The sequence below is a fragment of the Bifidobacterium platyrrhinorum genome (genome assembly GCF_010667645.1).
Lineage (GTDB): Bacteria > Actinomycetota > Actinomycetes > Actinomycetales > Bifidobacteriaceae > Bifidobacterium > Bifidobacterium platyrrhinorum.
In genome coordinates this window covers 77,584-135,254 of the sequence record NZ_WHZV01000002.1, presented here as the reverse complement: position 1 = coordinate 135,254, position 57,671 = coordinate 77,584, and the positions used below count along the sequence as shown (strand labels likewise).

The window sequence follows — 57,671 nt, the reverse complement described above, 5'->3', positions numbered from 1 at the left end:
CCGGGGAGGCCCGTCCCGTCTAGCGGGGCCGGCCCGCGGCCACGGCGCGCGCCTCGGCGGCGACCTTGTCGAGCCGCGCGAGTTCGGCCGCCTGCGCGTCGGTCTGGTCGGCGGTGCCGAATTCGCCGTAGCGGTTCTCGGCGGCGGTGCGGATGAGGAAGTCCGCGATGGCGGGGTTCTTCGGCAGCAGCGAACCGTGCATGTACGTGCCGATCACGTTGTGCACGCGCGCGCCTTCGGTGTGGTCCTCGCCGTTGTTGCCGCGGCCTTCCTGGTCGACGCGGCCGAGCGGGCGCACGCCCACGCCGGCGCGCAGGAACGTCTGGCCGGAGTGGTTCTCGTAGCCGATGACGTCGCCGAATTCGTCGGAATGCTCGACGAGGTTGCCGATCATGCGCACGTCGCGGCCGATGGTGTGCGCGGGGATCACGCCGATGCCGTCGAGGCGGGTGCCGTCCACGGTTTCGAAGTATTCGCCGAACAGCTGGTACATGCCGCAGATCATGAGCATCGGCGTGCCGCTTTCGGCGAGCGCGGCGAGGGCGTCGGCGCGGGTGAAGAAGTCGTCGATGATCTTCTTCTGGCCGGTGTCCTGGCCGCCGCCGCCGAGCACCATGTCGATGTGCTCGGGCCACGGGTCGCCCTGGTTGTAGGCGGTGACGCGCGGCTCGTAGCCGTAGAGGGCGAGGCGGCGGGTGACGGTGAGCACGTTGCCCGAGTCGCCGTAGATGTTCATGTCCTTCGGGTAGAGGGACATCACGTCGATGGTCTTGGCCATGGTCGATTCTCCTGGATTCTCTGGATGCTCCTGGATGCCGGGCGTTCGGGTCCTCACGGACCGTTCGCCGTGCGCGCTATCTGCCCACGCCGGCGTCGGCGACGTGCGCGATCCGGCCGAGCGCGGCGCGCACCCTGAGCATGGCGGTGTACGTGCAGTAGATGTGCTTGGGGGTGCCCGGGTTTGCGTGCACGAACACGTTGAGCGCGGATTCGATGTCCGTGTCCGTGGCGTCGACCGGCACCTGGTCGTAGCCGAGGCGCAGGGCCATGTCCCAGGCGCGTACGCCGGAGACCTGGCGCACACCGGTGGCGCGCAGCGAGGTGAAGTCCACGTCCCACAGCCAGCTCATGTCGCGGCCGTCCGCGTATTCGTCGTTGATGACGATCATCGTGTCCGCGCCTTCGGGCGGGAAGCTCGCCAGGGAGAGGCGGAAGCCCATCGGGTTCTTGACGAGCAGCAGTTCGACGGGGCTGCCGGCCGCGTCGATGACCTCGCCGCGGCCGAACGCGGGCGTGACGCGCGAGACGGCGCGGATGAGCGCGGGCGTGTCCGAGGCGGCGAAACGCCCGAGCCGTCCGCGGAACGCCTCGCCGCCGGCGGGGGCGGCCGCGGTGCGCGCGCGTGGCGCGTCGGCGACGACGGCGCGCACGACGGCGAGCGCGGCGGCGGCGTTGTACAGGTTGTACACGCCTTCGAGTTTCACGTCGGTCGTGTGTTCGGCGCCGTCCAGCCGGAACGTGGCCCGGTGGTCGCCGAACGCGGTGAACGTCACGTCCGCCGGCAGTTCGAGGGCCTCGTGGTCCGCGGCGGCGGTCCGGCCGGCCGCGGCGGCCCGCGGCGCCGCCCCGTCCCCGGCGCCCTCGACGCTCACGGTGGTGGCCATGTCGTCGTCGGAGGGGAACAGCGCCTTCAGCCCGTCGGACAGGCCGAAGTAGCGCACCGCGGTGCCCTTGGGCGCGAGGTCGGCGAGCGCGGCGATGCGCGGGTCCTCGCGGTTGAGCACGACGACGCCGTCGGTGGCCTCGGCCACGTGGCCGAGCAGGCGCGCGGTGTTGTCGATCTCGCCGAAGCGGTCGAGCTGGTCGCGCATCACGTTGAGCAGCAGCGCGTAGCGGGGGCGGACCTGCTTCACGAAGTGGACGGCGTACGCCTCGTCGAGTTCGAGCACGGCGATGTCGGCGTCGAGGCGGCCGGTGAGCGTGACCTGCTGCAGCAGCGCGGAGACGACGCCGCGCGTGAAGTTCGATCCGGTGGGGTTGGTGAACACCTTCAATCCCAGATCGGAGAGCATCGAGGCGACCATGCGCGTGGTCGTGGTCTTGCCGTTGGTGCCGGAGACGAGCACGACGCCGAGCGGCAGACGCCCGAGCGTGCGTGCCAGGAACGTCGGGTCGATGGTCTCGACGACCTTGCCGGGGAACGCGGACCCGCCGTGACGCAGCAGTCGCGACGCCCAGCGCACGCCCTTGCCGATGAGCGGCGTGGCGAACGAATTCCAAGCCATGATTCACACTCCCTGATTGCTGTTGTAGTCCTGCGGCATGTCCTTGAACTTCGACGTGGCGCCGAGGAACGCCAGGTGGAAGGTCTCGGTGGGGCCGTTGCGGTGCTTGGCCATGATGATGTCGGCCTCGCCGGGGCGGTCCTCCTTGTCGTAGAAGTCCGGTCGGTGCACGAGGAACACCACGTCGGCGTCCTGCTCGATCGAGCCGGATTCACGCAGGTCGGACAATTGCGGCTTCTTGTCGTTGCGCATCTCGGGGCCTCGGTTGAGCTGGGAGAGGGCCACGACGGGCACTTCGAGCTCCTTGGCGAGGAGCTTCAACGCACGCGAGAACTCGGAGACCTCCTGCTGGCGGCTTTCGACCTGTTTGCCGGAGGTCATGAGCTGCAGGTAGTCGATGACGACGAGCTTGAGGTCGTTGGTCTGCTTGAGGCGGCGGCATTTGGCGCGGATCTCCATGAGGCTCATGTTCGGGCTGTCGTCGATGAACAGGGGCGCGTCCTCGAGCTTCGACCAGAACGAGTTGAGCGTGTTCCATCGTTCCGGCGTGATCTCGTCGGCACGGCGCAGGGCGCCGAGCGGGATGTTGGTCTCGGCGGAGATGATGCGCTGGGCGAGCTCCACCTTGCTCATCTCGAGGCTGAACACGATGGTGGTCAGGTGGTGGTGGAGGGCGGCGGCGCGTGCGAAGTCGATGCCGAGCGTGGACTTGCCCATGGCGGGGCGGCCGGCGACGACGACCATCTGGCCGGGCTGCAGGCCCTGGGTGAGGTCGTCGATGTCGCGGAAGCCGGTGGGCACGCCCTTGTTGACGAGGCCCTGCTGGAGCTTGTCGATCTGGTCGAGCGCGTCGTGCACCACCGGGCCGATGGCGGAATAGTCCTGGCGCACCTTGCCCACGGACATCTCGTACACCTCGGCCTGGGCGAGGTTGACGACGTCCTCGGCCTGCGAGCCTTCGGCCGAGTAGCCGAGCTGGGCGATCTTGGTGCCGGCGGCGATCACGTTCCTGAGGATGGCGCGCTGGTGGACGATCTCCGCGTAGTAGGTGGCGTTGGCGGCGGTGGGCACGGAGGCGACGAGCGAATGCAGGTAGTCGGTGCCGCCGACCTTGTCGAGGTCGCCGCTTTTGAGCAGCTCGTTGGCCACGAGCACCGCGTCGACGGGCTGGGAGGCGGAGAACAGGTTGATGATCGCCTCGTAGATGGTCTGGTGCTTCGGCTGGTAGAAGTCGGTGACCTCGATCATCTGCGAGACCTCGCCGATGGCGTCCTTGCTCATGAGCATGCCGCCGAGCACGGCCATCTCCGCGTCGTCGTCGTGCGGGGGCACGCGGTCGAACAGCGCGTCCCTCACGGGCGTGCCGGTGGTGCCGGGCACGTAGCCCTCGCCGCGGTTCGCGCGGGGGGCGCGGGGCGCGCGGGCCGGGCCGAAGCCGTCGCCGGAGCCGCCTTCGTCGTCGTATCCGCCCTCGTCGCGCGGTTCGTCTTCCCAGGGTTCCTCAGCCATAGGGCACAGTATAGGGTCCCGTGCCGAACCCGGGAAGGCCGCGGGCGCACGGGGCCGTTCCGCCCACATATCTGTGGTCCCGACGGCTTATCCACAACTACATCTGCCGATGACGCGACTTATCCACCGAGTTATCCACAGCCACGCCCGAAAACAAGGCGACACGCCGAAACCGGATGTGGATAAGAAAAAGTTATCCACATTTTCGGGGCGTTTCGACGGGGATAATCCACTGAGTTATCCACACTATGGGGATAACTCAGTGGATAACTTGGGGATAACGTGGGGATAACTCGATCACGCATGGACGCCGACTTGCACGAACGCCAACGCCGTGGTAATCGCGTCTGAACGCACGGTGAACGGACCGGACCGGACGTCACGCTAGGGTGTTCACCCGGAAAACGGAGGCGACGGCCCGCACGGACGGGCGTCCGCCGCCGAACGGGACGAAGCAGGACATCGGGGGAAGGCTCATGCGCGACAACGGGCACACGCACGACGGCGACGGGCTCGGCACCGGGCCCGGGACGACGGAACGGATCCCGCGCGACCCGCACAGCCCGCACAACCCGCGCGACCCCCGCGCCGGCGGCGACATCCGCCGGATCATGGCGTTGGCGCTGCCCACGTTCGGCCAGCTCATCGCCGAACCGGCGTTCATCCTCATCGACACGGCCATCGTCGGGCATATCGGCGACGCGGCGCTGGCCGGCCTGTCCATCGGATCGACCATCGTCCTGACCACCGTGGGCCTGTGCGTGTTCCTCGCCTACGGCACCACCTCGCAGGTCGCGCGCCTCATCGGCGCCGGCCGGCGTCGCGAGGGGCTCGAGGCCGGCGTCGACGGCATGTGGCTCGCGCTCATCATCGGCGTGGCCGTCTCCTGCGTCCTGTTCGCCTGCGGACGGCCGCTGTGCGCGGCGCTCGGCGCCCGGGGCGACGTGCTCGTGCAGGCGCGGCATTACCTCAACGCCATCGTCTTCGGCCTGCCCGGCATGCTGCTCGTCTACGCGGCCAACGGCATCTTCCGCGGTCTGGGCCGGGTGCGCGTCACCCTCGTCGCGGCCGTCATGGGCGCCGTGGTGAACACCGCGCTGGAACTGCTGTTCGTGCTCGGGTTCGGCTGGGGCATCATCGGCTCCGGCGCCGCCACGCTCATCGCGCAATGGTTCATGGGCGTCTTCCTCACCGTGCCCGCGCTGCTGTGGGCGAAGGCCGAGGGCGCCTCGATCCGCCCGCACCTGAACGGGATCCTCGGCAGCGCCGGCGACGGCCTGCCCCTGTTCCTGCGTTCGCTCGCCCTGCGCGCCTGCCTGGTGGCCACCGTGATGCTCGCCGCACGCATGGGCGTGACCGTGCTCGCCGCCTACCAGGCGGTGAACGCGTCCTGGAACTTCGTGCTCAACATGCTCGACGCGGTCGGCATCGCCGGCCAGGCGCTCGTCGCCACCGAACTCGGCGCCGGCCGTCGCGCCGAGGCGCGCGCCATGGCCCGCACGGCCGGTGGGGCCGGAGCCGCGGCAGGCATGGTCATCGGCCTCGGATTCGCCGCGACCGGACTGGCCGCCGCGCCGCTGTTCTCGCCGAACGCGGCCGTCCAGGCGCTCATCGTGGCCGGCATGGTCACGCAAGGCCTGTTCCTGCCGCTGTGCGGATGGATGTGGGCGCTCGACGGCATCCTCATCGGCGCCGGCGACTACCGCTATCTGGCCGCCACCTGCACGCTGACCGCCGTCGTCTACATGGCGGTGCTGGCCGGCGTGGACGCGCTCGACGGCACGGCGGCGCTCGCCACGCCGATCGCGCGCATGATCGCCCTGTGGGCCGTGCTCAACGTGGTGTTCATCGGCCTGCGCGCCCTGTTCAACGGCCTGCGCGCCCACGGCGACGCATGGCTGGCGAAGGTGTGACGGACGGCGTCACAGGTGGTAGCGCGTCGCGGCGACCATCTGCTTGACCAGCGTCTCGCGCCACGTGCTCCAACCGTACTTCTTCGTGATGGCCTCCTCCGAGGTCGCGCCCAACGAGGAGCCGTCCGCGCGCGTCAGGTCGTAGAGCATGTCCAACAGCATCGGGTCGTGGCGCAAACGGTTCGCCAGGTCGGCGCCCACGTTCGGATCGTTCGGATTGCGGCCGGTCGCGAACTCGCTCAACGTGAGATGCTCGCGCACCAGCAGCGTCACCATGCGCACCGTATCCGCGTCATAACCCATGCGCTTGAGGATCACCGGCGCGTGGCGCGCGCCCTCCGCCGCATGGTCGGCCACGCCGGAACGCTTGCCGATGTCATGCAGGATGCCGGCGAGCAGCAGCGCCGTGTAGTGCGCATCGTCGTATCGCGGCGCACCGGAACCGCCCGCCGCCTCACGGTCCGCACGCGACGGGAAGCCGATCCCGCGCGTCAGTCGCGAGACGACCTCCACCGAATGCCGGTCGATCGTGTACCGGTGCGCGGCCGAGGCGGACGGACGGTTGCGGATGCCCAGCCATTCCGGCATCCACTTGCCGGGAAGATCCACGAAATCGATCTCCTCCCACACACGGATCAGCTCCGGACCGGACGCGAGCAGCCGCACGAACAGGTCGCGCGACGTCGCATCCCACCGGTTGCTGTGGATCGGGCACCGACGCAGGTTCTCCAACGTGCCCGGATTGATCGGAAGACCCCGTCGCGCCGAAGCGAGCGCCACGCGCAGCGCGAGCGAGGCGTCGCGCGACGGCTCGGCGCCCGGCGCGAGCACGATCTCATGCTCGTGGACGGCCACACCGGGCGCGACCACCTCGAACTTCGGCGCCTCACGATGCCCGCCCGCACGCTGCGACATCATCTGGAAGAACGCGAACCGTGGCTTCTCGTGCGTGAGCGAATGCTCGGCGCGCGAGGCCGTCGAATCGAGCGAGAACGCGATGCGCCGGCCGATGCGCGCCAGCAGCGTCTGCAGGTCGTCGATGGACTTCGCCTCGCGCTCGCCGCCGGCGGGCAGGGTCGGGTCGGCGAGGCCGAGCATCGCCGCGACCTTGTCCTGGTACGGGGTGAGCAGCAGGTTCGTGTCCTTGTTCGCGACCAGATGGATGCAGTCGCGCACGTCGAGCAGCCGGTCGACCGCGTCGTCGTAGGCGCCGTGCGGGCGGTCGGCGAGCCAGGAGACGGCGAGCGCGGAGACGAGCACCGAGTCGCGAAGGCCGCCGCGGGACTCCTTGATGTCGGGCTGGTTGATGTATTGGAGGCGGCCGAATTCGTCGAGACGGCTCGCGGCGGAGTCGAGCAGTTCGGGCAGGCGTTTGCGCGCGGCCTTGCGCCAGCGTTCGAGGATCGAATCGGCGGTGGCCCTGATGAGGTCCGTGTCGCCGGCGATGGGCTCCACGTCGAGCCATCCCATGGCGGCGGGCAGGTCGTGGTCGGTCACCGATTCGCACTGCTGGCGGGTGCGCACCGAATGGTCGAGGTCGAGGCCGGAATCCCACAGCGGGTACCACAGTTTGTTGGCGAGTTCGTTGAGGTGCGCGTCGTTCAGGGCGTGCGGGTCGTAGATGAGCACGAGGTCGAGGTCGGAGCTGGGGCCGATCTGCCCGCGGGCGAGCGAGCCGACGGCGGCCAGGCCGATGCCGTGGTCCGGCACGGGGAAGTCGACGGACTGCGTCGCCTCCGTCCACAGCGCGCACAGGCGGTCCTTCGCCAGCGCGGTGCGCGCCCTGCGTTTGGCCGCGCCGTCGCGGTACACGCCGTCCGCGTCCGGCCGGCTCATCTCCATGAACCGTTGTTTGAGACCATCGACCGCCGATGCCATTGCCTGCTCCTTTGATCCGTGTGTCCTGCCCGCGGCGCCCGTCGTCGCGCCCGTCGCATGCGTCCGTCACGCACGTATACATCCGTCACGCACGTATACATCCGTTACGCCCGCATACGACAAGTCCCCGCACGGCTTTGGGGGCAGCGTGCGGGGACTTGCTTGTCTATCGATGGCCCCGACCCATCCCGGCGGGCGCCGGGAGGGAGGGACGTCTGTTGTCAGATCGCGGCGGAACCGGATTCGCCGGTGCGCACGCGCGTCACCGAGTCGAGCGGGGCCACCCAGACCTTGCCGTCGCCGATGGTGCCGGTGCCGGCCGCCTTGACGATCACACCGACCAGCGTTTCGGCGTCGGCGTCGTCGGACAGGACCTCGACGCGGATCTTCGGAATCAGGTCGACGGTGTACTCGGCGCCGCGGTAGACCTCGGTGTGTCCGCGCTGGCGGCCGTAGCCGTTCGCCTCGGAGACGGTCAGACCGTGCACGCCGGCGGCCGCGAGGGCCTCCTTGACGTCGTCGAGCTTATGGGGCTGAATGATTGCGGTGATGAGCTTCATCTCACCTCACCTCCTTGAGGACGGAGCTGGCAGTACCAGCAAAATCGTAGGCACGTTCGCCCTGGTCGGCAAGGTCGATGCCGCCGACTTCCTGGGCCTCGGTGACGCGCCAGCCGATGGTCTTCTCCAGCGCGAAGGCGATGATCGCGGTGATCACGGCGGAGTAGACGATGGCGCACAGCGCGATGAGGACCTGCACGACGAGCTGCTTCCAGTCGCCGCCGGCCAGCAGGCCGGTGCCCTCGCCGAAGAAGCCGATGAGCACGGTGCCGGTGAAGCCGCCCACGCCGTGGACGCCGACCACATCGAGGGAGTCGTCGTAGCCGAACCTGAACTTCAGGCCGCAGGCGAGGCAGGTGAGCACGCCGGCGATGGCGCCGAGGACGATGGCCCACAGCGGGGAGACCACATCGGCGGCCGGGGTGATGGCGACCAGGCCGGCGACCATACCGGAGGCGGCGCCCATGGCGGTGTAGTGGCCGGAACGGATCTTCTCGGTGAAGCCCCAGGAGAGCATGGCGGCGGCGGTCGCGGCGGAGGTGGACACCCAGGCGTAGCCGGCGGTGCCGTTGGCGGCGAAGGCGGAGCCGGCGTTGAAGCCGAACCAGCCGAACCACAGCAGGAAGGCGCCGAGCATCACGAACGGCACGTTGTGCGGGCGGAACGGCTGCGTGCCGAAGCCCTTGCGCTTGCCGATGATGAGCACGATGACCAGGGCCGCGACGGCGGCGTTGATGTGGACGACGGTGCCGCCTGCGAAGTCGTGGGCGGCGGCGCCGATGGCGGTGGAGATCGCGCCGTCACCGGACAGCAGGCCGCCGTTCCAGACCATGTGGGCCATCGGGGCGTAGTCGAAGGTGACCCACAGGGCCACGAAGATCATCCACGTGCTGTACTTGACACGCTCGGCGATGGCGCCGCAGATCAGGCCCACGGTGATCATCGCGAAGGCGACCTGGAAGGCCACGTCCACGGACACCGGGTACTTGTTGGCGTTCAGGCCGGTCGACGTGAACACGCCGTCCTTGGCGACCATCGAATCCTTCAGCAGGAAGCCGGAGGCCGGATCGCCGAAGATGCCGCCGATGTCGGAACCGGCGTAGGCGATGGACCAACCCCACAGGGTCCAGATGATCATGGTGACCGACAGCGCGGCCGCCTCAAGCATGAACATGTTCAGCACGGCCTTCGCACGGACCATGCCACCGTAGAAGAACGCCACGCCCGGCGTCATGAGGAAAACCAGGGACGCGGAAGTCAAAATCCATGCGGCATTTCCGGAATCCATGTCTACCTCCCTCTCTTTCACATCTTGCGCCCCGCCATGCGGGCGGGGTTCTGGTTCTTTCGTCGTCCCCCTCGTGGGGGCTAACGGTTCGATAGTGAACGCCCGGATGGTTTTCGTTTCGTTACGGCAGGTTACGCGATTGTTAATCGCCCGGGCCGCGCACGGGCGGGCGGGCATGCGCGCACGGGCGCGGCCGCCCTGGTTCCACGCCGGTTTCGCGCCGGAAACGCGCCGGAAACGCGAAAGTCCCGAATCATGTTTCGATCATGATTCGGGACCTGTTCACGGATGCGCGGATGACCGGGGACGGTTCACGATGCGGACCCGCGGCCCGCCGGGACGGTCGCGCCCAACGCCACTTCGGCCGGCGCCGATCGGTTCGGCCGGTTTCTGTCGGTTCGGCCGGTCAGGCGAGGATGCCGTCGACGAAGCCCTCCGGGTCGAACGGGGCGAGGTCATCGGGGCCCTCGCCCAGGCCGACGAGCTTGACGGGCACGCCGAGCTCCTTCTGCACGGAGATCACGATGCCGCCCTTCGCGGAGCCGTCGAGCTTGGAGAGCACCACGCCGGTGATGCCGATCGCCTCGGCGAACACCTTCGCCTGGGTCATGCCGTTCTGGCCGGTGGTGGCGTCGAGCACGAGCAGCACCTCGTCCACGGGCAGGTTCTTCTCGGTGACGCGGCGGATCTTGCCGAGCTCGTCCATGAGGTTCGCCTTGTTTTGCAGGCGGCCGGCCGTGTCGATGATGAGCACGTCGGCGCCCATCTCCTTGGCCTTGGCGCTCGCCTCGAAGGCGACGGACGCCGGGTCGGCGCCGTCCTTGTCGGAGCGGACGACGGGCACGTCCACGCGGGCGCCCCACGTCTCGAGCTGGTCGGCGGCGGCGGCGCGGAAGGTGTCGGCCGCGCCGAGCACGACCTTCTTCCCGTCGGCGACGAAGAGGCGGGCGAGCTTGCCGGCGGTGGTGGTCTTGCCGGTGCCGTTGACGCCCACCATGATGATGACGCTCGGGCGGTTCGCACCCGGCTTGTCCGCGTTGAGGGTGCGGTCGGTGTCGCGGCCGACCTGGTCGAGCAGCTTCTCCCTGAGGGCGGCGCGCACCTCGGCCGGATCGGCCTTGCCGGTGACGCGGGCGTCGGTCCTCAGGTCGTCGACGAGCTGTTCGGAGGCTTCGGCGCCGACATCGGCAAGGAGCAGCGTGTCCTCGACGTCCTCCCAGTCGGTTTCGGAGAGGTTGTCCTTCGCGAGGATGTTGAACAGGGCCTTGCCGAACGGGTTGCTCGACTTGGCGAGCTTCGCCTTGAGTCGGGTGAGGCGCCCGCCCACGGATTCGGGCCGTTCGGGTTCCGGCTTCGGGGCGGGGGCGGGTTCCGGCTCCTGCGCGGCGGGCTCCGGCCGGGATTCCGGTTCGGGCTCGGCCACGGGTTCGGGCTCCGACTCGGGTTCGGCCGGAGTCTCCCCCGCTTCGGCCCCGGTCAGGGCCTTGGCCGGTTCCGCGACCTCGGCCGGCCCGGGCTCGCCCTCGGCCGCCGGCTCCTCGGAGACCGGCGCACCGGCCCCGGACTCCTCCGCTTGCGCGGATTCCTCGCGCGCGGCCGCGGCCTCGGCCTCGGCCTTGCGCTCCTTTTCCTCGGCCTCGCGGGACTGCTGCTCGCGCAGCGCGTCGCGCTCCGCGATCGTCTTGTCAAGATCGCGCTTGCGCGACTTGGAGAACCACACCGCCAGCGCGATCAGCACGATCGCGACGACGGCAACGCCAATCATGGCCAACGTATTGCTATCCATGCCGCCCAGTCTAGTGGCCGCCGCCGTCCGCATGCCCGGCGTCGGCGCCACGGACCGGCCACCGGTCTGTCACCGGCCGTCGGTCCGCCACCGGCCACCGGCCGTCGGCCGATCAGCCGAGCCCGTACAGCCGTTCGGCGTTGCCGTGGGCCACGGCGTCGACGACCCGCCGCGCGTACGGCACGTCCCACAGGCCGTCCGCCGCCCAGTCCGCGGCGAGCGCGCCGAACGCCTCGCGCCAGACGAGCGCGCCCAGCGCGTGCGTCTCCGCCACGCCGAATCCGTCGGAGGCGTACGTCAGCCGGTCGAACGGGCACCATTGCAGCACGCGTTCGAGCAGGGCCCGCGTGCCCGCCACGCCGGCATGCATCGAGGCCAGGCTCAGGTCCATGTACACGTTGCCGTGCGTGGCGCACATCCACGCCGCCTGCCGCTCGTACGGCGCGCAGTGCAGCAGCACCAGCGGGGCTCCGACCGTCGCGAGCGGTTCCAGCGCCGTCGGGTCGGATTCGCGTATGCGCGCCTCGCCGTCGCCGAAGCCCACGTGGAACTGGACGGGCAGCCCCCGTTCCAGCGCCTCGTTCACGATGAACGATTCCACGGTCGGATCCGCGATGCGGCCTCGCCCGGCGGCGTCCAGACCGCGCACCGCGGCGACGACCCGTTCGTCGGACGGCCGCGACCAGTCGATGGCGAATCCGGTGCGGTACGCGGCGACGCTTTTGCACCCGACCGCATCCGGTTCGGCGAGTTCGGCGTCCAACGCCGCGCGGAACCTCCCCGGGAAGGCGTCGGCCGCATCGCCAAGCTCCCGCAGCACGCGTTCGGCGACCGATTCGACGCGCACGACGCGCACCACCCGGACCGGATTCCCCGAAGCCGGCGAATCCCCCGGAGTCCCGGGCGCCATGGCGAAGCCCCCGTCGCCGTTGCTTCCCGATGCCGAGACCCGCGCGGCGAACTCCCGCGGCGATGCCATGAGGTCGGCGGCCGCACCGGTGTCGAGCACCCACGCGGACACGCCGCACCCGCGCAGCAACGCCGTTTCGAATCCGCGGAGGTCGCGTGATGCGGCGCGCGCACGCCAGTAGCGGCGCGGGCCGCCCGCGCCGCCCGCATCGGCCATGCCGAGCGCCGCGCCGAACCGGCGCGTCAGCTCGCAGCCGAGGCGTCCGGCGAGCAGCCGCCCGAGCGCGGCGTCGTCGGCGTCCGCCCCGCCGGCGTCGGCATCGCCGATCCCAGCGCCACCGTCACGACCGGCATCGCCCGGACGCGGCAGGTCGATCAGGAACATCGCCTGCGCGAACCGGCGCGCATCCGGCGCGTCGCGGTAGGGGGCGTGCGCGTGGCCGTCGACCAACGGCACGCGCATCGCGTACCCGCGCAACGTCGCGGCGCCGCGGCCACGCGAAACGTCCGCGTCCGCACCCCCGCGGGAGGGTGCGGACGCGCGCAGGGCATGATCCGCGATCACCATACGTGACGGAACAGGGTGGTGAGGTCCTCGTCGGAGGTGTCGCCGTACGTGGCCTTGACGAGGCCGCGGATGGCGACGATCGCGTCGACGATGCCGTCGCCGTACCAGCGGCGCGTGGCCTTGGACTCGCCGAACAGGCGCGTGATCTCGTCGAAGTCGTTCGGGAACGGGACGAGCCCGCGCTCCTTCTTCTCCTCCTCGGAGAACGACGCCGGGATGCCCTCGGTCGGCTTGAACAGCGGCTGGGACTGCTCGATGCCGTCGAGCGCCGCGGACAGCAGGCCCGCGAGCGCCAGGTACGGGTTGGCTGCCGCGTCGCCGGTCTTGATCTCGATGTTCGCGCCGCGCGGGTTGCCGAGCGTGGCGGCGGCATAGCGGATCGCGACCTCGCGGTTCTCGAGACCCCAGCCGATCGCCGCGCCGGACCACGTGTCCGGCTGCAGGCGCAGCAGGGAGACCGGCGAGCCGGACAGGATCGCGGTGAGTTCGGCCAGATGCGCCTGCACGCCGGCGATCGCATGGCCGCCCTCGGCGGTCAGGCCGTAGACGCCCCGGCCGCCGGAGAACAGGTGTTCGCCGTTGCCCAGGCGGGTGAGCGAGAAGTGGATGTGGCCGCCGCTGCCGGCCTGGTCCGGGAACGGCTTCGGGGAGAACACGGCGGTCAGCCCGTGGCGGGCGGCCGTGCGCTTGACGAGCAGCTTGAACAGGACGGCCTTGTCGGCGGCGGCGACCGGCGTGTCCGGCGCGACCGAGACCTCGTACTGGCGGGTGCCCCACTCGGTGTGCAGCTGTTCGAGTTCGATGCCGGCGGCATCGGCCGCGACGGTGAGGTCGGCGAAGAACGCGTCCTGTTCGATGAACGGCTGTGCGCCGTAACCGAGCCAGGGGCGCGCGAAGATGTCGGGGCGGCGGTCGTTCGCGATCTCGTTCGGCAGCAGCAGGAACTCGAATTCGAAACCGAACTGCGCGGAGTAGCCGGCCTGCTCGGCGCGGGCCTCGACGTTCGCGAGCGTGGTGCGCGGATCGTATTCGCTGGGCGTGCCGTCCTGGTTGGCGAGGTTCGTCGGCCCCCACACGATGTGCTCGTCGAGGTGGCGCAGGGCGGCGGTGTCGAGGCGCAGGCGCAGGTCGCCGGTCACATTGAACGTGTCGTTCTCCGCGAAGTTGTTGTCCGCGTTGAACACGACCCACACCTTCGGCGCGCCGAGGCCGTTCTTCGCGAACACCTCGCGGCGGCGGGCGGGGACGTTCTTGGCGCGGGTCACGCCGGCGAGATCGACGAACGTGCCCTGTACGAGTTCGGGTGAGTGCGGCGCGGGGCCGGCCGCGGACGAGCCGCCGGCGAGTTCGGTGGTGATGGTCGGGGCCGCGTTCGCGCCTGCGGTCTGGATGGTCATGTGCGGGTCCTTTCGGTGGGCGGCCGCCCGTCGGGGCGGCCGGTGGATGTGCGGTGGATGATGGGTCGGTATGTGGCGGATCCGGGATTCCGGGATTTCGGATGGGCCGGACGGGTGGGTCGGGAGTCGGCCGTCAGGCGAAGTAGGCGGCGAGATCCCCCTCCCTGCCGAGGTTCGCGCGGAACCCGTGCGTGCGCACGGCCAGGATCGCCAGGCCGAAGGCCAGCCAGATCGCGCCGATGGTCCACGACAGGGTCCCCAGGCCGGTGAAGATCCACAGGCTCACGCCCGCGCCGATGAGCGGGGAGACGACGTGCGCGAACACGGATTTCACGCCGCGGTCGTCGCCCTTGACGAACAGGTGCCAGACGACGGTGAGGTTGAGCAGGATGAAGCTGAACAGCGCGCCGAAGCTCACGACGTTGCCGATTACGTCGGTGGTGGTGGCCAGCGAGAGCACGAGCGTGATCACGGACACCACGACCGTGGCGAACAGCGGCGTGCGGAAGCGTGCGTCGAGCCTGCCGAAGGCGCGCGGCAGCAGGCCGTCGCGGCCCACCGCGTACAGCACGCGCGACACGGACGTCACGCATTCCTCGCCCGAGGCGAGCGAGAAGGAGAGCACGACGACGATGCTGGCGAACACCTGCAGCGGCTGTCCGCCGACGATGCCGAGGATGTCGAGGAAGCCGGAGTCCGGGTCGACCTTCGTGTAGTCGGGCTGGATGGAGCCGGCGAGGAAGGTGAGCACCACGAAGATCGTGCCGATGACCAGCAGCGAGGAGATGATGGCGCGCGGCACGTTGCGGCGCGGCCGTTCGGCCTCCTCGCTCAGCGTGCTGATCGCGTCGTAGCCGAGGAACGAGACGATGACCAGGCCGGTGGCGCTCAGCACGTTGGCGAAGCTGAAGTCGGACGGATTGTAGAACGCGGCCGCCGAGAAGCGCACGGTGCCGTTGCCCACGGCGACGAGCGTCGCGCCGACGAACCAGACGATGAGCACGAGCTGCAGTGCGAGGAACGCCTTGGAGAACTTGGACAGGATGTTGACGCCCAGGCTGGAGATCGTGCCGATGATGGCGACGATGAGCACCGGCCACACCCAGCCGGGCACGCCGGGCAGCAGCTGGCCCAGGAACCCGGCGCCCACCAGCGTGGTCACGGCCGGCAGCAGCAGGTAGTCGAGGATGATGCCCCAGCCGGCGATGAAGCCGAGGCCGCCGTTGCCGGTGCCCTGGCGCACGAAGTTGTAGACGGACCCCGCGTACGGGTAGAGCTTCGACAGCGAGATGTAGCTGAACGCGGTGAACAGCATCGCCACCAGGCCGATCACGTAGGCGGTGGCGACCAAGCCGTGCGCGCCGCCCACCTGCGAGCCGTAAAACGCGATCGGCGCGACCGGGATCATGAAGATCAGGCCGTAGACGGTCAGGTCGGACAGTTTGAGCGAACGCTTGAGCGTGGGCTGCGCGGCGGCGTCCCGCTGCGCCGGGGCCCCGGTGCGGGCCGAGGTCCCCGAGGCGATGGTCGTGGTGGTCATGGTTTTCCCCTCTCATTGGATGTCATCGGCTGCGCCCGTTGCGCATCCGGCGGCCCCGGCGACCGGCCCCCGCCGGTCATGTCCTGCCGTGGTTCGCGCCGGATGCGTGGCGCGTGACGTTCCGATCCCCCGATCGGAATGCTTCACATCCAACCACCGGCGCGGCGCCGACACGCGCCCGCGCCTATCGGCGCTCGTTGGACGCCGTCATAACGAACGCCGATAGACGCATGAGCGACGGACGCCGGCGCCGACTCCACCGATCGAAGCCCCCGCCGCGACGCGCGTGGCCCCGCACGGCGGCTAAGCTGAGGGGCATGGCCAATTCCTCACGCATGACGTCGTACCAGCGGCGCGAACAGCTCATACGCATCGGACGCTCGCTTTTCGCGGCGAAGGGGTTCGAATCGGTGAGCGTGGAGGAGATCGCCAGCCACGCGAAGGTGTCGAAACCCATCGTCTACGAGCATTTCGGCGGCAAGGAGGGCCTGTACGCGGTGATCGTCGACCGCGAGATGCAGGCGCTGACCTCCACGCTCACCGTGGCGCTGCAGGATCCGGACATGCACCCGCGGCAGATCGTCGAACGCACGGCGCTCGCGCTGCTCACCTACATCGAGGAGAACTCGGAGGGGTTCCAGGTGCTGTCGCGCGATTCGCCGAGTACGGACCCGTCCGGCTCGTTCAGCTCGCTGCTGGGCGACATCTCGATGCGCGTCGAGGACCTGCTTATCTCCGCGTTCAAACGGCAGAAGCTGTCCGTGAAGGGCGTGCCGTACTATGCGCAGATGCTCGTGGGCATGACCGTGTTCACCGGCCAGTACTGGGCGGACCGCCCGAAGGTGAGCAAGGAGCAGCTCGCCGCGTACATCGTGGACCTCGCCTGGCACGGCCTGAGCCGCCTCGACTCCAAGCCGAAGCTCATCTTCGAGGGCGGCAGGGCCGCGAAGACGGCCAAAACGACTAAAGCGGCCAAACCGGCCAAGGTGACCAAGGAGACCAAGGAAACCAAGACGGACGGGACGGGCGGGACCGACGTGGCCGCGGGCAGCCCGGAAATCGCGGACGCGCCGGAGGACGCCTCCGAAGCGGAGGGGACGGAACATGAACCGGATGTGCAGGATATGCGCATAAGTCCTGTCCGAGTCCCTCCGGTGCTAGGGTGAGGCGTTGAACAACCCAAACCCGATGTGACTTTCCGAGGATCGTACGACTTATGACGCAACCGGCACCGACGACGGCCCCCACGCCCACGACGGATTCCACGGCCGACCCCGCTGCGGCTTCGGCCCCCATGGCGACCGCGCACACGTTCACGGGCAAGACGCTCACCTTCGTGGTGCCGGCGTACAACATGGAGACCTATCTCGAACGCTGCGTGCTGTCGCTCACCGCCCCGCGCCGCAACGACGACATCGAGGTGCTCATCGTCGACGACGGTTCGAAGGACGGCACGCTCGAGGCGGCGAAGGCGTTCGAACGCCGCTTCCCCGGCGTGGTGCGCGCCATCCATCAGGAGAACAAGGGCCACGGCGGCGCGGTGAATACCGGCATCGCGGCGGCGCGCGGCACGTACGTGAAGGTCGTGGACGCGGACGACTGGGTCGGCCCGGAATCGCTCGAACAGGTGATGGCCACGTTGCGCGACGAGATCGCCGGCGGCGACCCGGTCGACATGCTCGTCACCAACTACGTGTACGACAAGGTCGGCAAGCGCCATAAGCACGAGGTGAACTTCCGCCACGCGATGAAGACGGACCGCCGCCTCACCTGGGACGACATGGGGCATTTCGGCCTCGCCGAGTACATCCTCATGCACGCGCTGATCTTCCGCACGTCCGTGGTGCGCGCCTCCGGCATGAAGCTGCCCGAGCACACGTTCTACGTCGATTTCATCTACGCGTACCAGCCGTTCCCGTGGGTGAAGTCGCTGCGCTACTTGGACACGCCGTTCTACCACTACTTCATCGGCCGCGACGGCCAGAGCGTGCAGACCGACGTGATGATCCGCCGCGTCGACCAGCTCATCCACGTCAACCGGTGCATGGTCGAGGCGACGCCGGAACGCGGGACCGTGCCGGACGGGCTGTACCGCTACATGATCCATTTCCTCGCGATCGAAAGCTCCGTGGCGAGCGTGTTCCTCATCCTCTCGCGCGATCCGGAGAACTACGCGAAGAAGAAGCGGCTGTGGGCCGACATCAAGGCGTATTCGCCGTCGATCTACCATGACGTGCGCCGCAAGCCGATGTCGCGGGCGCTGAACCTGCACGGTTCGGCGGGCCGATGGGTGATCCGCTGGGGCTACCGCGTGGCCGAACGCGTGGTCGGCTTCAACTGATCGGCCTGTCTGGCCGATCCGGCCAACCGATCCGGCTCGCATTGATCGACCTATGGACGCGCCACAATGACGACGGCCGACGCGATCCGACGACGGTGACGGCAACATCCCCGGCGGGTTCCCGCATGACAGGATCGGCGTCGGAACGATCCTGCGGTTTTCGCACCGTGGACCGTGATTCCCATGGTTTTCCCAGCATTTGCCCATGGCCCATTGAAGAGGCGGGGGTTTACTGGGAACCACGGTTGAAAAGCCGCGATAACTGAATCCCTTCTTCTCTCTTCTCTCTCAAGCCCGGTTCCCGCCGGGCTTTCTCTTTGTCGGGTCCCTGCTGGATCTCGTTCTCATGGACCCAGCCCACCACCGGAACGCCCCTATTTCCCCGCCGGAAAAATAACACCCCGACACGCCTACTCCCATAAGGCCAAACCCCGGTCATAAACACCACAAAAGTTCCTATAGGGCCCCTTATATCCCCTTGACAATGTCTCCCGACGGCGCGGGAACCGTGGCGACGATGCCGTACATGACTCCGAGCGGCGGTTGTTACGGAATCGGTCCCACTGCTCCGTAATATCAGTCACTGACCGACTCCCAGCGACGGTTTCTACGGAGCAAGCCGCTCATCTCCGTAATAACCGCCTCTTACGGTTGCTCATCGGCGGATGTTACGGAGCAATGGAATCATTTCCGTAACAACCGCCGCCGAGAAACCATCCATCGGACGGATACGCACGAATCCCGGTCGGTTGAACCGGCCGGCCGTCCCCATGTACGTTCGCGCGGAGCTTTTTGCCATCCGCACCCGGCCGTCGTCGTTGCGACCGCGGTTGCATTGTCCGCATGCCGCGTGTATTTTAGAAACGTTGCCCCTCTAGCTCAACGGTTAGAGCAGCGTCCTTTTAAGTCGTGGGTTGTGGGTTCGAATCCCACGGGGGGCACCACCGACAAGCCCCGAAACCAATGATCCCAACGGTTCCGGGGCTTTCACATATCCACACCGACCACACACGCCGCGTGTCCGGCCGGCCGCATGCCGCCACCCGTCCTACAGTGGACGTCATGTCTTGCACCACACTTCTCATCGGAAAAGCAGCCAGTATCGACGGGTCGACGATCATCGCGCGCGACGACGACACCGGTTCGGGCAAATACGACGCGAAACGCCTCGTCGCCGTGGCCCCGGAGGACCAGCCGCGCCACTACCGGTCGGTCATCTCCCATGTCGAGATCGATCTTCCGGACGACCCGTGCCGGTACACGATCGCGCCGAACGTGCTCCACCATCGCGGCATCCTCGCCGAGGCGGGCGTCAGCGAGCGCAACGTGGCGATGAGCGCCACGGAGACCATCGCGGTGAACGAGCGCGTGCTCGCCGCCGACCCGATGGTCGAGCTCGTCCCCGCGCACGGCGAGCCGGACGACGCCGACTACCGCCCCGAACAGCCGGGCGGCATCGGCGAGGAGGACATCATCACGCTCGTCCTGCCGTACGTGCATACGGCGCGCGAGGGCGTCGAACGCCTCGGCGCGCTGCTCGAGCAATACGGCACGTACGAGTCGAACGGCGTGATCATCTCCGACGTGGACGAGATCTGGTACGTGGAGACGATCGGCGGCCATCATTGGATCGCCCGCCGCGTGCCCGACGACTGCTACGCGACCATCCCGAACCAGCTGGGCATCGACGATTTCGACCTGAAGGACGCGTTCGGACCGCGGCGCGAGTACCTGTGCAGCGCCGACCTGCGCGAGTGGATGGCCGCGCACCGGCTCGACCGCACGATGCCGGCACACACGTCGGCGGTATCCGCGCACGGCACCGGTCTCGGCGCGGCGCACGGCGTGGTCGGTTTCGCGGCGGACGGTTCGGTGGAGGCTCCGGACCGTTTCAACCCGCGCACGGCGTTCGGCACGGCCACGCTGAAGGACCACATCTACAACACGCCACGCGCATGGTACATGCAGCGCTGCCTGAACCCGAGCGAGGACTGGGATTCGCCGTCCGCCCGCTACACGCCCACATCCGACGACATCCCGTGGTGCCGCGTGCCGGAGAACAAGGTGACGATCGAGGACGTGGACAACATCCTCTCCTCGCATTACGAGGGCACGCCGTACGACCCGTACGGCACGACCGGCACGGCAGAGTCGCGGCACCGCTACCGTCCGATCGGCATCAACCGCACCGGCCATATGGTCGCGATCCAGCTGCGCCCGTACGCGCCGGAGGCGAACCGCGCGGTGATGTGGACGTCGTTCGGTTCCGGCCCGTTCACGACCGCGGCGCCGTTCTACGCGAACGTGGACGATACGCCCGCCTACCTGCGCGACACGACGGCGATCGTCTCGACCGACAACCTGTATTGGACGAACCGTCTCATCGCGGTGATCGCGGACGCGCACTTCTACGAGACGAGCAACGCGGTCGAGGCGTACATCGAGCGCACGCGCGCGTTCGGGCACCGTCTGGTGGCCGAGACCGACGCGCGTCTCGCGAACGGTCCCGCGGCGGCGGGTGCCGGTCCGGCGTCCGACGTGCGTTCGGCGGCGCCGGCGTTGCAGGAGGCCAACGAGCGGATGGCCGCCTACCTGCGGACCGAGACGACGAAGCTGCTCCACGACGTGCTGTTCACGTCGAGCAACCTGATGCACAACGCGTTCGCGATGTCCGACCGCTGGGCGTGACCACCGGGCGTGACCACCGGGCGTGAACCCCACCCCGGCGCCGGCCCACTATACGAACATTTCACTCAGCCGTCGGCGATACCTCACCGGCGGCTATTACTCTTGAGCGGTATGAGTGGGAATTCCAATTGGACCAATCCGTTGCGCGACCCGCGCGACCTGCGCCTGCCGCGCATCGCGGGCCCATGCTCGCTGGTCATCTTCGGCGTGACCGGCGATCTGGCGCAGAAGAAGCTGCTGCCCGCCGTCTACGATCTGGCCAACCGCGGCCTGCTGCCGCCAAGCTTCGGCCTGACCGGCTTCGCGCGCCGCGACTGGACGCAGGAGCATTTCATCGAGTTCGTGAAGACGGCCGTCAAGGCGCGCTGCCGCACGCCGTTCAAGGAGTCGACGTGGAACAACCTCGCCGCCGGCATCCGGTTCGTGCGCGGCACGTTCGACGACCCCGAGGCGTTCGAACGGTTGAGCGCCACCGTGCAGGAGCTCGACCGCGACCGCGGCACGCGCGGCAACCACGCGTTCTACATGTCGGTGCCGCCGCGCGCATTCCCGATCGTGTCCAAGCAGCTGGCCGCCTCCGGCCTGTCGCGCTCCTCGGAAGGCGCGTGGCGTCGCGTCATCATCGAGAAGCCGTTCGGCCATGACCTCGCCAGCGCGAAGGAGCTCGACCGCGTCGTCTCCGAGGTGTTCGACCCGAGCTCGGTGTTCCGCATCGACCACTACCTCGGCAAGGAGACCGTGCAGAACCTGCTGGCCCTGCGCTTCGCGAACGCGATGTACGAGCCGGTGTGGAACGCGAACTACGTGGACCACGTGCAGATCACGATGGCCGAGGACATCGGCATCGGTGGCCGCGCCGGCTACTACGACGGCATCGGCGCCGCGCGCGACGTGATCCAGAACCACCTGCTGCAGCTCATGGCCCTGACCGCCATGGAGGAGCCGGTGAGCTTCACCGCGAAGGACCTCACGGCCGAGAAGACCAAGGTGCTCTCCGCCGTGCGCCTGCCCAAGGACCTCGCCGCCAACACGGCGCGCGGCCAGTACGCGAAGGGCTGGCAGGGCTCGCACGAGGTCGTCGGCTATCTGGACGAGAAGGGCATCGACCCGAAGTCCACCACCGAGACGTACGCGGCCATCCGCCTCGACATCGACACGCGCCGCTGGGCGGGCGTGCCGTTCTACCTGCGCACCGGCAAGCGCCTCGGCAAGCGCGTCACCGAGATCGCGGTCGTGTTCAAGCGCGCGCCGCACCTGCCGTTCGAGCAGACCGCCGTGCGCGAGCTCGGCAAGAACGCGATCGTGATCCGCGTGCAGCCGGACGAGGGCGTGACCATGCGCTTCGGCGCGAAGGTGCCGGGCGGCACCACGATGGAGGTCCGTGACGTGAACATGGACTTCAGCTACGGCCGCTCCTTCACCGAGAACTCGCCGGAGGCCTACGAACGCCTGATCCTCGACGTGCTGCTCGGCGACCCGCCGCTGTTCCCCACCACCGAGGAAGTGAACCTGAGCTGGAAGATCCTCGACCCGATCGAGGAGTTCTGGTCCACGCTCGGCCAGCCGCAGCCGTACCGCTCCGGCACGTGGGGCCCGGCCGAAGCCGATGAGATGCTGGCGCGCGAAGGCCGCCATTGGAGGATGCCATGATCATCGATATGCCGAACACGCGCACGCGCGAAATCGCCCATAAGATCGACGAACTGCACGAGGAGCGCGGCGAATCGGCGACGGGCCGCGTGCTCACGCTGCTCATCGCCACCGACGACGCGGATCTCGAGCACGCGCTCGAGATCGCCAACGCGGCGAGCCGCGAGCACCCGTGCCGCGTCATCGCCATCGTGCCGGACCGGTCGCGCCGCGAGGGCGACACGGCCGACGACGACGTCAAGGCGATGGAGAAGACCGACAACCCGGCCATCGACCTGACCGACGGCCCGGCGGAGTCGAACCTCGACGCGCAGGTGCGCTTCGGCGCGGACGCCGGCGCGGGCGAGATCATCATCCTGCGCCCCCGCAACGGCCTGATCAACCACCCGGACACGCTCGTCATCCCGCTGCTCGTGCCGGACGTGCCGGTCGTCGCCTGGTGGCCGACCACGCCGCCGTCGAACCCGGCGAAGGACCTCATGGGCGCGATGGCCCGCAGCCGCATCACCGACGCGATGCGTTCCAGCAACCCGGAGGCGACCATCGAACGCCTGCGCCGCAGCTGGACGCCGGAGGACATCGACCTGTCGTGGACGCGCCTGACCGTGTGGCGCGGCCTGCTCGCCTCGATGCTCGACCAGCCGCCGCACCTGCCGATCACGGCCGCGAAGGTGACCGGCCCGAAGGAGTTCCTGCCGATGGACCTGCTGTGCGCGTGGCTGCGGCTCAAGCTCGGCGTGCCGGTCGACGTGGAGTACGTGGACGGGGCCGAGGCCGTGACCGGCGTGTACCTGACGCGCGCGGACGGTGTGGTGTCGCTGGAACGCCCGCACGAGGACCAGGCGCTCATCTCGACACCCGGCCAGACGCCGCAGGCGATCTCCGTGCCGGTGCGCACCATCGAGGACTGCCTGACCGAGGAACTGCGCCGCATCGACCCGGACGAGATCTACGCCGAGGTCATCAACGAGGGATGGGACCTGATCAGGCATTGATTGGTCGCTAGGTCAACCGGCCCGCTGACCGGTTGACCTGTCGACCTGTCGACCGGTGATCCGCCCGTTTTTTCGCGCGGCCCGTTCCCTGCCGGAGCGGGCCGCGCATTGCAATATCACGCGCATATCGCGCGCATCGCCGATGAAGGAGTTTCGTATGGCAAACCGCACACTTGTCGTCTACCCGGACAAGTCCGTGATGATCCAGGCCGGCGCACGCCGTCTCGTCCTGGCGCTGCTGGATGCGTTGGACGAACGGCTGGCGGACGGCTCGCGCCGCACGCGCGTGGATGTGGCGCTCTCCGGGGGTTCGGCGGCCCAGCCGCTCGGCCTGATGGCGGCCGACCCGCTGGCCGCCTCGATCGACTGGTCGCGCGTCCACTTCTGGTTCAGCGACGAACGGTTCGTGCCCGCCGATTCCGCCGACCGCAACGCGGTCGAGGCGCGGCGTCTGCTGCTGGACGGTCTGGTGGCCGCCGGATCGTTGCCCGAGGCGAACATCCACGAGATGCCGGCCGATACGCGCCCCGACGAAGAGATCGCGAAGGTCACGGCCGATGCGGAAAGCGCCGACGAGTTCGTACGCTCGGCCGCCGACACGGAGAACGCCGCGCTCGTGGACGCAGCCGCCCGCACGTACGAGACGGAGCTGATCCGTGAAATGGGCCCGGAGCCGGTGTTCGACCTGATGATCCTCGGCATGGGGCCGGACGGTCATTACGCCTCGCTGTTCCCGAAGTCGTCCGGGCACTCGGAGGTGCTGGTGCGCGACCGACTGACGGTCGGCGTGACCCACTCCCCCAAGATGCCGCCGCTGCGCGTCTCCCTGACGGCCCCGCTGATCGCCCGCTCGCGACGCACCTGGTTCTTCGCCGCCGGCGCCGGCAAGGCGGAGGTGCTCGCGCACGTGTTCGCCGCGGGCGGCGACGTGCCGGCGGGCGACATCGTACCCGCCGGAGACCCGGAGTACCCGTCCTCCTTCGCCGGCGGCAACGACGAATTCACCTGGTTCACCACCGAGGAGACCGTCGTCAAGCTGTAAGGGCCGTGCGGCCCGTACGGCCACAGGAACCGTATGGCCTGACCGTATGGCCCCGTGGCCCGTATGACCGGTATGGGCCATGGCCATAAGGACCGTGGACTTCATGCGGGTCCACGTTCCGCATCCCGTACCGACCCTCTCCGTTCTCTCCGTGAATTCGCCACAGGCCCCGTGCGAACGCACCAAACGGATGGCAACGAGTTCGGAGCCGATATGCAACATCCTCCCCCATGCGTACGTGCTGAATAAGGAGACGAACGTGCGGAGTTTGGACGCAACGTGCGGAATTCCCGCATAACGTGCGGAGTTTGCGGGGCAAGATGCGGAGACAGGTGCTGAAGAAGCCCGGAATTCCGCCATCTCCATGACTATGGAATGGCGGAATTCCGGGCTTTCGTTGTCCGAAGACCATCGCCGGAACGGCGTCTTTCAGGGTCTACCTCCGCACGTGGAACCCCAAACTCCACACGTCACACGTAAACTCCACACGTTATTGCCGCGACTCCACACGTTCGCCCATCCATCCGCCCTGTGCCCATGCGCGCCGTGCCCCATCCGTTGTTGAATTATGTCTATAACTTGAAAACCGTCTGTGTCCATGCGCGCCATGGCCTATCGCCCACACACGTGCATGCGCCCGAACGCGCGGTATATGTGCAATGGCGTATTGCAGCGGCGTATGTGCAAACGCACCGACGACGCGCATAGACGCCGACATATGGCGGGGGGGGGGGGGGGGGGGGGGGGGGGGGGGGGGATGCGATTCGACTCGCATCCCCCCCCCGCCCATCCCGCTGGCTATGCCGCGGCCATCAGCTCAGCCAAACCGCATCAGGTGGTGGCACGGTAGCTCGGGCGCATGCGCCCGTAGACGAACTCACGGATCCCATCGAGCAACGCCTCGCTTTCCGGCAGCCACGTCTGCCCCACGGGGAAGACATGCCCGAGGGTCAGCCCCTTGGGCGGCACCACGTCGTGGATCTCGCAGACCACGCCATTGCTGCGCAGATGCCCGGCGAAGAACAGGCTCTCGTGCTCGAGGAAGTCGTCGGAGCTCGTGGTGAGGAACACCGGCGGCAGCAGGCCGGAGGCGGCCAGCCCGCGTGCGGAGAGCAGTTCGGCGGGCACGCGTTCCACGGTGGTGTCGAAGAACGTGCCGCCCATCGCGTCGAGGTACGGCAGGATCGAGACGTCGCCTTCATGGTGCACGATGCCATCCACGTCGAACAGGCCGGAGAAGAACACGGCGGCCGCCGGCGTGATGGCCGGCACGAGCACGTCGGTGCCGGGGCCGAATCCGAACGCCTTCGCCAGTTCCGGGCCGTTGAGGATGGCCGTCGCGTATTCGCCGAGCGTCGCGCCGGCGGAGTCGCCCGCGATGACGATGGTGTCCGGGTCGACCGGGTAGTCGGCGAGGTGCCGTTCCAGCCAGGCCAGGCCGTGCATGATGTCGGCGAGCTGGTCGCGGAAGTCGGCGGTGGGCGCCAGGCGGTAGCCGAGCGAGAACACGGCGAACCCGCGCGCGGCCAGATGCGTGCCGAAGTTGCGGTTCAGGTCCTTGTACCCGTAGACGAAGCCGCCGCCGTGGATGTCCACGATGACCGGCAGCGACGTGCCGCCGCGCAGGAGCGCGTCATGCGGCAGGTACACGTCGAGGCAGTGCGCCTTGCCCTGCGCCGTGGCGCCGTCGCCGTCCGGCAGGTACGGCACGTCGGCGAACACGTCGACGCCTTCCGGGTCGTGCCACACGTCGCAGCGCACGGAGTCCACGGCGAGGCCGAAGTCCTTGCGCGTCCGGATGGCGACTTCGCGGGCCGCGCCCGTCACGCCGTCGAGATCCTCGTCCACCGGGGTCCAGTTACGGATGCGGTCGACGTTTTCCTTCGTATCGGCGACCATGTCACTCCGCCTTCATGTCTTCGAGCTTGACGCCCGCGGTCTCCGGCAGCGCCTTGACCACGAAGACGAGGCCGAGGAGCGCGAACACCGCGTAGATCGCGTAGATGTTGCCGATGCCGACCATGCCCTTGAGCGGCGGGAAGGTGTTGGACACCAGGAAGTTGCCGACCCAGTTGACGGCGGTGGCGACGGCCACGCCGAGCGCGCGGATGTCGTTCGGGAAGATCTCGCCGATGACGACCCACATGGCCGGGCCCCAGGTGAGGCAGAACGTCAGGTAGAACGCGTAGACGGCGGTCAGGGTGACCGGGCCCCACGCGCCCGGCAGGGAGATGCCCGCGTCGGTGACGGTGGCCTGGTAGAAGCCGAGGCTGGCGATGGCGAGGAACACGGTCATGCCGATGGAACCCCACTTGAGCAGGTTGCGGCGGCCGACCTTGTCGACGATGAACATGGAGATCACGGTGACGACCACGGCGGCGATGGTGCGGTACACGCTGATGTTCAGCGCGGCCTGCTCGGTGAAGCCGACGGACTTCCACAGGCTGGAATCGTAGTAGAGGATGATGTTCACGCCGCACAGCTGCTGGAGGATGGCGATGCCCATGCCGATCCACACGACCTTCTTGAGGCCGAAGGTGTGGCCCTTGAGGTCGCCCAGGCGGGCGACGTGCTCGCTCTGCATGGTGCGGCGGATCTCGGCGACCTTCGCCTTCGGGTTCGATTCGCCGACGATGTGCTCGAGGATATCGGCGGCCTTGTCGTCCTTGCCCTTCATCACGAGGAAGCGCGGGGATTCGGGCAGCTTGAACGACACGACGAGCATGATGACGGCCGGCACCAGCATGGACAGCAGCATCCAGCGCCAGGTGCTCATGCCGAACCAGAACGGCTCGTCGGCGCCGCCGGAGGCGCCGGCGTACACGGCGTTGACGATGACGGAGGCGAGGATGCCGAGTGCGATGGCGAGTTGCTGGAAGCTGCCGAGGAAGCCGCGCATCTGCGAAGGCGCGATCTCGGCGATGTAGGCCGGTCCGATGACGGAGGCGAGGCCGACGCCGAGGCCGCCGACGATGCGGAAGACGACGAACACCCAGATGTTCGGCGCGATGGCCGAGACGATGGAGCTGGCGATGAACAGGATCGCGGCGATGAGGATCGTGGGCACGCGGCCGAGACGGTCGGCGATCTGGCTGGTGAACCATGCGCCGAGCACGCAGCCGAGCAGGGCGCACGACACGGAGAAGCCGCTCATGCCGCTGCTCAGGCCGAATCCGGACGTGGTGCCGGCGATGGAGTCCACCGCGCCGTTGATGACGGAGGTGTCGTATCCGAACAGGAATCCTCCCACCGCGGCGCACAGGCACACGATGATGATCCGTCGTTTGGTGGCCGGGTCCAGCGTCTCCTGGGACGCCGTGGCGGCCGAAGTCGTTTGCGACATTGCTTTGCCTTCCTTGGTTTCCACTGTATTCCCTCGACGACCGGTCGGTGGCTGCCTCGCCATGTCCGCGTCGTCATCCTCCACGATAGGGGACACGTCACGGCGGAAACTGCACTTTTGTGATGCCGCCGGAATCGTTCTGTGACGGATTCGTCACGGCGGGCGTGGTCCGCGGCGACGCGCGGCGACGGCCGCACGGCCCGTGTGCGACGATGGTACCGGCGATACGCCGTTCGACTGCATAGGCGCGAAGGAGGGCCGATGGACAACGGATTCGATGCGGTGCGCGGTCCCGTGCTGGACAAGGACTTCTGCGAGCAGGCCATGTATTCGTCCAAGTACCTCGCGCTGATCCTGGTGCATCGCGAACGCGAGATCGTGCCGGCGCATTGGCATTCCGGATTGGAGATCAACTATGTGGTCGAGGGGTCCGGCACGGTGACCGTCGACGAGCGCGTGGAGCCGCTGAAGCCCGGAAAACTGTGCATCAGCAGCCCCTACGCCGTGCACAGCTTCGTGACGGAGAACCGCGACGGCCGGCCGCCGCTCATCGTGTCGGTGAGTTTCGACGGGGAGCGCGTGAAGCAGGTCTACGGGTTCGCCGAACGGTTCCTGCTCTCACCGGACGCGCCGGGCGCGACCGACGAGGACCGCGGCAGGATGATCTCGCTGTGCCTCGAGATGCTGGACGCGACGAGCTCCATCGCTCCGGAGACGCCGCTGCGCATCAACGCGCTGCTCTACGAGATGCTGTACCTCGCCTACCGCAGGTTCGTGGTCGGGCCGCGCAGGCACCCGATCACCCGCAACGGCAGAAATGTGATACAGCCGATCATCGGCTATCTGGAGTCGCATCACGCCGAACCGCTCACGTCGGAGGAGCTGGCCCGGCGGTTCGGGTACAGCCGCGAGCATTTCAGCCGCGTGTTCAAGGAGGGCACCGGCATCGGGTTCAAGGAGTATCTCACCGGATTGCGGCTCGAGGACGCCTACCAGCAGCTCATGTACCGCGACGTGCGCAGCCTGTCGCGCATCGCCGCGGACGCCGGCTTCCCAAGCGTGCGCATCTTCTCCACCGCGTTCCGACGCCGTTACGGTGCGTCGCCGTTGGAGTACCGCAACGCCCATCCGCGGTGAGCGGCGGGACGGGCGCGGGAGAGACATCCGCGCCACGCGCCGGCCTCGCGGCATCCGCCCCGCCGTGCGATTCCCATGCGGTTTTCGCGCGCGATTCCCTGTGCGCGAAAACCGCGCGCGATTTAGCGGTTGAACGCATGAAACCCGCGCGAAAGGTGATTCCGCGCGGGTTTCATGCTTGTAAGGCCAAGAGGAGTTTTACTCCTCGATCTCAGGCTTGCCCTCTTCGATCGGCAATTAAGGACTCGCCTGACGGCGAGACTCAATGCCGGTGCGGCGGCACAGCCGCCGCACACCGAGCCGGCCGGAGAGCCCACCGGGCTCTCCTCAAGCCGGAAGATCAGCCCTGCTGCTCTTCCGGCTTGCCCGGCTCGGCCCACAGCGTGTGGAACACGCCGGGCTTGTCGACACGGCCGTAGGTGTGGGCGCCGAACAGGTCGCGCTGGGACTGGGTCAGGGCGGTGGGCAGGCGCTTGGAACGCAGCCCGTCGTAGTACGCCAGCGAGCTGGAGAACACCGGGGTCGGGATGCCCGCCTCCACGGCCTTGACGATCACGCGACGCCACGCGTCCTGCGATTCGCCGATGATCCTCTCGAAGTACGGGTCGAACAGCAGCGAGGCCGGCGGGTTGTCGCCCTTGAACGCCTCGGTGATGCGGTCGAGCAGGAACTGGGCGCGGATGATGCAGCCGCCACGCCAGATGCGCGCCACCTCGGACAGGTCGATGTCCCAACCGTACTCCTTCGCGCCGTCCTGGATCTCGTTCAACCCCTGCGCGTAGGCGACGACCTTCGAAGCGAACAGCGCACGACGCACGTCCTCGACGAACGCGGCGCGATCCTCGCCGCCCAGGTCGATGGTCCTGTCCGGGCCGGCCAGGTTCTCCCGCTGGGCCGCCTCGCGCAGCTCGCCATGCGAGGAGAGCGCGCGGGCGAACACGGCCTCGCCGATCGAGGCGACCGGGGAACCGAACTCCAGGCCGGTCTGCACCGTCCACGTGCCGGTGCCCTTCATGCCCGCATGGTCGACGACCACGTCCACGAACGGCTTGCCGGTGGCCGCGTCCCTGTGGTGCAGCACCTCGGCGGTGATCTCGATCAGGTAGGAGTCGAGGTCGCCCTTGTCCCACTCGTCGAACACGCCGGCGATCTCCTCGGCCGTCATGCCCAGGCCGCGGCGCAGGATGTCGTACGCCTCGCCGATCACCTGCATGTCCGCGTACTCGATGCCGTTATGCACCATCTTCACGAAATGGCCGGCGCCGTCGGTGCCGATATGCGTCACGCACGGCTCGCCGTTCACCTTCGCCGCGATCGACTCCAGGATCGGCCCCAACGTCTTCCAGGATTCCGCGGTGCCGCCGGGCATCAGGCTCGGGCCGTTCAACGCGCCCTCCTCGCCGCCGGACACGCCGCAGCCCACGAAATGGAAGCCCTTGGCGCGCACCTCCTTCTCACGACGGATCGTGTCCTTGAAGAACGAGTTGCCGCCGTCGACGATGATGTCGCCCGGCTCGAACACCTCCTCGAGCTGTTCGATGACCGCGTCGGTCGGACCGCCGGCCTTGACCATGATGATCGCGGTGCGCGGACGCTTCAGCGACGCGGCGAACTCCTCCAACGTCCTGGCCGGAACGAACGCGCCCTCCGTGCCATGCTCCTCCATGAGCTTCTCGGTGCGCGAGTAATGGCGGTTGAACAACGCCACCGTATTGCCGTGATGCGCGAGATTGCGGGCCAGGTTCGAACCCATCGCCGCAAGTCCGATCACACCGATGTTTGCCGTAGCTTCGGCCATTTGCCTTGCCTTTCAGTCGACGTCGCCCACGTTGCGGCGCGGCCGCCGGTTCCGGCGTCCCGCGTCGCGCCGCGGGCATGTTTTCCCGGGTAAAAGTCTATCCCGACGTGCGCCGCCACGCGAGTGCCGTCTTACCGGTTCACGATTCCCGTGACGACGGAATCGTGAACCGGAGGAACGTTCGATGTGACGAAGGTGACATTTTTCGTTTCCGGCCGTCCATGGCCGCGGCCGCGCCGCCGTCGCGGACGGCGTGTCCGCCGTGATTCCAACGTTTTGCCACCATTCCCCAGAGACACTACATCTAGCGAAATCACCTACGACACGCCACTACGGATAGTGTTTACTCGCGCATCAATCCCCGATAGGCTATCCCCCGACCATCGCCCAGACCGATCGGAGACCATCATGACCGTCACCGTGTTCACCAAGCCGCGTTGCCCGCAGTGCGACGCCACCAAGCGCCAGCTGAACAAGCTCGGCATCCCGTTCGAGACGGTCGATCTGACGGAGAACCCGTCCACGCTGGAGCAGCTGCAGCAGGCCGGCTTCCAGCAGGCGCCGGTCGTCATCACGCCGGACAACTCGTGGACCGGATACCGTCCGGACCTCATCCGCGAGCTCGCGAAGTCCGCGGTCGCCGCGCAGGCCGAGCACGTCGTCGCCGCATGAGCGCGGCGCCGAAGGTGAGCGGCGGCACGGGAAACGGCCTGTCCGGACTGACCGGAGCGGCGCCCGTCCGTCGTGCGGGCACGCACGACCTGTCCGCGCTGACCGGCGCCGCGACGGTTGGCCGGCGACCTGCCGATGCGGCGGCGCACCATGACGCCGACGCCGACCCCGCGCACGCACGCCGCCGCAGTGCGCCCGTCGCCCTGCACGGGATGAGCGAGACTCCGGAACATGACGACGCGACGCCCGGCGAACCGGAAACCACGGCGGCGCAGGGCAAGGCCAAGGCGATCGGCGCGCTAGTGTACTTCTCCTCCGCATCGGAGAACACGGCCCGGTTCGTCGCCGGATTGAAGCTCGGCGAGGCCGGCATCAACGTGTACCGCATCCCGCTCAAGCCGAACGCGCCACTGCTGAACGTGCGCGAACCATACGTCATCATGGTGCCGACCTACGGGGGCGGCGACGCGCGCAAGGCCGTGCCGCCGCAGGTGAAGCGGTTCCTCAATCACGCGGGCAACCGCGCGTGGATCCGCGGCGTGATCGCCTCCGGCAACACGAACTTCGGCACCGCGTACGGCGCGGCCGGCGACATCATCGCCGCGAAATGCCGAGTCCCGTACCTGTACCGCTTCGAGCTGATGGGCACGCGCGAGGACTCCCGCAAGGTGCGCGACGGCCTCGTCAGGTTCTTCACGCGATGAGGACGTGCGCACGACGCGACAGCCGAAACAACAACCGACCGAAAGACCAACACTTCCATGACCACCACCTACGATCCGTCGACCGACTACCATGCGCTGAACGCGATGCTCAACCTGTACGACGAGCACGGCCTCATCCAGTTCGGCAAGGACAAGGAGGCCGAGCGCGCCTACGTCGCGAACGAGATCGAGCCGAACACGAAGCGCTTCGCCACGGCCGGCGAGCGTCTGCGCTGGCTCATCGACCATGACTACTATGACGGCGACGTGTTCGCCCGCTACGGCGCTGACTTCCTCGAATCGTTCTACACGCACGCCGCGGCGGCGAACTTCGAGTTCGAGACGTTCCTCGGCGCGTTCAAGTTCTTCCGCTCCTACGCGCTGAAATCGTTCGACGGCAGGACGTATCTCGAGGACTTCCCGCAGCGCTGCGCGGCGGTCGCCCTCGACCTGGCCGCCGGCGACGAATCCGCCGCCACCGCCTACCTCGACGAGATGCTCGCCGGCCGCTTCCAGCCGGCCACGCCGACGTTCCTCAACCTCGGCAAGGCGCAGCGCGGCGAGCCGGTGAGCTGCTTCCTCGTGCGCATCGAGGACAACATGGAGTCGATCTCGCGCGGCATCAACGCGGCCCTGCAGCTGTCGAAGCGCGGCGGTGGCGTAGCGCTGCTCCTCTCCAACCTCAGGGAACTCGGCGCGCCGATCAAGCACATCGAGAACCAGTCGAGCGGCGTCGTGCCGGTCATGAAGCTGCTCGAGGACTCGTTCTCGTACGCGAACCAGCTGGGCGCACGCCAGGGCGCGGGCGCCGTGTACCTCAACGCGCATCATCCGGACATCATGCGCTTCCTCGACACGAAGCGCGAGAACGCGGACGAGAAGATCCGCATCAAGTCGCTTGCGCTGGGCGTGGTCGTGCCGGACATCACGTTCGAGCTCGCCAAGCGCAAGGAGCGGATGGCGCTGTTCAGCCCGTACGACGTGGAGCGCGTGTACGGCAAGCCGTTCGCCGACATCTCCGTCACCGAGAAGTACGACGAGATGGTGGCCGACGACCGCATCAGGAAGACGTACATCGACGCGAGGAAGTTCTTCACGACGCTCGCCGAGCTGCAGTTCGAATCCGGCTACCCGTATCTCGTGTTCGAGGACACGGTGAACCGCGCGAACCCGATCGACGGCCGCGTGACGATGTCGAACCTGTGCTCGGAGATCCTGCAGGTGCAGGAGGCGAGCGTCTACCGCGAGGACCTCTCCTACGAGCACGTGGGCCGCGACGTGTCGTGCAACCTCGGCTCGCTCAACATCGCGAAGGCGATGGACGGCGGCCTCGCCGGCACGGTCGAGACGGCGATCCGCGCGCTGACCGCGGTCGCCGAGCACACGTCGATCGAGGCGGTGCCGTCGATCCGCCGCGCGAACGACGAGGGCCACGCGATCGGCCTCGGCCAGATGAACCTGCACGGCTTCCTCGCGCGCGAGGGCCTGCGTTACGGCTCCGACGAGGCGCTCGACTTCACCGACATGTACTTCATGACCGTCGCCTACCACGCCTACCGCGCGTCGCACGATCTGGCGGTCGAGCGCGGCAAGGCATTCGTCGGCTTCGAGCGTTCGGACTACGCGAAGCCGGCCGGCGCGGGCAACTACTTCGACAAGTACACGGACGGCAGCGCCCCCGCCGCGCCGCGCACGGAGCGCGTGCGCGAGCTGTTCGCGCGCTATGGGGTCGCGGTGCCGACCGTCGCCGATTGGGAGGCGCTGCGCGACGCGATCCTGCGCGATGGGCTGTACAACCAGAACCTGCAGGCCGTGCCGCCCACCGGGTCGATCTCGTACATCAACCACTCCACGTCGTCGATCCACCCGATCGCCTCGAAGATCGAGATCCGCAAGGAAGGCAAGATCGGCCGCATGTACTACCCGGCGCCGTACATGACCAACGACAACCTGGAGTACTTCCAGGACGCCTACGAGATCGGCTGGCAGGCGATCGTCGACACGTACGCGGCCGCCACGCGCCACGTCGACCAGGGTCTCTCGCTCACGCTGTTCTTCCCGGACACCGCGACCACGCGCGACGTGAACAAGGCCCAGATCTACGCCTGGCGCAAGGGCATCAAGACCCTCTACTACATCCGCATCCGCCAGCAGGCGCTCGAAGGCACCGAAGTGCAAGGCTGCGTCTCCTGCATGCTCTGATGGAATCGGGCGCGACGGAGCGTCATCGGCGTTGCTCCTCGGTCGACGTACCTTCGTACGTCTTCCCTCGGTGCGCCTTGATGCCGCACACGTCACGTCCGATTCCATGGGACCGACCATGAAACCGACAGGAAGGGGAACATCATGTCGAAAACCGTATACCGGATGATCCTGCGCCTGACGGCGCCCGAGGAATTCACCGAACAACGCAACGAAAACAACGACGACAAGTAGCAAGGAGAGGAACCATGGCGCCGATTTCCGTGCCGCGCAAACCGCTGAAGCTCATCGACCGCGTCTCCGCGATCAACTGGAACCGACTCGAGGACGAGAAGGACCTCGAGGTGTGGGACCGCCTGACCGGCAACTTCTGGCTGCCGGAGAAGGTGCCGGTCTCGAACGACATCCCCTCGTGGCAGTCGATGAGCGAGGAGGAGCACACGCTCACGATGCGTGTGTTCACCGGTCTGACCCTGCTCGACACGATCCAGGGCACGGTCGGCGCGGTCTCGCTGATCCCGGATGCACTCACCCCGCATGAGGAGGCCGTGTACACGAACATCGCGTTCATGGAGTCCGTGCACGCGAAGTCGTATTCGTCGATCTTCTCCACGCTGTGCTCGACCGAACAGATCGACGCCGCGTTCGCGTGGAGCGAGGAGAACGAGTACCTGCAGAAGAAGGCGCAGATCGTGCTCGACTACTACGAGGGCGACAGCCCGCTGAAGCGCAAGGTCGCCTCGACGCTGCTCGAGTCGTTCCTCTTCTACTCGGGCTTCTACCTGCCGATGTACTTCTCCAGCCATGCGAAGCTCACGAACACGGCCGACGTGATCCGCCTCATCATCCGCGACGAGGCCGTGCACGGCTACTACATCGGCTACAAGTACCAGAAGGGTCTGGAGCTGGCGAGCGAGGCGAAGCGCGAGGAGCTTCGCGAGTACACGTACGACCTGCTCAACGAGCTGTACGACAACGAGGTGGAGTACACCGAGTCGCTGTACGGCGGCGTGGGCCTCGTCGACGACGTGGAGAAATTCCTGCGCTACAACGGCAACAAGGCGCTGATGAACCTCGGCTACCCGGCCCTGTTCCCGGCGGAGATCTGCGACGTGAACCCGGCGATCATCGCGTCCCTGTCGCCCAACGCGGACGAGAACCACGATTTCTTCTCCGGTTCCGGCTCCTCCTACGTGATGGGCAAGGCCGAGGAGACCGACGACGACGATTGGGACTTCTAAGGGACGCCCCCGGTTCACGATTTCCGCCGATACGGAATCGTGAACCGGGGGCCTATAGCACGTCCCCTCCGGCGATGGCCTGCAAGGCGGCCAGATGCCCGGCGAGCGCCCGGCGGCCTTCGGGCGTGATGGCCGCCCAGGTGACCATGTGACGGGTCGATTCGCCCGGCCGCTTGACCAGGGCGATGTACCCGTCGCCGGCGAGCGTGTTGAGGTGGCGGGAGCACATCGCGTCGCTCAGCCCGAGCGCCTCGCGGATGTCGGCGAAGCGCATCTCCCTGACCGAGGAGAGCAGTCCGCAGATGCGCAGACGCGTCGGCTCGTGGATGACGGCGTCGAACCGGGGTTCGACCGCGCCGGCACCACGCCCCTTGCCCGAGCCCGGCGCCTTGCCCGTATCACCGCCCATGGCGTTCACCGCCCCTCCTTCTTGATCGTCGCGACGAAGTAACGATCGTACAGGTAATCCCAGAGGGCGAGCACCGCGCCCATCACGACGCCGACGAGCATGGGCATCTCCGGCAGCGCCGACTGATGGAGCATCCACCACAGCAGCAGGACGAACACGCCGATCTGGACGATGAGCTGCGCGATCAGCACGACCCACATGAACGTGTTCCGTGGCCGCAGTTCGCCCATGAACACGCTGTAGTCGGAGCCGATCTGGCGTTTGCGCCACTCCCCCAATTCGAACAGCGCGTAGCACAACGCGACGGCCGCGGCCATATACGACGCCGATTCGAGCAACGGGAACCGGGCCTCCACGAGCCAGCCGTCCGCATCGAATTCGATGACGGCGAACTGCGCGAACAATTGCGCACACAGCAGGTACATGACCCCGGCGATCACGCCGTTGACCGGATACCACCATTTCGGGGGCATCAGCCGCTCGGCGTTGCCGTCACGGTCGGCGGCTATCTGGTCCAGCGCCGCCGCGGCCGCCGCCGGGTCGATGGCGGGCGATGGAGCGTCGGCCCGGTTATCGGCCAAGTTCAGGGGGCCAACGGCTGCGCTTGATGCATCGGCGCCGGCAAGGCCGACGGTCTTGACGGTTCCGGCGGTGGCATGGGTCGCTTCGGTAATTCCGACGGCATTCAGAGGTGTCGTGGCCATGATGGGACTCCTTGTGTCCATAACGGCGCGCCTGTGGCGGCGCGCGAAACGTTCCGTGCGATGGGTTGGTGATTACACAAGCGAATGGTGATTCGACCGGGAGAAGATGACGTTGTCGACATAATCAGTATATCACTTTACTTGCATGAAAGTAAAGTGATATCCGCCGATTCCGGTCCACGATTTTTCCAGAGCGACAATCGTGAACCACGAGACAGGCCCACCACTATTCCAACCGCGCCTGCCACATCAACGGAATCGTGGACCGTTCCGACCGGCAAACGGTGGTTGAATAGGGGTATCTGACTTCGAACAAGGAGCGACCCATGATCAACGAGGAATACAAGGCGATGCTGGGCGGCAAGTCCGTCATCCGCGAGCTGAGCGAATACGCCACCGCCCGCGGCAAGGAGATCGGCTACGAGAACGTGTTCGACTACTCGCTGGGCAATCCGAGCGTGCCCGCCCCGCCGGACTTCGCGAAGACGATGGTCGACCTGTACGAGCACGGCGACCCGGTCGCCATCCACGGCTACTCCCCGTCGCTCGGCATCCCGTCCGTCAAGGAGGCGATCGCCGATTCCCTCAACCGCCGCTTCGGCACCAACTACACCGGCAACCACATCTTCCCGACGACCGGCGCGGCCGGTGCGCTCGCGCACGCGATGCGCGCCGTCACCAAGCCCGGCGACGAGATCATCACGTTCGCGCCGTACTTCCCCGAATACCAGCCGTACGTAAACGGCACGGGGGCGCACCTGACCGTCATCCCCGCGGACACCGCGAACTTCCAGATCAACTTCGACGCGTTCGAGGCGGCGCTCAACCCGAACGTGCAGGCCGTGCTCATCAACACGCCGAACAACCCGTCCGGCGCGGTCTACTCGGCCGAAACGCTCAAGCGCCTCGCCGCGATCCTGACCGCCAAGCAGACCGAATACGGCCACGACATCTTCCTCATCAGCGATGAGCCGTACCGCGAGATCGTGTTCGACGGCAACACGCAGCCGTACCCGGCGAACTTCTACGCGAACACGCTCACCTGCTACTCGTGGTCGAAGTCGCTCTCCCTGCCGGGCGAGCGCATCGGCTACGTGGCGGTGAACCCGTCCGCCACCGACGCCGACCTGCTCGTGCCGATGATGGGCCAGATCTCGCGCGGCACCGGCCACAACTGCCCGCCGAGCTCGATCCAGCTGGGCGTCGCGAAGGTGCTCGATGAGACGAGCGACCTGAGCGTGTACGAGACGAACATGAACCTGCTGTACGACGCGCTCACCTCGATCGGCTTCGACGTGGTGCGCCCCGGCGGCACGTTCTACATCTTCCCGAAGGCGCTCGAGGAGGATGCGACCGCGTTCTGCCTCAAGGCGAAGGAGTACGACCTGATCCTCGTGCCGTCGGAGAGCTTCGGCGTGCCCGGCTACTTCCGCATGGCCTACTGCATCGACACGGAGAAGGTCAAGCGTTCGATCCCCGCGCTCGAGAGGTTCGCCCACGAACAGTACGGCCTGAACTGATTCCCGGCCGGCTACACCCTGCCGGCCTTGCTCGGGTCGATGCTCATCGTCTGGAAGCGGTTCGCCATGTACCCGTCGCCGAAGTGCGTGGCGAACCATTGGGTGATGGGCGAATCCTGCGGGAGTCCCGCCATGCGGCCGTACCAGCAGTCGAGCGCCATCAGCGTGAACACGATGTCGACGAGCATCAGCACGGCGCACACGGCGGTGAGCGAGTATCGCACCTTCCACGGGATCCGGTTGATGAGCGCGAGCAGCCGGGGCAGGATCCAATGCACCCATACCACGCCGATCAGTCCCCAGAAGACCATGTACTTGCCGGACGTGCGCCCGTCGATCGACAGCCACTGCCCGGTGTAGTCCCATGCGGTGATGCCGAACGCCACCTCCATGAACCAGCTGGTGGCGTATTCGAACGCACCGCCGATCACCGCGGATGCGCAGAAGATGAGGAACGGATTCGACTTCCACAAGCGGTTCAGCGCCACGGTGACGAGCACCGCGCCGCACCCGTAGATCGGCGAGAACGGGCCCCAGAGCAGGCCTGCGCGGTCCTGGAGTTCGCCGTGGTACATCGCGAAGTGGTACACGGTCTCGATGGCGAGGCCGAACACGCACGCCACGGTGAACAGCCAGAAGATGTTGAAGAAGTCAAGCGCGATATAGCCTTTGCCGGACGGATCGCGGCCGAGCATGCCCTCCTTGACCGCCGTATCGTAGGCGTCGCGGTCGTCCATGCGCTTGAGCGCGCGCTGGAGCCGTCGCTCCTCGGCGAGCCCGGGGTCGCACGCGATGGACACGGCGACGAGGATCGCCATGCGCACGCCCGGCGCGACGAGGTTCGCGCCGAGGCCGTCGAGCGCGAGCGACAGCATGCCTTCGGCGAGGGTGACCGGCATGAGCACGTACGCCCATCGGGCGGCGTAGCGTCGCCGATTGCACAGCAACAGCACGCCGAACACGATGAGCGCCGCGGCGTTGGCGATGAGCACGAGCGCCTGCAGTCCGGTGAGGATGGCGGTCAGGCTGGCCGCATGGAACGTGAGTTCGCCGCGCATGATCGCGCGCACGGCGGCGATGCTCGCCAGCACGACGATCGGCAATGTGACGAGACCGTCGAGCAGCACCAGCACGCCGTACATGCGGATGAGCCACGGCAGCCGCCGCGCATCAAGCCGGTCCTGTTCGTCGAGTTCGGCGGCGACGAGGTCGGCCACCACCGCCGACTCCTCGCCCGACGCCGTGCTTCCGGTTGGCGACTTCCCCATGCCGGCTCCTTCCCACGCACGATGCCAACAGGCTAACATGCCGGTTACGCGCCCACGCTTTCAGGAAACATCCAAGAACCGTTCAGAGGTCCCTTCGCAAGGTCGCAGACGACCCGCACGTTCATGCAAGCCCTTTCCCCGATACCGGCGGTGTACTGATACCAGCAGGCACGAAAGGCCCGCCACCGCAAGCATCGCGGCGGGCACGACGAAAGGCACGACCATGAGCATCAGGAACACCTCCGGCAAGCGGCGGAGCGGCACCACCTCCACAAGCTTCCGCGCATCGCGCGAATCCTCCCGCACCCCCGGAGGATCCCGCAACACACGCCACATCCGCGGCACCCGCACATCCCGCACCGCGCAGGTGACGACCGGCAAGCTCGCCGCCATCGCGGCCGGCACGGCGCTTATCCTCGGCTTCGGCGGCGGAGCGGCCGGCACGGCCATCCTCCACCGCACGATGGGTGGTGACGTCATCATCACCAGCGGAATGAACGGCACCCCCGGCGGCGCGAACACGATGACCTACGACTACTCCGGCACCTACACCGCCACGCTCACCGCCGACGGCAAGGAGGTCACGGCGGACGGCGAGACGACCTCCGCCACCGACGCCGACCAGAACGCCGCGCTCGCGCAGAACGGCGGCACGCTCACCGTGTCGAACGGCACGCTCACGAAGTCGGGCGATTCCGACAACGCCGACAACAACAACTTCTACGGCACGAATTCCGTCTCCCTGACCGTCGGCGAGGGTTCGAAGACCGTCATCGACGGCTCGGAGGTCACGGCGGATTCGTCCGGATCGAACGGCGTCTTCGCGACCGATTCGGGCACGGCGCTCGTCTCGGAGACGTCGATCTCCACCACCGCCGACAACTCGCGCGCGCTCGACGCGACGTACGGCGGCACGATCCTCGCCGGTTCCGTCACGGCGGACACGAAGGGCGACCACAGCGCGACGGTCGCCACCGACCGCGGCGGCGGTTCGATCTCGCTCAACGACGCCGACCTGACGACCGCCGGCTCCGGCTCACCGCTCCTCTATTCGACCGGCGACGTGCAGGTGACGAACGTGACGGGCACGTCCGCCGGCTCGCAGATCGCGGGCATGGAGGGCCTCAACACGATCCTCATCAAGGATTCGACGCTGACGAGCACCGTCACCGGCAAGACGGCGAGCGACCCGGTCGCCAACGGCGTGATCATCTACCAATCCACCTCCGGCGACGCCGAGGCCACGACCGGCGAACACGCCACGTTCCAGGCGGCCGACTCCACGCTGAAGTCGTCGATCGAATCCGGTTCGATGTTCTACTTCACGAACACCACCGCCGATGTGGTCCTGTCCAACACCACGCTCGACTTCGATTCGTCGAAGGCGGCGCTCATCACCGCGGCCGGCAACGACGCGAACAACTGGGGGTCCGCCGGGTCGAACGGCGCGACCGTCACGTTCACCGGACGCAATCAGACGCTCGACGGCACGGTGAGCGCCGACACGATCTCGTCGGTCACACTCAATCTGCTGGATGGTTCCACGTGGAACGGTTCCGCGTCCATCGCGAAGAACGCGAACGCGACCGACGAGTCCAAGACGGATGCGCCGATCACGGTGAACGTGGACGGCACCTCCACCTGGACGGTGACCGACGACACCACCGTCTCCGCGCTCAACGTGGCGGACGGCGGCAAGGTCGTCGACGACAACGGCGACACCGTCACCATCAAGGCGGGCGGCAAGACGGTGGTCAAGGGCGACGGCGACGTGACGGTCACTGTGACCGGCGACTACACGACCACATTGCCCGATGCCGCCACCGGCGACGGCACCACGCTCGCCACCGACCTCATCGACCGCTCCGACTACGACACCCGGTTCGGCACCTCGACCGGCTGGACCATGTGACCGACACGATTCCGGACCGGCGGACCGGTTCGGAATCGATCACAGCCCCACGACCATACGCACCAGCATCAACGAGCCGGCCTATGGGCCGACGCCCGCAGGCCGGCATCGCCCCCCCACCTTCGAAAGGACCACTCCCATGAGCACCGACACCAACGACACCACCACCGTCCTCGACCAGCACGGCCGGGCGACCGGCCCCGACTCCGCGAAAACGGAAACCCTCGCCCCGACAGCAGGCGCCGCCGACGCCCGATCCGCCCAGGCCACGCAGACGATTCCGGAATCCGAATTGCCGCGCGTCGCGGCCGACCCGGCCGCCGCCACCCGGGCCATGCCCGCCGCCGGCGAGGCGCGCGCCACCGCTTCGGCCGACGCCCAGGCCAACACCCCGGCCAACACAGCCAACACCCCGGCTGCATGGCCGGCGCAGCAGCCGGCGACCGGACAACCCCTGGCCGCCGCCACACCGCAGTTCGCCGCCCAGGCATCGCCGTTCGCCCCCATCGACCCGAGCACCACGGGCGTCCCCGGAGCCCCGGTCTCCCCCACCGCCTCCGCCGTTCCCGGCGGCGACGCGCCGGCCGGCAAAGCGAAGCAATCGAAGCTGGGCGGCAAGACCGTCGCCATCATCGCCGGCGTGACGCTGGTGTGCGGTCTGCTCGGCGGCGTCGCCGGCGGCGCGGTGGTCAACGCGTTCTCCGGCTCCGAAGGCGGCCAGGGCACCAGCCAGATGGGCAACCCGCCGAGCGGCGGCCACGACGGCTCCAACGGTCAGAACGGTCAGATGGGCGAGCCGCCGAGCGGCGGCCAGGGCCCCTCCGGCCAGGGCGGTTCGTCCGACGGCGATTCCTCGGGCTCGGGCAGCGGCTCCTCCGATTCCGGATCCGGTTCCAGCGGCTCCGGCTCGAACAGCAGCTCGTCCGACACCGGCTCCTCCACCTCATCCGACGGATCCATCGCTTCCTGACCCAAAACCATCGCATCCCGTGCCCCTGCATGGCGGAATCATCCGATTCCCCATGCAGGGGCACATTGTCGTGCGCCGGCACACGACATCCGCAACGCGAGCGATGCACCAACGGCATGCGCCATGCCAACGCGACACGCCGTATGACTGTGCACGTTCCCAGTCATATTGCAGACTGCAAACCATTGCAAAAACAATGTAGTTTGCAAAACCTTGCCATCGGTGTATATTTCATCACTGGAAACGTGCACAGTACTGTTCCAGGTTAAGTCAGCCGCAGACCACCGCCGATCACGGAGTCGCAGAACCGGACCGATGCCGCGCACGTCGACAGGACAACACAACGACGTTCAGGAGATGCACCATGGCACTACTGCCCAATCCCATCGTCCTTCAGCGCGCCGACCCCTTCGTGCTGCGCACCGACGACGGCTACCTGTTCACCGGTTCGTACCCGACGTACGACCGCATCACCCTGCGCCGCTCGCACACGCTGTCCGGCCTGCAGACGGCCGAGGAGCACACCATCTGGCGCAAGCACGCGAGCGGCACCGGCGCGATGAGCGAACTCATCTGGGCCCCGGAGATCCACCGCGTGGGCGACCGTTGGGCGATCTACTTCGCCGCCGCCCCCACCACCGCCATCGACCAGGCCGCGGACACGTTCCAGCACCGCATCTTCTGCCTGACCTGCGACGACGCCGACCCGATCACCGGCACCTGGACCGAGCGCGGCCAGGTGGACACCGGCATGGACACCTTCTCGCTCGACGCGACCACGTTCACGCACACCGACGGCCGCCAGTACCTCATCTGGGCCCAGCAGGACCTCGCCATCGAGGGCCATTCCAACCTGTACATCGCGCGCATGGCCGACCCGTGGACCCTGGAGACGAAGCCGGTCATGCTCAGCAAGCCGGAACTCGACTGGGAGAAGATCCGGTTCATCGTCGAGGAGGGCCCGGCGGTCCTCAGGCACGGCGACCGCATCTTCGTGACGTTCTCCGCCTCCGGCACCGGCCCGGAGTACGCGGTCGGCATGCTCACCGCCAACGCCGACGCCGACCTGCTCGATCCGGCCAGCTGGACGAAGTCCCCCGAACCGGTGTTCACCTCGGACGAGACCGTGCGCCAGTTCGGCCCCGGCCACAACTCGTTCACCACCACGCCGGACGGCCGCGACGTAATCGTCTACCACTGCCGCAACTACGTGGAGATCCTCGGCGACCCGCTGTTCGACCCGAACCGCCACGCCTACATGGGTCTCATCGCATGGGACGAGGACGGCACGCCCCGATTCGGCAAGCCGCAGCTCGCCACCCGTTGGACGCCCGCCACCACCGACGTGCTGCCCCCCGACGGCCGGCTGGACGTCGACGAGACGCTCTGACCCGCGGCTCCCCATCCGATCAGACCAGACCAAATCTGACCCAGAGCCAGACCACATCGGACCAGACCAAATCTGACCCAGAGCCAGACCACATCGGACCAGACCAAATCGGATCGCACCCCAACCCCACCAACCACCACCATCACCCCCTTCGGGAGAAAGAACGGACATCACCATGGCACAGGAGCAATCGACCTCCCTGCTGCACTCGCTCAAGCGCGGCATCTTCTGGAACTTCGGCGGACTCTACTTCTTCTACTTCGCCGTCTGGCAGCTGATCTTCACCTTCCTGCCGTACTGGCTCAAGGGCCCCGCCGGCATGAACACCACCACCTCCGGCCTGGTGTTCTCCATCATGTCGTTCGGCGCGCTCATCCTGCAGCCGATCTTCGGCCCGATCCAGGACCGCCTCGGCCTGAAGAAGAACCTGTTCATCTTCGTCGTGTGCTGCATCCTCTTCCTCGGCCCGCTGTTCCAGTGGGTGTTCCTGCCGCTCATCGGCGCGAACCAGGTGCTCGGCGCCATCGTCATGGGCGCCTACCTGAGCCTGTGCCTCAACGGCGGCGTCGGCGTGATCGAGGCCTATAACGAGCGCTCCTCTCGCGCCTACCACTTCGAGTACGGCCACGCCCGCCTGTTCGGCTCGCTGGCCGGCGCGACCGCCTCGTTCGTCGGCGGCATCATGTGGGCGAAGAACACCGGCTCCATCTTCTGGGCCATGACCTTCTGCGCGGCCGTGCTGCTCGTGCTCATCTCCATCGTCAGGCTGCCCGAGGACCATATGGCCGGCGAGGCCGCGGTCTCCGCCGAGGCCGCGGACGAGGCCGACGACGAGCCGATCTCCCGCGAGGAGTGGATCTCCATCTTCAAGAACCGCAGCTTCTGGGGCTTCTGCCTGCTCATCATCGGCTCCGCCACCATGTACGACGTGTTCGACCAGCAGTTCCCGAACTACTTCGCTTCCTTCTTCTCCGACGCCACGGCCGGCGCGACCTTCTTCAGCCGCGTGGTCTCCGTCCAGATCCTGCTCGAGGCGATCTGCATGCTGTTCATGCCGGCCCTGATCAACAAGATCGGCGCGAAGACCGGCCTGCTCATCTACGGCGGCATCCTGTTCGTCCGCGTGCTCGGCTGCGCGTTCATCAACACCATCCCGATGCTGGTGTTCTGGCGTCTGCTCGCCGCCCTGGAGATGCCGTTCATGCTGGTGTCCGTGATGAAGTACATCACCCGCGTGTTCGACAAGCGCCTATCCGCCACCGTGTACATGTACGGCTTCGGCACCGCCAAGCAGATCGGTCTGACCGTCTTCTCGCTGGTCATGGGCAACATGTACACCCAGCTCGGCTTCCACCACGCATACCTGCTGCTGGCCGTGCTCATCGCCGTGTTCGTGATCGGCGGCTCGCTGCTCATGCGCTCCGACTCCAAGACCGAGCCGGCCAAGGCCTGATCCCGATCCCCCGCGCACGCACGCGCACCCGAACGGCCGCATACGTCCCGATGGCGTATGCGGCCGTTTCCCGTTCCCGCCACGCCGCCCGGCCCGGGACCGACGGCCCCCGTCACCGCGCCGTCACTACAATGGGAGCGACATCACGGAATCCCGCGGCCGGCCCGCGACGAAAGGCATGACGAGTGAACCAGCACAAAGCGACCATCCACGACGTCGCCCGCATCGCAGGCGTCTCCAGGGCCACCGTGTCCCGGTACCTCAACGGCCGCAAATGGGTCAGCGAGGACGCCTCCGCGAAGATCAAGGCGGCGATCGAGAAGACCGGATACGTGGCCAACAGCCATGCGCGCGCCCTGGTCACCGGCCGCGCGGGGTCGGTCGCGTTCCTGCTGGGGGAACCGCAGAGCCTGCTGTTCGAGGACCCGAACTTCGCCACGCTGCTGCGCGCCGTCGCCGACGAACTCGGTAAACGCGGCATCTCGTTCCTGCTCATGACCACCGACGACGAGGGCGAGGCGAAGCGCAACCTGGCGTACCTGCAGGCGGGGCACGTCGACGGCGTGATCCAGGTGGCGTGGCACCAGGATTCGAGCGCGATGCTCGGCGGCCTGGTGCGCGCCGGCATCCCCACCGTGGTCGCCGAGCAGCCGCCGGACGAGACGCTGCCGGTGGGCTACGTGCATGTGGAGGACTACGGCGGCGCGCGCAAGGCGTGCGAATACCTGTACGAGCGCGGCGCGCGGCGGCTCGCGATGATCGCCGGCCCGAAAGGCCCCAGCGGCACGCGCGACCGCGTGCACGGCTTCATCGACACGGTCACGTCGCTCGGTTTCGGCCATGACGCCGACGGCACGGCGAGCGGCACGGCCGACGGGCGCGACGCCGCCTCGCGCATCGTCTACGGCGACTATTCGGTCGGCAGCGGCGAGACCTGCATGGCGGAGCTGCTGGACGCCGATCCGTCCATCGACGGCGTGTTCATCTCGTCGGATCCGATGGCCGTCGGCGCCATCAAGACGCTGCGCGCCCGCGGCCTCGCCGTGCCCGACGACGTGCAGGTCATCGGCTTCGACGATTCCTCGGCGGCCATGCTGGCCGATCCGCCGCTGACCACGATCCGACAGCCGTTCGAGCAGATCGGCCAGCATCTGGTCGACCAGCTGCTGCGCCTCATCGACGGCGCCCAACCGGTCGGCGTGACGTTGCCCACCGAACTCGTCGTCCGCGGCAGCACGCGCTGAGCCGCAGGGCCCGGCGTCCTTCCGCCGACTGTCGCCGCCCCTTCCGGCCGGCTATTTCCGGCCTGCGTTCCCGCCCCGGGAGCCGGCGGCCTTCGGGGCGCGGTCCTTGGTCACGTAGAAGCCGAGTGCGAGCCCGAAGACGAGCAGCGCGACCGTGTCGAAGGTGACGAGCGCGAACACGACGACGCCGATGAGCGAGAACGTGACCTTGCGGTCGGGCCGGCCGGGCACGATCCAGCGGAACGCGACGAACGCCGCATAGGCCGCCACCGCCACGGACACCACCGCGTAGAGCGCGACATAGCCGACCTGGCCGCCGCCGACCAGCTGGCCGTTCGCGCCGGGGACCACGCCCATGCTGCCGAGCACGAGGAAGACCGCCATCGCCACGAGATAGGCGGCGCCGGCCCAGACGAGCGCGCGCTCCGCGGTGCGCTTCTGGAACGACGCCGCCTTCGCCTCGGCCTTGCGCGCCCGCAGATAATTGTTGTCCTTCATCACACGCTCCTCGTGTCCGTCCATGATCCGCCCACGCCCCGCGCACGTCGCCATCCGCGACGGACGGGACGAGGCACCAGGGGCCTCAATGCCCCCAACGGATCCTCGCCCCCAGTCTACGCGCCGTGCGACGACCCGCCGGAACGACCCGGCGGCCGATCAATCGTCCGTGCCCCGCCGACCGCCCGTCGAGCCATGAACCGACCCGATTCCCCGGCATGACCCCGCCGCCGCCAGACACGGCCGCCCAAGGCCATTCGTCCGGACCACAAGCCCATCACCCCCTACCTTTTCATCCCCGGGCAAAAACGGTTATTTATTAGACACTTTGCCCAACAACACGGCAATCATCCCGAAACCTCCATTCCCTTGGACTAGGGTGGGCATCGATAATGAAAAGAATGTCGGCCGAAAATTGACGTCTCGTCAATTCCGGTGGAGGGAGACCACCCGCAACGGCCGCACGACCGGCCGACGACGCGGCCGACACTGCGGAGCCGCACGACGCACAACGTCGCGTACACGCGTACACGCGCACGTGCGTGCCGGCGCCGGACCGACACCGGCACGGCACCGGCACAACACGCGGCGGCATGCCGGGCACACGCCGGCACGCACGCGGCGCCGGACGGCAGACGGCAGACAACAGGCAGTAGGCAGTAAAGGAATGGACAGGGCATGGGCAACGTTCTCGCGATCCTCAGGCGCGACCTCATACGCATGCTGAAAGTGCCGGCGGCATGGGTCATCGCCGCCGGACTGACTTTCATCCCCCCGCTGTACGCATGGTTCAACATCGTGGGATTCTGGAACCCGTACGGCAACACGCAAGGCATCCAGGTGGTCGTCGCCAACAACGACAAGGGCACGAACAACGCGCTCATCGGCAGGCAGAACCTCGGCGACCAGATCGTCAAGCAACTCAAGGCGAACCATCAGCTCGGATGGACCTTCGCCGAGGAATCCGAGGCGATGAACCGCGTCGAATCGGGCAAGGCGTACGCGGCCATCATCATCCCCGCCGACTTCAGCGACGACATGGCCGGCGTGGTCACCGGCGGCGACCGCCCGCAGCTCGAGTACTACGTCAACGAGAAGGCGAGCGCCATCGCCCCGAAGATCACGGACATCGGCGCGAGCACGGTGGACACGCAGGTCAACGGCACGTTCGTCTCCACGGTGAGCGAGGTCCTCGCCAAGGCGGTGAACAAGGCCGCCGCGAAGGCCGGCGACACCGCCGGCACGATGCGGACGAAGACGCTCAAGACGCTCGACGACGCCCGCCGCGACGTGACGAACACGCGCGACAAGATCGGCGAGCTCACCGCCACGCTGCAACAGACCCCCGCCAAGACGCAGACCGCGCGCACCGCCCTGGCCGACGTGCAGCGCCTCGCGAACGACGCGAGCACCGGCCTGGGCAGCGCCTCGCAGCTCATCACCTCCACGCAGTCGACGCTCAACACCTTCGTCTCGTCCACCTCGGGCGCGCTCGACACCGGCTCGTCGCTGCTCTCGCAGTCGTCGCAGCAGGCGACCGACGGCGTCAACAAGGTCGCGGGCGGCATCACCGTGGCGAACGGCGCGGTGGGCGACGCGGTGACGACGCTCACGCAGGTCAACGAGTCGAACGCGAAGCTCATCGCGCGGCTCAAGGCGGTCGCGGGCCAGCTGCCCGGCGACAACGCGGCCACGCAGGCGCTCGACGACGCCATCGCGAAGCTGGAGAAGCAGAACACCTCCACGGCCGAGACGCTCAAGGACGCCAAGACCCTCAACACGGACACGGCGAACACGGTCAAGTCGGTCTCCGGCCTGGCCACGAACTTCAACAACGCCACCCAGTCGACGCTCGGCACCACCACGGACGCCCGCAAGACCATCACGTCCGGCGCGCTGCCGCAGCTCAACAGCGGGCTGAGCACACTCGCCGGCACCGCGGGCACGCTCGCCGGCGGGCTCACCGGCCAGGGGGCGATCATCAGCCAGACGAACGTCGTGCTCGACCAGCTCGACCGCGCGGCCGCGGACACGGTCACCGCGCTCGGCGACACCGACAAGGCGCTGGCCGGCATGGAGACCAAGCTGGACACGGTCGCCACCGACCTGCGCGCGCTCGACACGTCCGGCGCGCTCGGCGACCTGTTCGGCTCGGACGGCAAGCTCGACACGAAGCGCATCGCCGGGTTCATGCTCTCCCCCACCGTGCTCAACACGAAGACGCTCTACCCGGTGAACGCGTATGGCTCCGGCATGGCGCCGCTGTTCACCAACATGGCGCTGTGGGTGGGCGCGTTCGCCCTGGCCGTGATCCTGAAGCTCGAGACCGACGACGAGGGCATCGAGAACATGACCATCACGCAAGGCTACATGGGCCGCTTCCTGCTGTTCTGCATCTTCGCGGCGGCGCAGGGGTTCGTGACCACGTGCGGCGACCTCATCCTGGGCGTGCAGAGCGTGAACCCGTTCGCGTTCGTCCTCACCGGCATGATCACGTCGCTGGTGTACGCGACGCTGATCTTCGCCCTGTCGACCACGTTCCTGCACGTGGGCAAGGGCATCTGCGTGGCGCTCATCATCCTGCAGATCCCGGGCGCGTCCGGCCTGTACCCGATCGAGATGATGCCGGACTTCTTCCGCAACCTGTACCCGTTCTTCCCGTTCACGTATTCGATCGACGCGTTCCGCGAGACGATCGGCGGCTTCTACGGCATCCAGTGGTTCGACAAGATCGGCCATCTGCTGTGCTTCGCCGTGTTCGGACTGGCGTTGGGCATCCTCATCCGCCCGCTCATGGCGAACGTGAACCGCCTGTTCGCGCGCGAGATCGAGGAGAGCGACATGATCATCGGCGAGCCGGTGCACATGCCCGGCACCGAATACCGCCTGTCCACGGCCGTGCGCATGCTGTCCAGCCACGAGGGATACCGCGAGCGCATCGAACGGCAGGCGGCGCGCTTCGCCGTGCACTACCCGCGGCTCAAGCGCGGCGCGCTCGTCGCCGGCATCGTCGTGCCGATCATCCTCGCGGTCACGTTCTCGCTCACCCCGAACACGAAGCTCGAGGCGCTGCTGGCGTGGCTCATCTGGATCCTCATCATCATGGCGTTCCTCATCACCATCGAATACATGAACGACAACCTGCGCCGGCAGATGGAGCTCGGCAACCTGGACGACGAGGCGATCCGCTCGTACATCCGCGAGCGCGAGCGCATCAGGGAGAAGGCGAGGGCGCGCAAACGCGAGCGGGTGAAGGAGAAGCTCGTCCAACCGCTCACGCCCACGCACGAAGGGAGGCACGCGCAGTGACCGACGTGACCGAACGCATCGACCCCATCATCGATCCCAACGAACCCGACGGCCCCGCGGCCAACGCCGGGACCGGCCCCGCGGCGCCCGCCGCACGCCGCACGCCGCGCGTCACGCACAAGGCGTGGCGCCTGTTCACCGGCGACGTGAGGCGCATGTTCAGCAACGTCGTCTCCATCATCATCGTCATCGGCCTGGTCGTGATCCCGGGCCTGTTCTCCTGGTTCAACATCGCGGCCAGCTGGAACCCGTTCGGCGACCTCAAGAACCTCAAGTTCGCCGTGGCGAGCGTGGACGAGGGCTACAAGTCGGACCTCATCCCGGTGAAGGTGACGATCGGCGACACCGTGGTGAACACGCTGCGCGCGAACTCGCAGCTCGACTGGACGATCACCACGAAGGCCGACGCCATCGACGGCACGAAATCCGGCAAATACTACGCCGCCATCGTCATCCCCAAGGACTTCAGCAAGAAGATGATGACGTTCTTCTCCGCCGACGTCGACCATGTGAAAATCGACTACTACGACAACGAGAAGAAGAACGCGCTCGCCCCGAACCTCACCACGGAGGGCGCGAGCGAGGTGAGCACGCAAATCAACGAGATGTTCGCCGAGACGCTGACGAGCACCGCGCTGTCCATCGCCTCGCAGCTGGCCGACGACCTCTCCTCGCCGCAGGCGCAGACCGCGCTCGCCCGGTTCAGCGCGAACATCGGCGATTTCGCGACCACGCTCGACGACGCGTCGTCAATGCTCGGCGACTACGCGACGCTCACCGGCTCGGCCGGCTCCCTGCTCACCGATTCCAGTCAGCTGCTCAACAGCGCCTCCGATTCGGCGAACGCCGCCGGCAAGCAGCTGAAGACCGCGAAGAAGGGCGCCACCGACCTGTCCGGCGCGATGACCACAGCCGCGGACACGCTGGCGACCGCGCTGGAGAGCAGCGCGAACAGCTACGGCGCGGTGTCCGATTCGGTCGACTCGCTGTACGCCACCGCGGGCACGCAGGCCGAGGACACGGCGGCCGCGCTGGACACGCAGGCGAGGCACGTGGGCGACCAGATCGCCGAATACGAGTCGATCCGCCAATCCATCGCGGACCTGCAGTCCCGCCTGCCGGAGAACCTGCAGCCGCTGATCGACCCGATGCTCGACCGTCTCGACACGGCCATCGAACTGCAGAAGACGCTGCAGACGCGTCTGACGGACGCGGCCGCGGGCGTGCGCTCGAAGAACGCGGAGGCGCAGGACCAGCACGCGCAGGTCAAGGATCTGGCCGCACAGGCGAAGGCGGCCATCGCGGGCGTGAAGTCCGATTTCGACACGCAGGTCAAGCCGCAGCTCAATCAGCTCAACGCCTCGGTGACTGACGCCACGCAGGTGCTCGATTCGGGCGCGGCGAAGCTCAAGGCCACGCTCGGCGACCTCGACGCCACGGCCGCGAACGCGCAATCCGATCTCGCGACCGTGCGCGAGACGCTGACGAGCGTGTCCGGCAAGCTCGCGGACGCGGGCAAGGAACTCGGCTCGTTCGACGAGAAGCTGCAGGCCGCGCTCGACAGCGGCGACATGAGCATGGTCAAGGAGGTGCTGGGCAACGATCCGGAGACGCTGGCGGCCACGCTGGCGGCGCCGGTCCAGCTCAAGCGCAAGGCCGTGTTCCCGGTGAGCAACTTCGGTTCGTCGCTGGCGCCGCTGTACCTGCTGCTGCCGTTGTGGGTGGGCGCGCTGCTCATGGCGGTCACGCTCAAGACCACGGTGTCGCGCAGGACGCGCGCCGCATTGGGCGATCCGCGGCCGCACCAGCTGTATTTCGGCCATTACGGCATCTTCGCGCTCATCGCGCTCATGCAGAGCACGTTCTCGTTCGGCGGCGCACTGCTGTTCATCCACGTGCAGGCCGTGCACCCGCTGCTGTTCATGCTCACCGGCTGGGCGAGCTCGCTGCTGTTCTCGTTCTTCGCGTACACGATGGTGGTGAGCTTCGGCAACGTGGGCAAGGCGATCGGCGTGCTCATGCTCATCATGCAGATCGCCGGCTCGAACGCCGCCTACCCGTTGCAGGTGCTGCCCGATTGGCTGGGCGCGATCAGCCCGCTGCTGCCGGTCACGCATGCGGTGACGATGATCCGCGCGGCCATCGCCGGCATCTACGACATGGATTACTGGCGTGCGCTCGGCGCGCTGATGCTGTTCATCCCGCCGATCCTGCTCATCGGCCTGGTGCTGCGCAAGCCCCTGGTGCGGTTCAACCAGTGGTACGTCGCGAAGGTGGAAAGCACGAAGATCGTGGCGTGAACCGGTCACGCGCCCTTGCGCACGAACGGCAGCGCCGTGAACAGCGGCAGGCTCAGGAACACCGGGATCGGGTACCAGAACAGGGCCTCGGGCGAGGCGTAGAGGGACAGCACGGTGAAGAACAGCAGGCCGAACGCGGCGAGTTTCCTGCCGTTGCGGTGCCGCACGGCCTGCACGATCAGGGCGATGCCGGTCGCGAGCGGGATCCAGGTGACGTACAGCGCCATCGCGCTCAGCGGGTTGCCCGCGGGGCGCTCATGCGGCGCCGCGGCCGTGCCGGGCATGCCGGCCGTGTCGGTGCGCACCCATGAGCGCACCGCGTGCAGCACGTCGCGTTGCCATTGCGGCTTGTCGGAGGTGCCCATCAACGGTTCCAGGTCGCGCGTGACGGCTTCGAGACGCGCCTCGTCGACGGTCGCGCCGGGCCGTTGCGGCACCGCCTCGGCGGGCAGGAACGTGGACCATTGCCGCAGATACCCCGGCTCCATCAGGTAGTCGGAGTCGGTGGGGTAGGCGAAGGTGACGCCCGGATCCCACCATCCGCGTATCGGCCCCGCGTACGCCTTCGCGTATTCGAGCGGGTGTTCGACGCCAATCCGCGCCCATGCCCCGAGGGCGGCGAGCTTCTGCGCCGCGGTGGGGCCGGGTCGCGTGACGTTCCCGTCGGCGTCGACGTGCGGTTCCCTGAGCGTCCGGAACGTCTCGTCGGTGCGCCGCAGGTTGATGCCCGCCGCGGCCTCGTCGAGGTCCATGACCGCGTTCAGTGCCTTGCGTTGCGCCGGCGTGATCGCGTCCGGCTTGTCGTGCGCGACCTGCGCGACCGGTTGGGTGACCAGTCCCCACACCTCGCGCCCGGGCGAGACGTTCGCGCGGGTCACGGCCGTCGCGATGGGCGCGAACACGCCCTGCGCGAGCAGGATCGCGGCCGCGAGGCAGACCGCGGCGCGTATGCGGTCGCGCCGTTTCGAGCACACGCACAGGATCCCGACGCCGGCGCACAGCACGATGAGCAGCGCCGTGCGTTTCGACGCGATCGCGGCGAACGCGAGCAGCGTGAACGCCACCGCGACGGGCGTGCGGCGCAGCACGCGGCCGCGCGTCAGGCACGTCTCGACGGCGAGAACGGCCAGCGGCAGGAAGAAGACGGTGTGCAGCGAGTCCTTGCCCATCGTCGGCACGGCGCCGACGACCACGTAGCTGGTGGCGAGGTAGATGAGGCCCGTGTTGACCAGCCACAGCGGTGCGCCGTAGCGGCGGATGGCGCACAACAGCAGCGCACATCCGGCGGCGAGCGCGGCCGCCTGCACGAGCGTGTAGATCCCCTGTCCGATGAGCGGCGAGCCGAGGGCCGCGCCGAGCTTCCAGAACAGGCCGAAGATCAGGGTGTCGAACAGGGGGTGCTGCGTGTAGTAGCGGTGCAGTCCGGCGGCCTGGAGGTATTGGGCCAGGGTGTCGTCGCGCATGGCGCCCGGCCAGGTGAGGACGATCCATGGCAGCCAGCACAGCAGGAGGATGCCGAAGTACATCGGGAACCGGGCGCGCAACGCGTCCCGGAAGGTCGAGGGACGGCGGTCCTCCAGCCATGCCGCGGCCGCGGCGAGCCATCCGGTCCGCGATGCCGCTCGATTCCATATGCGCACGGGCTCCCAGTGTAATCTTCCGCGCGTGGAACGCCCACCGGACGCCATGGATTGCCTATGGGCCGTTCCGCATGCCGGGACGGCGGGCGGTTCAGATCAGCCCGTCGGCGCGCAGCGCGGCCGTCATGCGGTCGAGGCATTCGGCGAGCAGCGGGTACGGCATGGCGAAGTTCATGCGCACGCAGCCGGCGCCCACCCGGCCGCATTCGCGGCCGTCGGTCAGCGCCACGCGGGCCTTTTCCAGGAAGTAGCCGGCCGGATCGTCCAGGCCGAGCGGCGAGAAGTCGAGCCATGCGATGTACGTGCCCTGCGGTTCGACGTAGCCGACCTTGGCGAGGTCGGTGCGCATCCGTTCGTTGACCAGGGCGATGTTGCGTTCGATGTAGGCGAGCACGCCGTCGAACCATGCGCCGCCGTGGTCGTATGCGGCCGTGGTGGCGATGGCGCCGATGGTGGCGGTCTGGTGTTCGGACCATTCCGCGTCGCGCATCCACATGGCCAGATCGTCGGGGTTGGTGAGGATCACCTGCGCGCATTTGGTGCCGGGGATGTTGAACGACTTCGAGGCGGAGGTGGAGGTGAACGCCTGCATGGCGGTGCGTTCGTCGATGGAGGCGAACGGCACGTGCGTGCGCCCCCGGTAGACGAAGGGCGCGTGGATCTCGTCGGAGAAGACGCGCACGTCGTGGCGCGCGGCCAGGTCGGAGAGGCGCAGCATCTCGTCGCGGGTGAGGACCTTGCCGATCGGGTTGTGCGGGTTGCACAGCACGAACGCGCGGCAGCCGGCGGCGAACGCGCGTTCGATGGCGTCGAAATCGAACGCCCATCCGCCGTCCGCGGCGTCGTCCCTGAGCATCGGGACCTCGATGACGTCGACGCCGTAGAGGCGCGGCACGCTCAGGAACGGCATGTACGCGGGCGTCGGCACGACGATGCCGTTGCCGGGGCGCACGATCTCGCGCAGGAAGACCTCGAACGCCTCGAGCACGTCCGGCACCGGGCGGATGCACGCGGGGTTCACGTTCCAGCCGTAACGCAGCTGCCATGCGGCGCAGGAGCGTGCCACCTCGCGCTTCCACGGGTCGGGGATGTAGCCGAGCGCGCCGCGCGCGACGGCCTGTCCGATGGCCTCGGCGACGCAGGGCGCCAGGCCGTAGTCCATTTCGGCGATGAACGCCCCGATGCATCCCGGGTGGCGGGTCCATTTGTCGGAGCCGATGCGTTCGAGTTCCCCGATGCTTTCCGCGTCGATGCGCGCCGCGTCGAAGCAGGGTTCCGTGTCCGTCCCGAGGTCCGAGGCGGCGGGTGCGAGCGTGCCGATGATGGCCGGGGCCTGGGTGCCGGTGCCGTTCATGTTCGTCTTCATGGCGTCCATTGTTCCGCCCGGCCCGTGGCCGCTCAACGCCGTGGCTCCCCGAAATCGTGATGGCGTTCGCCCGATTGCTTATCGCGTCGGGCGGCTCGCCGGACGGCGCGTCACCCGGCGACCAGGTAGCCCATCGAGGTGCGGCGCAGTTCGGCGATCAGCGGCTCCAACGCCGGCCGTTGGTCGCCGGCGCGGGTCACGACGCCGACCTCGCGCGAGGCGAAATCGTCCGCCACCGGGCAGGCCGTCAGGTCGTCCTGCAGGTTGATGCGCGTGTCCAGTTCGGGCACGAGCGAGACGCCCATGCCCACCGACACGAGGTTCTGCGTGGCCCAGTAGTCGTCGGTCGCGTGCCGGATGTCCGGCGTGAAGCCGGCGCGGGCGGCGAGCTTGACGAGGTTGGCGCGGCAGGTGGGGCAGCCGGCGATCCACGTCTCGTCCGCGGCGAGCGACAGCGACAGGGGCCTGCGCTCCTGCTCGAACCGTCTGGCGATCGGGCTGGAGCGGCGCACGAGCAGCCGCATCGGGTCGCGGCCCAGCGCATGGAACACGAGGTCGTCGCCGATGGGCAGGAATCCGGGGATGCTGTCGTAGCGGAACACGACGGCCGCGTCGGCCTTGCCCTGGGAGACGTGCGCGACGGCCTCGGGCGGTTCCATCTGGATGAGGCTCAGCTCGATGTCGGTGAACATGCCGAGCTTGGCCACGGTGCGCGCGGCGATGGTGGAGCAGACGGACGGCGGCGCCACGAGATGCAGGTGCGCGAACCGCTGCTGCCGGTAGTCCCGCAGCTCGCGCGAGGCCTGTTCCAGTCGGTCGGCGATGGCCTCGCCGTGGCGGGCGAGCATGGCCCCGGTGGCGGTGAGCTCCACGCCGTGCGGGGTGCGGCGCACCAGCGTCGCGCCGCACCCCGCCTCCAGCTTCCTGATCTGCTGGCTGATGGCCGGCTGCGACCATCCGCTCGCCTTGGCGGTGGCGGAGAACGAACCGTACTGTTCGATGCGCCACAACGTGACCAACGACTGCGGGTTCAGCTGCGGGTTCGGCGAGTCCATGATGACGACGGGTCCCGTACGCCGGCCGTCACTGCTGGACGGAGGCCTGTTCGCGGCACAGGTCGAGGGCCTTGTTGAACGCGTCGGAGGTCCAGCTGGCGCCGGCGACCTTGTCCACCTTGAGGCCCTTGAGCGGCTTGCCGTCGACCACGCCGTTGATGGCGTTGGCGAAGTCGGTCTGGTGCTTCTTGGAGATCGACGTGAACGGGTGCCCGATCACCTCGACGGTCTGGACGTTCTGGTCCTTGATCGTGAAGTGCACGTCGATGGAGTCCTCGCCCACCGGGCCGTACTGGCCGTTGATCGAGTACGTGCCGTCCTTGTAGTTGCCGGTGTCCTTCGCGTCGGAGGAGGAGCCGGAATCCGACGAACCGGAGTCGCCGGAACCGGAGGAATCGCCCGACTGCGACTGCTCCTCCTGCGACTTCTCGGTCTCGCCCGAATTGCCGGCGTATTGGTCGTCCATCGGCGTGGCCTTCGATTCGGCGCATCCCGCCACGCCGCCCAGCAGCGCCAGCGTGGCCGCCGTCAGCGCGACGGTCCTGACGACCGTGCGCCTGCCGTCGTTCCTCTGCTCTTGCGTATCGCTCATAGTCACCCTTCTACACCATGTGACGGGTCCGCGCCACCGTCCGTCGCACGGACCGTCGGACCGTCAGTCCTCGCCGCCGGTTTTGGCGGCCTTGGTGGGGTCGGCGAAGCCGATGGCGGTCTCGCCGGTCTGCGCGCCCTCGACCTGGGCGCCGGTGGAGGCGGGCTTGCCGCCCTGCGCCTCGTACGCCTCGCGCGCCGCGTCGTCGTTCCACTTCTCCCCCACGAGCACGCCGTGGTTGAGCATGATCTCGCGCTGGGCGCAGCTGGCGACGAGCGCGTCGTGCGTGACGACGATGATCGTCGTGCCCTGTTCGTGCAGCTGGCGGAACAGGTCGAGCACGATCTTCTCGTTCCTCTCGTCGAGGTTGCCGGTGGGCTCGTCGGCGAGGATGAGCTTCGGCTCGTTGATGAGGGCGCGCGCGATGCACACGCGCTGCTGCTCGCCGCCGGACAGCTGGCTGGGCAGGTGGTGCGCGCGTTCCTTGAGGCCCACGCGTTCCAGCGCCTTCATGGCCTGGCCCTCGTCGACGACGGAATGGTAGTACTGGGCGACCATCACGTTCTCCACGGCCGTCAGGTGCGGCACGAGGTAG

Annotated in this window: 42 protein-coding genes, 1 tRNA gene and 1 pseudogene (1 of these 44 running past the window's edge); 21 read left to right on the top strand and 23 right to left on the bottom strand. The window is 67.8% G+C overall.

Going from position 1 to position 57,671, the window contains the following annotated elements; translation table 11 throughout:
• Positions 1-19 precede the first annotated feature (19 nt).
• The 4 genes and pseudogenes from GFD21_RS03900 to dnaB form a co-directional block, all read right to left on the bottom strand.
• Complete coding sequence (locus tag GFD21_RS03900; protein ID WP_163196634.1) at positions 20-778, bottom strand: type 1 glutamine amidotransferase; 759 nt, start codon at positions 776-778, stop codon at positions 20-22.
• Between the two features lie 76 nt (positions 779-854).
• Complete coding sequence (locus GFD21_RS11410) at positions 855-1,430, bottom strand: DUF1727 domain-containing protein (protein WP_404801554.1); 576 nt, start codon at positions 1,428-1,430, stop codon at positions 855-857.
• Positions 1,409-2,285: pseudogene (locus GFD21_RS11405) on the bottom strand (Mur ligase family protein); the annotation flags it as partial. The pseudogene GFD21_RS11405 and the gene GFD21_RS11410, both read right to left, overlap by 22 nt.
• 3 nt (positions 2,286-2,288) lie before the next feature.
• Positions 2,289-3,794, bottom strand: coding sequence for a replicative DNA helicase (gene dnaB / locus GFD21_RS03890; RefSeq protein ID WP_225431640.1), 1,506 nt, complete (start codon positions 3,792-3,794; stop codon positions 2,289-2,291).
• A gap of 476 nt (positions 3,795-4,270) precedes the next feature.
• Here dnaB and GFD21_RS03885 point away from each other — a divergent pair, with 476 nt between their 5' ends.
• The gene (locus GFD21_RS03885) at positions 4,271-5,707 is read left to right on the top strand and encodes an MATE family efflux transporter (RefSeq protein ID WP_163196632.1); all 1,437 of its coding nucleotides are present in this window, start codon (positions 4,271-4,273) and stop codon (positions 5,705-5,707) included.
• A 9-nt stretch (positions 5,708-5,716) separates the two neighbouring features.
• On the opposite strand, the gene GFD21_RS03880 is transcribed toward GFD21_RS03885, so the two are convergent.
• The 7 genes from GFD21_RS03880 to GFD21_RS03850 form a co-directional block, all read right to left on the bottom strand.
• A complete protein-coding gene (locus tag GFD21_RS03880) occupies positions 5,717-7,585 on the bottom strand; it encodes a [protein-PII] uridylyltransferase family protein (protein ID WP_163196631.1) in 1,869 nt (622 codons plus the stop codon).
• Between the two features lie 221 nt (positions 7,586-7,806).
• Positions 7,807-8,145: a P-II family nitrogen regulator gene (locus GFD21_RS03875; protein WP_034529718.1), complete on the bottom strand. Its 339-nt coding sequence runs from the start codon at positions 8,143-8,145 to the stop codon at positions 7,807-7,809.
• A 1-nt stretch (position 8,146) separates the two neighbouring features.
• Positions 8,147-9,433, bottom strand: a complete 1,287-nt coding sequence (locus GFD21_RS03870) for an ammonium transporter (RefSeq protein WP_163196630.1) — start codon at positions 9,431-9,433, stop codon at positions 8,147-8,149.
• A gap of 406 nt (positions 9,434-9,839) precedes the next feature.
• Positions 9,840-11,219, bottom strand: coding sequence for a signal recognition particle-docking protein FtsY (gene ftsY / locus GFD21_RS03865; RefSeq protein WP_163196629.1), 1,380 nt, complete (start codon positions 11,217-11,219; stop codon positions 9,840-9,842).
• A gap of 112 nt (positions 11,220-11,331) precedes the next feature.
• Positions 11,332-12,591 carry an amidohydrolase family protein gene (locus tag GFD21_RS03860; protein WP_163196628.1) on the bottom strand — a complete coding sequence of 420 codons (1,260 nt, stop codon included), beginning with the start codon at positions 12,589-12,591 and terminating at the stop codon, positions 11,332-11,334.
• A 98-nt stretch (positions 12,592-12,689) separates the two neighbouring features.
• A complete protein-coding gene (locus GFD21_RS03855) occupies positions 12,690-14,093 on the bottom strand; it encodes a type I glutamate--ammonia ligase (protein WP_163196627.1) in 1,404 nt (467 codons plus the stop codon).
• Positions 14,094-14,226: 133 nt separating this feature from the next.
• Entirely contained in the window at positions 14,227-15,633 is a 1,407-nt protein-coding gene (locus GFD21_RS03850; protein WP_163196626.1) for an APC family permease, read from the bottom strand.
• Positions 15,634-15,968: 335 nt separating this feature from the next.
• On the opposite strand from GFD21_RS03850, the gene GFD21_RS03845 reads away from it, so the two are divergent.
• The 7 genes from GFD21_RS03845 to pgl all read left to right on the top strand — a co-directional run bounded on the left by GFD21_RS03845 (position 15,969) and on the right by pgl (position 24,349).
• Complete coding sequence (locus GFD21_RS03845) at positions 15,969-16,799, top strand: TetR/AcrR family transcriptional regulator (RefSeq protein ID WP_163196741.1); 831 nt, start codon at positions 15,969-15,971, stop codon at positions 16,797-16,799.
• A 128-nt stretch (positions 16,800-16,927) separates the two neighbouring features.
• The gene (locus tag GFD21_RS03840) at positions 16,928-17,974 is read left to right on the top strand and encodes a glycosyltransferase family 2 protein (protein WP_163196740.1); all 1,047 of its coding nucleotides are present in this window, start codon (positions 16,928-16,930) and stop codon (positions 17,972-17,974) included.
• 868 nt (positions 17,975-18,842) lie between these two features.
• A tRNA-Lys gene (locus GFD21_RS03835) sits at positions 18,843-18,918 on the top strand.
• 118 nt (positions 18,919-19,036) lie between these two features.
• Positions 19,037-20,662: a C69 family dipeptidase gene (locus GFD21_RS03830; protein ID WP_163196625.1), complete on the top strand. Its 1,626-nt coding sequence runs from the start codon at positions 19,037-19,039 to the stop codon at positions 20,660-20,662.
• Between the two features lie 111 nt (positions 20,663-20,773).
• On the top strand, positions 20,774-22,312 hold the full coding sequence (zwf, locus tag GFD21_RS03825) for a glucose-6-phosphate dehydrogenase (protein ID WP_163196624.1): 1,539 nt from the start codon (positions 20,774-20,776) through the stop codon (positions 22,310-22,312).
• Entirely contained in the window at positions 22,309-23,307 is a 999-nt protein-coding gene (locus tag GFD21_RS03820) for a glucose-6-phosphate dehydrogenase assembly protein OpcA (protein WP_163196623.1), read from the top strand. Before zwf ends, GFD21_RS03820 begins: the two co-directional genes overlap by 4 nt.
• 157 nt (positions 23,308-23,464) lie before the next feature.
• Positions 23,465-24,349, top strand: coding sequence for a 6-phosphogluconolactonase (gene pgl, locus GFD21_RS03815; protein ID WP_163196622.1), 885 nt, complete (start codon positions 23,465-23,467; stop codon positions 24,347-24,349).
• A gap of 831 nt (positions 24,350-25,180) precedes the next feature.
• Here the strand turns inward: pgl and GFD21_RS03810 are convergent.
• A complete protein-coding gene (locus tag GFD21_RS03810) occupies positions 25,181-26,248 on the bottom strand; it encodes an alpha/beta hydrolase (protein WP_163196621.1) in 1,068 nt (355 codons plus the stop codon).
• 1 nt (position 26,249) lies between these two features.
• Positions 26,250-27,692 (bottom strand): sugar porter family MFS transporter, encoded by a 1,443-nt coding sequence (locus tag GFD21_RS03805; protein ID WP_163196620.1) that lies wholly within the window; start codon positions 27,690-27,692, stop codon positions 26,250-26,252.
• Between the two features lie 261 nt (positions 27,693-27,953).
• Between GFD21_RS03805 and GFD21_RS03800 the strand changes: the two genes are divergently transcribed.
• Positions 27,954-28,829: a helix-turn-helix domain-containing protein gene (locus GFD21_RS03800; RefSeq protein ID WP_163196619.1), complete on the top strand. Its 876-nt coding sequence runs from the start codon at positions 27,954-27,956 to the stop codon at positions 28,827-28,829.
• 340 nt (positions 28,830-29,169) lie between these two features.
• On the opposite strand, the gene gndA is transcribed toward GFD21_RS03800, so the two are convergent.
• Entirely contained in the window at positions 29,170-30,627 is a 1,458-nt protein-coding gene (gene gndA, locus GFD21_RS03795) for an NADP-dependent phosphogluconate dehydrogenase (RefSeq protein WP_163196618.1), read from the bottom strand.
• 408 nt (positions 30,628-31,035) lie between these two features.
• Between gndA and GFD21_RS03790 the strand changes: the two genes are divergently transcribed.
• The 4 genes from GFD21_RS03790 to nrdF all read left to right on the top strand — a co-directional run bounded on the left by GFD21_RS03790 (position 31,036) and on the right by nrdF (position 35,446).
• Positions 31,036-31,299, top strand: a complete 264-nt coding sequence (locus tag GFD21_RS03790; protein ID WP_163196617.1) for a glutaredoxin family protein — start codon at positions 31,036-31,038, stop codon at positions 31,297-31,299.
• A gap of 212 nt (positions 31,300-31,511) precedes the next feature.
• A complete protein-coding gene (nrdI, locus tag GFD21_RS03785) occupies positions 31,512-32,003 on the top strand; it encodes a class Ib ribonucleoside-diphosphate reductase assembly flavoprotein NrdI (RefSeq protein ID WP_163196739.1) in 492 nt (163 codons plus the stop codon).
• A 57-nt stretch (positions 32,004-32,060) separates the two neighbouring features.
• On the top strand, positions 32,061-34,205 hold the full coding sequence (gene nrdE / locus GFD21_RS03780; RefSeq protein WP_163196616.1) for a class 1b ribonucleoside-diphosphate reductase subunit alpha: 2,145 nt from the start codon (positions 32,061-32,063) through the stop codon (positions 34,203-34,205).
• A gap of 248 nt (positions 34,206-34,453) precedes the next feature.
• The gene (nrdF, locus tag GFD21_RS03775) at positions 34,454-35,446 is read left to right on the top strand and encodes a class 1b ribonucleoside-diphosphate reductase subunit beta (RefSeq protein WP_055426806.1); all 993 of its coding nucleotides are present in this window, start codon (positions 34,454-34,456) and stop codon (positions 35,444-35,446) included.
• A 52-nt stretch (positions 35,447-35,498) separates the two neighbouring features.
• On the opposite strand, the gene GFD21_RS03770 is transcribed toward nrdF, so the two are convergent.
• Positions 35,499-35,855 (bottom strand): transcriptional regulator, encoded by a 357-nt coding sequence (locus GFD21_RS03770; RefSeq protein WP_163196615.1) that lies wholly within the window; start codon positions 35,853-35,855, stop codon positions 35,499-35,501.
• A 5-nt stretch (positions 35,856-35,860) separates the two neighbouring features.
• Positions 35,861-36,559 carry a hypothetical protein gene (locus GFD21_RS03765; RefSeq protein WP_163196614.1) on the bottom strand — a complete coding sequence of 233 codons (699 nt, stop codon included), beginning with the start codon at positions 36,557-36,559 and terminating at the stop codon, positions 35,861-35,863.
• Positions 36,560-36,885: 326 nt separating this feature from the next.
• Between GFD21_RS03765 and GFD21_RS03760 the strand changes: the two genes are divergently transcribed.
• Positions 36,886-38,079 carry a pyridoxal phosphate-dependent aminotransferase gene (locus GFD21_RS03760; RefSeq protein ID WP_163196613.1) on the top strand — a complete coding sequence of 398 codons (1,194 nt, stop codon included), beginning with the start codon at positions 36,886-36,888 and terminating at the stop codon, positions 38,077-38,079.
• A gap of 11 nt (positions 38,080-38,090) precedes the next feature.
• Here GFD21_RS03760 and GFD21_RS03755 read toward each other — a convergent pair whose 3' ends face one another.
• Positions 38,091-39,347 carry a putative ABC transporter permease gene (locus GFD21_RS03755; RefSeq protein ID WP_163196612.1) on the bottom strand — a complete coding sequence of 419 codons (1,257 nt, stop codon included), beginning with the start codon at positions 39,345-39,347 and terminating at the stop codon, positions 38,091-38,093.
• A gap of 223 nt (positions 39,348-39,570) precedes the next feature.
• On the opposite strand from GFD21_RS03755, the gene GFD21_RS03750 reads away from it, so the two are divergent.
• From GFD21_RS03750 to GFD21_RS03730, 5 genes are all read left to right on the top strand, one after another.
• Positions 39,571-41,259, top strand: a complete 1,689-nt coding sequence (locus tag GFD21_RS03750) for a beta strand repeat-containing protein (RefSeq protein WP_225431637.1) — start codon at positions 39,571-39,573, stop codon at positions 41,257-41,259.
• 139 nt (positions 41,260-41,398) lie between these two features.
• Complete coding sequence (locus tag GFD21_RS03745; RefSeq protein ID WP_163196611.1) at positions 41,399-42,229, top strand: hypothetical protein; 831 nt, start codon at positions 41,399-41,401, stop codon at positions 42,227-42,229.
• Positions 42,230-42,593: 364 nt separating this feature from the next.
• On the top strand, positions 42,594-43,619 hold the full coding sequence (locus GFD21_RS03740) for a glycoside hydrolase family 43 protein (protein WP_163196610.1): 1,026 nt from the start codon (positions 42,594-42,596) through the stop codon (positions 43,617-43,619).
• 175 nt (positions 43,620-43,794) lie between these two features.
• Positions 43,795-45,072 carry an oligosaccharide MFS transporter gene (locus GFD21_RS03735; RefSeq protein ID WP_225431636.1) on the top strand — a complete coding sequence of 426 codons (1,278 nt, stop codon included), beginning with the start codon at positions 43,795-43,797 and terminating at the stop codon, positions 45,070-45,072.
• Positions 45,073-45,257: 185 nt separating this feature from the next.
• Positions 45,258-46,316, top strand: a complete 1,059-nt coding sequence (locus GFD21_RS03730) for a LacI family DNA-binding transcriptional regulator (RefSeq protein WP_163196609.1) — start codon at positions 45,258-45,260, stop codon at positions 46,314-46,316.
• A 51-nt stretch (positions 46,317-46,367) separates the two neighbouring features.
• On the opposite strand, the gene GFD21_RS03725 is transcribed toward GFD21_RS03730, so the two are convergent.
• Positions 46,368-46,814 (bottom strand): hypothetical protein, encoded by a 447-nt coding sequence (locus GFD21_RS03725; protein ID WP_163196608.1) that lies wholly within the window; start codon positions 46,812-46,814, stop codon positions 46,368-46,370.
• A 678-nt stretch (positions 46,815-47,492) separates the two neighbouring features.
• Here GFD21_RS03725 and GFD21_RS03720 point away from each other — a divergent pair.
• On the top strand, positions 47,493-50,123 hold the full coding sequence (locus GFD21_RS03720; RefSeq protein WP_163196607.1) for a YhgE/Pip domain-containing protein: 2,631 nt from the start codon (positions 47,493-47,495) through the stop codon (positions 50,121-50,123).
• A gap of 155 nt (positions 50,124-50,278) precedes the next feature.
• Positions 50,279-52,423, top strand: a complete 2,145-nt coding sequence (locus GFD21_RS03715) for a YhgE/Pip domain-containing protein (protein WP_163196736.1) — start codon at positions 50,279-50,281, stop codon at positions 52,421-52,423.
• A gap of 5 nt (positions 52,424-52,428) precedes the next feature.
• Here the strand turns inward: GFD21_RS03715 and GFD21_RS03710 are convergent, their stop codons facing one another.
• From GFD21_RS03710 to GFD21_RS03690, 5 genes are all read right to left on the bottom strand, one after another.
• Entirely contained in the window at positions 52,429-54,063 is a 1,635-nt protein-coding gene (locus GFD21_RS03710; RefSeq protein WP_318643730.1) for a DUF6020 family protein, read from the bottom strand.
• A 91-nt stretch (positions 54,064-54,154) separates the two neighbouring features.
• A complete protein-coding gene (locus GFD21_RS03705; RefSeq protein WP_225431633.1) occupies positions 54,155-55,429 on the bottom strand; it encodes a MalY/PatB family protein in 1,275 nt (424 codons plus the stop codon).
• A gap of 110 nt (positions 55,430-55,539) precedes the next feature.
• Positions 55,540-56,484 carry a LysR family transcriptional regulator gene (locus tag GFD21_RS03700; protein ID WP_163196605.1) on the bottom strand — a complete coding sequence of 315 codons (945 nt, stop codon included), beginning with the start codon at positions 56,482-56,484 and terminating at the stop codon, positions 55,540-55,542.
• A gap of 28 nt (positions 56,485-56,512) precedes the next feature.
• A complete protein-coding gene (locus GFD21_RS03695; RefSeq protein WP_163196604.1) occupies positions 56,513-57,076 on the bottom strand; it encodes an FMN-binding protein in 564 nt (187 codons plus the stop codon).
• 63 nt (positions 57,077-57,139) lie between these two features.
• On the bottom strand, positions 57,140-57,671 hold the 3' portion of the coding sequence (locus GFD21_RS03690) for an ABC transporter ATP-binding protein (protein ID WP_163196603.1). It continues 266 nt past the right edge of the window; the window shows 532 of its 798 coding nt (coding positions 267-798); its start codon lies off the right edge, out of view; it ends in the stop codon at positions 57,140-57,142.

Bases quoted from the DNA above. Each gene is read 5' to 3' on its own strand.
- GFD21_RS03900 (WP_163196634.1), bottom strand. From the start codon at position 778: ATGGCCAAGACCATCGACGTGATGTCCCTCTACCCGAAGGACATGAAC.
- dnaB (WP_225431640.1), bottom strand. From the start codon at position 3,794: ATGGCTGAGGAACCCTGGGAAGACGAACCGCGCGACGAGGGCGGATAC.
- GFD21_RS03885 (WP_163196632.1), top strand. From the start codon at position 4,271: ATGCGCGACAACGGGCACACGCACGACGGCGACGGGCTCGGCACCGGG.
- GFD21_RS03880 (WP_163196631.1), bottom strand. From the start codon at position 7,585: ATGGCATCGGCGGTCGATGGTCTCAAACAACGGTTCATGGAGATGAGC.
- GFD21_RS03875 (WP_034529718.1), bottom strand. From the start codon at position 8,145: ATGAAGCTCATCACCGCAATCATTCAGCCCCATAAGCTCGACGACGTC.
- GFD21_RS03870 (WP_163196630.1), bottom strand. From the start codon at position 9,433: ATGGATTCCGGAAATGCCGCATGGATTTTGACTTCCGCGTCCCTGGTT.
- ftsY (WP_163196629.1), bottom strand. From the start codon at position 11,219: ATGGATAGCAATACGTTGGCCATGATTGGCGTTGCCGTCGTCGCGATC.
- GFD21_RS03860 (WP_163196628.1), bottom strand. From the start codon at position 12,591: ATGCGCGTGCCGTTGGTCGACGGCCACGCGCACGCCCCCTACCGCGAC.
- GFD21_RS03855 (WP_163196627.1), bottom strand. From the start codon at position 14,093: ATGACCATCCAGACCGCAGGCGCGAACGCGGCCCCGACCATCACCACC.
- GFD21_RS03850 (WP_163196626.1), bottom strand. From the start codon at position 15,633: ATGACCACCACGACCATCGCCTCGGGGACCTCGGCCCGCACCGGGGCC.
- GFD21_RS03845 (WP_163196741.1), top strand. From the start codon at position 15,969: ATGACGTCGTACCAGCGGCGCGAACAGCTCATACGCATCGGACGCTCG.
- GFD21_RS03840 (WP_163196740.1), top strand. From the start codon at position 16,928: ATGGCGACCGCGCACACGTTCACGGGCAAGACGCTCACCTTCGTGGTG.
- GFD21_RS03830 (WP_163196625.1), top strand. From the start codon at position 19,037: ATGTCTTGCACCACACTTCTCATCGGAAAAGCAGCCAGTATCGACGGG.
- zwf (WP_163196624.1), top strand. From the start codon at position 20,774: ATGAGTGGGAATTCCAATTGGACCAATCCGTTGCGCGACCCGCGCGAC.
- GFD21_RS03820 (WP_163196623.1), top strand. From the start codon at position 22,309: ATGATCATCGATATGCCGAACACGCGCACGCGCGAAATCGCCCATAAG.
- pgl (WP_163196622.1), top strand. From the start codon at position 23,465: ATGGCAAACCGCACACTTGTCGTCTACCCGGACAAGTCCGTGATGATC.
- GFD21_RS03810 (WP_163196621.1), bottom strand. From the start codon at position 26,248: ATGGTCGCCGATACGAAGGAAAACGTCGACCGCATCCGTAACTGGACC.
- GFD21_RS03805 (WP_163196620.1), bottom strand. From the start codon at position 27,692: ATGTCGCAAACGACTTCGGCCGCCACGGCGTCCCAGGAGACGCTGGAC.
- GFD21_RS03800 (WP_163196619.1), top strand. From the start codon at position 27,954: ATGGACAACGGATTCGATGCGGTGCGCGGTCCCGTGCTGGACAAGGAC.
- gndA (WP_163196618.1), bottom strand. From the start codon at position 30,627: ATGGCCGAAGCTACGGCAAACATCGGTGTGATCGGACTTGCGGCGATG.
- GFD21_RS03790 (WP_163196617.1), top strand. From the start codon at position 31,036: ATGACCGTCACCGTGTTCACCAAGCCGCGTTGCCCGCAGTGCGACGCC.
- nrdI (WP_163196739.1), top strand. From the start codon at position 31,512: ATGAGCGAGACTCCGGAACATGACGACGCGACGCCCGGCGAACCGGAA.
- nrdE (WP_163196616.1), top strand. From the start codon at position 32,061: ATGACCACCACCTACGATCCGTCGACCGACTACCATGCGCTGAACGCG.
- nrdF (WP_055426806.1), top strand. From the start codon at position 34,454: ATGGCGCCGATTTCCGTGCCGCGCAAACCGCTGAAGCTCATCGACCGC.
- GFD21_RS03770 (WP_163196615.1), bottom strand. From the start codon at position 35,855: ATGGGCGGTGATACGGGCAAGGCGCCGGGCTCGGGCAAGGGGCGTGGT.
- GFD21_RS03765 (WP_163196614.1), bottom strand. From the start codon at position 36,559: ATGGCCACGACACCTCTGAATGCCGTCGGAATTACCGAAGCGACCCAT.
- GFD21_RS03760 (WP_163196613.1), top strand. From the start codon at position 36,886: ATGATCAACGAGGAATACAAGGCGATGCTGGGCGGCAAGTCCGTCATC.
- GFD21_RS03755 (WP_163196612.1), bottom strand. From the start codon at position 39,347: ATGGGGAAGTCGCCAACCGGAAGCACGGCGTCGGGCGAGGAGTCGGCG.
- GFD21_RS03750 (WP_225431637.1), top strand. From the start codon at position 39,571: ATGAGCATCAGGAACACCTCCGGCAAGCGGCGGAGCGGCACCACCTCC.
- GFD21_RS03745 (WP_163196611.1), top strand. From the start codon at position 41,399: ATGAGCACCGACACCAACGACACCACCACCGTCCTCGACCAGCACGGC.
- GFD21_RS03740 (WP_163196610.1), top strand. From the start codon at position 42,594: ATGGCACTACTGCCCAATCCCATCGTCCTTCAGCGCGCCGACCCCTTC.
- GFD21_RS03735 (WP_225431636.1), top strand. From the start codon at position 43,795: ATGGCACAGGAGCAATCGACCTCCCTGCTGCACTCGCTCAAGCGCGGC.
- GFD21_RS03725 (WP_163196608.1), bottom strand. From the start codon at position 46,814: ATGAAGGACAACAATTATCTGCGGGCGCGCAAGGCCGAGGCGAAGGCG.
- GFD21_RS03720 (WP_163196607.1), top strand. From the start codon at position 47,493: ATGGGCAACGTTCTCGCGATCCTCAGGCGCGACCTCATACGCATGCTG.
- GFD21_RS03715 (WP_163196736.1), top strand. From the start codon at position 50,279: ATGTTCAGCAACGTCGTCTCCATCATCATCGTCATCGGCCTGGTCGTG.
- GFD21_RS03705 (WP_225431633.1), bottom strand. From the start codon at position 55,429: ATGAAGACGAACATGAACGGCACCGGCACCCAGGCCCCGGCCATCATC.
- GFD21_RS03700 (WP_163196605.1), bottom strand. From the start codon at position 56,484: ATGGACTCGCCGAACCCGCAGCTGAACCCGCAGTCGTTGGTCACGTTG.
- GFD21_RS03695 (WP_163196604.1), bottom strand. From the start codon at position 57,076: ATGAGCGATACGCAAGAGCAGAGGAACGACGGCAGGCGCACGGTCGTC.